Below are 53,925 nucleotides of genomic sequence, written 5' to 3' on the forward strand. Positions count from 1 at the left end.
GGCGTCGTCGCCGAATTCGCGGCGAGCGGCACCGTCATCACCTTCCGCGGCTTCCTCGCGGCCTACGAGGAGAGCCGCGACGAGGAGCGCAACGCCGACGAGCGCGCCGAACCCACCGAGTCGAAGCTGCCCCCGCTCGAGGTCGGGCAGAGCCTCACGGTCGTCGAGGTCGAGCCCAAGGGGCATGAGACGAGCCCGCCCCCGCGGTACACCGAGGCGAGCCTCGTCAAGGCGCTCGAGGAGCGGGGCATCGGCCGCCCCTCGACCTACGCCGCCATCATCTCGACGATCGTCGACCGCGGCTACGTCACCCCTCGCGGCTCCGCCCTCGTACCTAACTGGATCGCCTTCTCGGTCGTGCGACTGCTCGAAGAGAACTTCGCCGACCTCGTCGAGTACGACTTCACGGCCGCCATGGAGGCCGACCTCGACCGCATCGCCAACGGCGAAGCCGACCGCACCGAATGGCTCACCGGCTTCTACTTCGGTGATGCCCACCAGCCCGGCCTGCGCCCCGTGATCGACAACCTCGGCGAGATCGACGCGAAGACCCTCAACTCGATGCCGCTCACCGACACCATCACGCTGCGCATCGGCAAGTACGGCCCCTACCTCGAGCTCGACGAAGGCGGGGAGACGCCGCGACGCGTCAACATTCCCGAAGAGCTCGCCCCCGACGAGCTCACCGCCGCCAAAGCGCAAGAGCTCGCCGACGCCCCCGTCATCGGCGACCGCGTTCTCGGGGTGAACCCCGAGACGGGCAAGAACGTCGTCGCCAAGACCGGGCGCTTCGGGCCCTACGTCACCGAGGTAGACCCCGAGCCGGAGGAGCCCGCCCAGCCCAGCGCTGCGACGTCCACTGCCGCGGAACCCGCCGTCGACCCTGCCACCGGCGAAGTGCTCGAGCCCGCACCGAAGAAGAAGGCGGCGCCCAAGAAGAAGGCGGGCGAGAAGCCGCGCACGGCATCCCTCTTCAAGGACATGGACCCCGAGACCGTCGACCTCGCGACCGCCCTGCGCCTGCTCGACCTGCCACGCCTTGTCGGGGAGGACCCGGAGAGCGGCGAGCCGATCACGGCGCAGAACGGCCGCTACGGCCCCTACCTCAAGAAGGGCACAGACTCGCGCTCGCTCGACGAGGAGGCCCAGATCTTCGACATCGACCTCGCGGGAGCACTCGCCAAGTTCGCCGAGCCGAAGTACGGCGCCCGCAAGGCCGCGAGCGCCCTCAAGGAGTTCGACGCCGACCCGGTCAGCGGCAAGCCGATCAAGCTCAAAGACGGCCGCTTCGGCCCCTACGTCACTGACGGCGAGACCAACGCGACCGTGCCGCGCGGCGAAGACCCGATGGAGGTCGACTTCGAGCGTGCCGTTCAGCTCATCGCCGACAAGCGCGCCAAGGGGCCCGCCAAGAAGCCCGCCAAGCGTGCATCGACCGCCACCAAGAAGGCGCCGGCCAAGAAGACGACGGCCAAGAAGGCCACGGGCGCGTCGAAGGCCGCGCCGAAGCCTGCACCGAAGAAGAAGTGAGTCGCATCGCATGACCGGGCTCTTCCTGACCCTCGAAGGCGGTGACGGCTCCGGCAAGAGCACCCAGATGGGAGCCCTCACCGCGTGGCTCGAGCAGCAGGGGCGCACGGTCGTGCAGTCGCGCGAGCCCGGCGGCACCGACCTCGGCCTCGAGCTGCGCGAGATCGTCCTGCACCGCCGAGGGTTCATCGCTCCGCGCGCCGAAGCCCTGCTCTACGCAGCCGATCGCGCGCACCACATCGCGACCATCGTGCGGCCCGCACTCGAGAGAGGCGACGTCGTCATCCAGGATCGCTACCTCGACTCCTCCGTCGCCTACCAGGGCGCGGGGCGCGTGCTCGAGGCGAACGAGGTTCGCGACCTCTCCCTGTGGGCCACGGAAGGGCTGCTGCCCGACCTCACCGTCCTGCTCGACCTCGACCCGGCCGTGGGCCGCGAGCGCCTCACCGAGAGCCGCACGCGCTACGACCGCCTCGAGGCGGAGGAGGCCGACTTCCACGAGAGGGTGCGTGCCGCGTACCTCGGGCTCGCCGAGGCCGAGCCCGAGCGGTTCCTCGTGCTCGATGCGACCCTGCCCGTCGAGCAGCTGCAGCAGAGCATCCGCGACCGGGTGTCGCACCTGCTCGCCTAGAGTGGCCGCATGAGCGCGTGGGACGAGCTGACCGGGCAGGAGGCGGCCATCCGCGCCCTGCAGGAGGCCGCAGCCGACCCCGACTCGATGACCCACTCCTGGCTCATCACGGGCCCGCCCGGGTCCGGGCGCTCCAACCTCGCCTACGCGTTCGCGACCGCTCTGCTCAGCGGGCTGACCCCTGATCCCGCCGTGACCGCGACGACGGAGGCGCAGGTCGCCGCGCGCACGCATCCCGACCTCGCCGTGCTCGCGACCGACCGCGTCATCATCTCGATCGACGAAGTGCGGCAGCTCGTCTCGCAGAGTCAGTTCTCGCCCTCCGTCGCTCCCTACCGCGTCATCGTCATCGAAGACGCCGACCGCATGACCGAGCGCACCTCGAACGTGCTCCTCAAGGCGCTGGAAGAGCCGCCGCCGCGCACCGTGTGGATCCTCTGCGCGCCCAGCGCGGCCGACCTCATCCCCACCATCCGCTCCCGCGTGCGCACCATCCGCCTGCGCGTGCCGAGCGTCGCCGAGGTCGCGGACCTGCTCGTGCGCCGCGACGGCATCGCCCCCGCGCTCGCCGAGCAGGCCGCTCGAGAGGCGCAGACCCACATCGGCATGGCGCTGCGCCTCGCGACCGACCCGGATGCCCGTGCCCGCCGCACGCGCAGCCTCGAGCTCGCCCTCGGCGTGACCTCGGTGAGCGGGGCCGTGCTCGCCGCCGAGCAGCTCGTCGCTATCGCGACGGAGGACGCGAAGGCGTTCACGGTCGAGCGCGAGGCGGAGGAGCGCGAGGCCGCACTGCGGCAGCTCGGCGTCGAACCCGGCGGCACCGTTCCGCCCGCACTGCGGTCGACGCTGAAGAACCTCGAGGAGGACCAGAAGAGGCGCGCGACGCGCTCCGTGCGAGACGGTGTCGACCGTGTGCTCGTCGACCTGCTCTCGCTCTACCGCGACATCCTTCTCGTCCAGCTCGGTGCGGGCCTCGAGCTCGTCAACGAGTCCCTGCGCCCCGCTGTGGAGCGTGCCGCGCAGACCCTGAGCCCGGCGGCCGCCCTCGGAGCGATGGACGCGATCGCCCTCGCGCGGCACCGCGTCGCCGGCAACACGCCGCCGGCCCTCGCGCTCGAGGCGATGATGGTCGCGGCGAGCGGCAGGGTTCCCGCACTAGGCTCGCTCGCGTGACGCGACGCCCCCTCCTCGCCAGCCTCCTCCTCGTTCCCGTACTGCTGCTCAGCGGGTGCGTGCCGCCGTGGCTCGCCACCGTCCTCGGCGGCGGCGACACCTCCACCCCTACGGGCGAGGAGGTCGCCGACGAGCTGCGGCCGTACTACACGCAGGTTCTCGCGTGGCGGGATTGCGGCGGCGGTGCGCAGTGCTCGACGGCCCTCGCGCCCCTCGACTGGCAGAACCCTGGAACGGGCGAGCACGTCGAACTCGCCCTCGTGCGCCACCCGGCGGCGAGCGGCGCGCCCCAGGGTTCGCTGTTCATCAACCCGGGTGGCCCGGGCGCCTCCGGGTTCGACTTCGTGCGCGACAGCGTCGACTTCGCGGTGAGCACCGAGCTGCGCGAGCAGTTCGACATCGTCGGCTGGGACCCTCGCGGGGTCGGCCGATCGAGCGCCGTGACCTGCTACACCGAGACGAGCGAGCAGGACGAGTTCATCTACGGAATCCCCGACTCCGAGCCGGGAAGCCCCGAGTGGGAGGCGGAGGTCGTCGACGCCTCGCTCGACTTCATCGCCGCGTGCGAGCAGAACACCGGCCCGCTGCTCGAGTTCGTCGACACCGAGAGCACGGTGCAGGATCTCGACCTTCTGCGCGCGATCGTCGGCGACGAGGCCCTCCACTACTTCGGCTACTCCTACGGCACCGAGATCGGTGCGCGGTACGCCGACCGGTTCCCCGACAGAGTCGGCCGCCTCGTGCTGGACGGTGCGACCGACCCCACGACGACCACCTTCGAGGTCGTGCTCGCGCAGTCCGCCGGGTTCGAGCAGGCGTTGCGCGCGTACCTCGAAGGATGCCCGAGCCTCGGCGAGTGCCCCTTCACGGGCGGGGTGGAGGAGAGTCTCGACCTCATCCGCCAGCTGTACGACCGCCTGGGCGAGGAGCCCATCGAGGCGGAGGACGGCCGCTTCTTCGACAGCGCCGTGCTCGACATCGCCATCGCGACGGCACTCTACGACGAAGGCTCGTGGAGCTTCCTCAGTGAGACGTTCAGCGAGCTGCGCACCGGCGAGGTCGCCACGGGCTTCCTGCTCGCCGACTTCTACTACGGCCGCGAGGGTGGGCGCTACATCGACAACTCGCTCGAAGCGTTCATCGCCATCAACTGCCTCGACTATCCGGTCGAGACCGACCGGGACGTCATCGCCGAGCAGAACGAGCGCATTCGGGAGGTCGCCCCGACCACGGCCGACCCCTCACCGCTCGGCGACGTCATCTGCGCCAACTGGCCGTACGCCTTCGAGGGCGACCTCGAGCCCGTGCGCGCCGCCGGCGCGCCACCGATCCTCGTCATCGGCACCACCGGTGACCCGGCCACTCCCTACGAGTGGGCCGAGGCGCTGGCCGAGCAGCTCGAGAGCGGTGTGCTCGTCACCTACGTCGGCGAAGGCCACATCGCCTACGACGAAGGCGACCCGTGCATCAACGGGCTCGTCGACGACTACCTGCTCACGGGCGAGGTGCCCGCGAGCGATCCGGTCTGCAACGGGTAACGGGTGTGCGCGGCCGCCCGCGCGATGGGATAAACTCGTGAGCCGTGCCCGGTGGAACCGGGTCACGCCGCCTTAGCTCAGTCGGCAGAGCGATTCACTCGTAATGAATAGGTCCCGGGTTCGATTCCCGGAGGCGGCCCGTAAGCCAGTTCTTCCACAGTGGTCGATCCTGGTGCGCCGATGCTGACGCATCGCGGGGTTCGATTCCCGGAGGCGGCCCTGACAAACTTGCTGCGCTACTCGTCCGCGTCACCGAGAGGATGCGCATGAACGCCGTGGGTCTCGACGGCGGCCGCCTCGCGGGCCCGCTCGGCACCGCGCTCGCCGTCGCGGCGACGGTGCTCGCCGGCGTGGGCGTCGCGACGCAGTCGCGCGTCAACGGCGAGCTCGGGCAGCGCTTCGACGACGGCTTCACGGCCGCGCTCGTCTCCTTCTCCTCCGGCTGGGTGCTGCTGCTCGTGATCGTGCTCTCGACTCGGCGCGGCCGTGCGGCGGTGCGGCGCATCCCCGCGGCGCTGCGGGCAGGCGAGCTGCCCTGGTGGATGCTGCTCGGCGGTGCGGCCGGTGGCTTCTTCGTGCTCTCGCAGGGCCTCGTGGCGGGCATCCTCGGGGTGGCGATCTTCACCGTCGCACTCGTCTCGGGCCAGACGGTGACGGGAATGGTCGCGGATGCCCGGGGCTTCGCCGGGGCGCGCGTGACACCTCCCACGCTCGCGCGCCTGAGCGGCGCGGCACTCACGGTGCTCGCGGTGGCGGTGGCGGTCGCGGGCGAACTGGGCGGGAGCATCCCGTGGCCGGCGCTCATCCTGCCGCTCCTCGCGGGAGTCGGCGCGGGCATGCAGCAGGCGATGAACGGTCGCGTGCGGCAGGTGAGCGGCTCTCCGCTCGCGGCGACGCTCGTGAACTTCACGGTCGGCACAGCAGCGCTCCTCGTCGTGACCGTCATCAGCCTCGCCGTCAACGGTCTGCCCGAGCAGCCGCCGACCGAGGCGTACCTCTACGCGGGTGGCGCTGTCGGTGTCGTCTTCATCGCGATCCAGGCGGCCGCGGTCGCGCGCGTCGGCGTGCTGCTGCTCGGCATGTGCCTCGTGCTCGGGCAGCTCATGGCGGCGGTCGTGTTCGACTCCGTCGCGGCGATCGGCCCTGCGCTGCAGCCTCAGACCGTCGCCGCCGTCGTGCTCACCGCGGTGGGCATCGTCGTGGCGACGCTCGACCGCTGGCGGCGGCCGCGCACCGTGCTGGCGACGTCTCCAGCCCCGGGCTCCGCCGGGCCTACTCCTCGTCGGCCGTGAAGCCGAGGGCGAGCGAGTTCATGCAGTAGCGGTCGCCCGTGGGGGTGCCGAAGCCGTCGGGGAACACGTGGCCCAGGTGCGAGCCGCACGCGGCGCAGCGCACCTCGGTACGGGTCATGCCGAGCGAGGTGTCCTCGAGCAGCTCGACGGCGTCGGGGCGAACCGACTCGTAGAAGCTCGGCCAGCCGCAGCCCGAGTCGAACTTGGTGCCGGCCTGGAACAGTTCGGCGTTGCACGCTCCGCACGTGTAGATGCCGCTGCGGCTCTCGTCGAGCAGCTCTCCCGTCCACGCGCGTTCGGTGCCGGCCTCGCGCAGCACCTGATATCGCTCCTCGCCGAGCTCGGCCCGCCACTCGTCCTCGGTCTTCTGCACGGCGTAGCTCTGGTCGTTCTGGGCGGTCGTGTCGTCACTCATGGGGTTCCCCGCTTCTCGCCCGGCCTCGGGCGGTTGGTCTGCACCCCATTAAACTCGCATTCGTGCCCGAGACTTCCCCGATGTTGCGGACGTGGGGCGAGCTGAGCCTCGACGAGTTCTTCGAGATCGCGCGCGTGCGCACCGAAGTGTTCTTCCTCGAGCAGCGCATCGACGAGGAGGAGCTCGACGAGCGCGACCGCGAGGAGACCACCGAGCACGTCTGGATCTCCGATGATCGCGGCGTGGCCGCCTACCTGCGCGTCGTCGTCGACGCGCAGCCGCAGGAGGGCAATCGGGATGCCCGGCGTCTCGTCGGCCGCGTCGTCACCCGCGCCGACCGACGGGGGGAGGGGCTCGCGAGGCGCCTCATCGAGCATGTCATCGAGCGGCACGGCCACGAGCCGTTGGCGCTGCACGCCCAGAGCTACATCCAGCCGCTGTACGCCGCGCTCGGCTTCGAGCCGTACGGCGACGAATATGTCGAGGCGGGCATCCCGCACGTCTCCATGTACCGCGCCGCGACCGCATAGCGCCTTCGAAGGTGCGACGGCTAGCCTGACCGGTGTTCTTCGGCGCGTCGACGCGCCCTCAGCCTGTCGTACAGAAGGGCCTCTCGTGCTCCGTCGCTTCCGCCGCCGACTCGGCACTGCGGGTCTCGCCCTCGCGGTGGCCGCGGCCGTGGGGCTGGGCCTCTCGGTCGGTGCAGAGACGGAGAGGGCCGCGGCGGCCTCCGTCGACGAGTGCGCGGTGCAGGATGCTCGGCTCGAGTGGGGCTTCAAAGAGAGCTTCCGCGCCTACGTGAGCGGCTCGATCGCGAACGGCGAGTGGCAGGCGGCCGACGGCGCCACCTACGCGACGCCCTCCTTCACGTTCGGGGAGGGCTCCGGCGCCGTCGCCTCGGGCTCGGCGACGGCCGAGCTTCTCTTCGCGGGCAGCATCCGCTTCACCGGGCACGGCGACATTCTCGACACGACCGTGAGCATGCCCCGCGTCGCCCTCGCGGACGCCGCGTCGGGGCTGCTCGTGCTCGACGTCGTCGGCACGACGCAGGAGGGCGCCGAGGTCGCGGCGCGGGGGGTCGAGTTCGCGAGCCTCGACCTGACGGCGGCCACGCGCTCCGTGGCGGACGGCGTGCTGACCGTCGAGGGCATCGCGGCCGCCCTCACCGAGGACGGTGCGGCGGCCTTCGGCACCTACCCGGCGGGGGAGCCGCTCGACCCGATCACGATCGTCGCGCCGCTCGACCCAGCCTGCGCGGCCGAGGTCGAGGCGGACCTCGTGGTGTCTGGAGGGGCCTCGTGGGTCGCGCCCGCGCTGACCGGGGCGGGCGTCGTTCTCGCCCTCGCGGTGCTCACGGTGGGCGGGATCACGGTCGTGCGTCGCCGCCGCGCGCCGTGAGCATGCGGAGGTCGACGGCCGCCCCGGCGCGTTCGCGTGACACAATGCGGGCGTGAGCACGACCGCCGAGCGCTACCGGCGCTTCGCCCGGGAGGCGGCGCCCCGGTCGCCCACCTATGCGGGCTGGGCAGAGGCGCTCGCCGCCGATGAGGCGAGCATCGCGCTGATCGATGCGCTGCCCGTGGCGAGCCGTCAACCCGTGCTCATCCTCACCGCCGCGCGCTTCGCGGGCCTCGCACCGCACGAGAGCATCGCGCCATGGGTGCGGGAGCACTGGCCGGCCGTAGCCGGCATCGCCCGGCAGCGCGCGACACAGACCAACGATCCGCGGCGCACGGCGCCGCTCGTGGCCGCGCTGCAGCGCATCGAGGGGCCGGTCGCGCTGCTCGAAGTCGGCGCGTCGGCGGGTCTCACACTCCTTCCCGACCGCTACAGCCACGTGTTCGAGCGGGGAAGTGCGCTCCACCGCCTCGATCCGGAGGACGGCGCGTCGGCGCTCGAGCTGCGCTGCGCTCTCGGAGAGAGCGTGCCGGTGCCGACCCGCCTGCCCCGCATCGTCTGGCGTGCGGGGCTCGAGCGGCAGCCACTGCCCTGGGGCGACGCGGAGGCGGAGCGCTGGTTGCGCACGCTCGTCTGGCCGGAGGAGCGCGACCGAGCGCTGCAGCTGAACCAGGCCATGACGATCGCCCGTCGAGAGCCGCCGCGACTCGTCGCGGGCGACGCCCTCGACGGGTTGCCCGCGCTCGCCGCGCAGGCGCCGAGCGGCGCCACGCTCGTCGTGTGGAGCCCCGCCGTGCTCGTCTACCTCGACCCGGCGCGGCGCGAGCGGTTCCACGACCTCGCCACTGCGCTGCCCGGCCACTGGATCTCTCTCGACGGCCGCCGCGTTCTCGAGCGCGTGGGTGAGAGCGCGGACGCCCTCCTGCCCGGCCCGGACGACGACTTCATCCTGAGCGTCGATGGCCGCGCCGCGGCCGTCGTGTCACCTCACGGCGACCGCCTCGAGCGCTGGGCACCCGAGGGGCGGACTCAGGAGTCCGGAGCGTAGATCGCTCGCGCGAGGGCGTCCAGCATGAGCGGTGTGCGCGGCCCGAAGCTCAGGATCTCGCCGTCCGCCATGTCGACGAAGCGACGGTTCTCTCCCGCGCGCGTCAGGGCGATCGCGGGCTTCGCGGCGAGGAGCCCCTCGACTCCGCCCACGCTCTCGAGCCCGTCGGTCATGACGAGGATGAGGTCGGGGTCGGCCGCGATGAGAGCCTCGTCCGTCATGGGGCGCAGGCCCTGCCAGCCGATCTCCCCGGCCACGTCGATGCCTCCGACGCCCTCGATGAGCTCGTCTGCACCCGACTCCTCGCCGAAGAGGTAGTAGATGCGCGAGGCGCCACGCAAGTAGAGAAAGAGGATGCGCACGCGATCGGCGGTGTCGGTCGGTGCGATGGAGGCGATCTCGTCGACGACGGCGTCGACCTCGGCGTCGAGCTGCGCGGCCAGCACCTCGCCCGTCGCGGGCGCCCCGAGCGCCGCGGCCACCTGCCGCGCGAGCTCGGCGGGGGCGCCGAGCCCTGGCTCAGCATCCACGTAGACGACCGTGACGCCCGCATCGCGCAGCTGCACGACCACGTCGGTCGGCCCGATCGTGCCATCGGTGATGACGATGCTCGGGCGCAGCGCGAGCATCGACTCGCTGTTGATGGCGTGGCCGCTGCTCGTCACGACGGGTAGGCCGTCTGCCTCGGGAAAGGTCGTCGAGATGTCGCGGCCGACCACCGAGTCGCCGAACCCGAGCGCGAACACGGTCGAGGCGATCGACCCGGCGATGTCGAGCGGCAGGATGCGGCTCGTGTCGTCGACGGTCACCTCGACGTCGCCGGCGAGATCGCGAGAGACCACCGTGGTCGGCAGCTGCTGCGCCGGTGCCTCCGCCACGGGGGTGATCGAGGCCGTCTCGAGCACTGCGGTCGACGGGCCCACGTGATCCCGCGGGTTCTCGAGCACGTCGAGCTCGGCCAGCGGCGGTCGAGGAGTGATCGAGGCAGGCGACTCGGCCACGGGCCCCGCCGTGCCCGTCGTGCAGGCCGAGAGCACGGCGACGCACAGGAGCGTCGCGAGCGCGCGGGGAAGCAGGGAGGTCATGGGGGTCCGAAACGGGGCTGGGGCGCGCTCGGGGCGACGCCGGTCGACTGAGGCAACCCTAACCGAGTTGGCTGGGCACCTGCCCGGCCGTGGGCGAGCCGCCACGGTCGGGCTCGCGAGGCTCCTAGGGTGTGGGTATGGATGCCCGATCCGACGCCCTCGACGAGCCCGCGCGCCGCGTGCTCGAGTTCGAGCGCGACTGGTGGGGCCACAGCGGCGCGAAGGAGCTGCGCATCCGTCGTGACTTCGGCTGGAGCGCCGCCCGCTACTATCAGGTGCTGAACGCCGTGATCGACACCGATGTCGCCGCACGCTACGACCCGGTGCTGGTCGGTCGCCTGCGGGAGGTGCGGCAGCAGCGCTCCCAGCAGCGCCGCACGCGGCGCCCCTCGACGACCGGCGCAGCCTGACCCGCCCCCACCTCAGCCGAAAGGCTTCACGATGGCCGAGTACGACCCCGATCGTTTCGACGACGTGCCCGACTCCCTCGGGCGCGTCGGCGCGCACCGGGCGCCGCGTCGGCGGGGTCGCGGCTGGATCGCGGTGGCGTGGGCCCTGCTCGCGAGCGGCGCGCTCGTCGTTGCCGGGCTCTACAGCCTCTCCCTCGTGAGCGACAGCGTGACCTTCGAGATCCCGGGCTTCTCCGAGCCCGAGCCCATGCCGACCCCCGAGCCCACGCCGACGATGACGCCCACGGCGGACCCGGTCCTGGACCCGAGCGCCGTCGACCTTCCGAGCGGTTTCACGATCACCGTCCTCAATGCGACACCGTTCGAGGGCCTCGCCGCTCAGGGCGGCGCCGAGCTCTCCGAGGCCGGCTGGCCCGTCGGCACGACGACGAATGCCGCGCAGGACGACTTCCCCGACACGGTCGTGTTCTACTCCGACCCGGCCAACGAAGGCTTCGCCCGCGGCATCGCGCAGCAGTTGCGTGTTGCCGACATCGAGCTCTCCGACGCCTTCCCCGGTGCTCCCATCACCGTCGTGCTCGGCGCGGACTACTCGGCACGCGGCTGACGCCCGGCCCCGGGCATCCCGAATCGGCGTTACGCCGACGTTTCGACTCTGTGAAGAGTGCTCGCGGCCCCTGGTGACGGTCGTGCTGCGGTGGTTAGCATCGCTCCACGCACAGCAAGGAGTCACCGCATGACCAAGGGAACCGTCAAGTGGTTCAACGCCGAGAAGGGCTTCGGCTTCATCACTCTCGAGGGAGGGGAGCAGGACGTCTTCGTCCACTACTCGGCCATCGACATGCCCGGCTACAAGGTTCTCGAAGAGGGTCAGGCGGTGAGCTTCGAGGTGGGCACCGGCTCGAAGGGCCCTCAGGCCGAAGGCGTCACCGTCCTCTGACGGCGCGCCCGCTTCGCGCCTCACCTCCCGCCTCCGCCTGCGCGGTTACGCTGTCGCCATGAGGATGCGCGCACGCAGTCGCTGGTCGGCAGCGGTCGGCGTGCTCGCGGCCCTCGCCCTGGCCAGCGGGTGCGCCGCTGAGCGCGAGTTGCCGGTGCCGACGGCGACGCCCGAGTACGTGCCGGTGTTCGAGGAGCCCGAACCGTACACGCTCGCCCCGCTAACGGGAGAGCAGGTGGCGCCCGGCTCGCTCGACCACCCCTCGATCGCAGCGAAGATCGACAACAACATCAACGCCCGCCCCCAGATCGGCCTCGGGCGGGCCGACATCGTCTACGAGATCCTCGTGGAGGGCGGCGCCACGCGCCACATCGCCGTGTGGCACTCCGACATTCCCGACGAGATCGGCCCGATCCGCTCCGTACGACCGGTCGACCCCGACGTCGTGTCGCCGTTGGGCGGCGTCTTCGCGTACTCGGGCGGTCAGTACCGGTTCGTCGTCGCGATGCAGAACGCTCCCGTGTACAACGCGATCCACGGGCAGGCAGACACCGCGGAGACCATCTTCCGCGGCACCAACGCCCCGGCCCCGCACAACGTCATCGTGCGCGCGCCGCAGATCGTGGCGCAGCAGGGCAGGCTCGACCCGCCTCCGCAGCTGTTCGCCTTCGCGGAGAGCGTCGCCGCGGCGACCGCCACGAAGGAGGGCTCGCCCACGGCCCGCATCGGGCTGCAGTTCTCCGTCGGCAACACGCCCGCGTGGGAGTGGAACGCCGAGAGCGAGCGCTGGGTGCGCTTCATGCACGGCGGCGCCGTCGATCGGGATGCCTCGGGCGACCAGCTCGCCGCCGTCAACGTCGTGACGCTCCGGGTGCCCGTGCAGGTCATCCAGAGCATTCCGACGGTCGGTCTGCGGGGCTCGGGCGACGCGTGGGTCTCCACGGGCGGGGGCACCGTGCGCGCCCAGTGGTCGAAGAGCGGCCTCACCGACACCATCCGTCTGCTCGACGAGCACGGAGTCGCCGTGCGCCTCGCGCCCGGCAATACGTGGGTCGAGCTCGTCCCCCTCGCGGGCGACGTGACCTTCCGCGCCCCCTAGCCCCACCCCGCTTCCCGCCAGATCTGACGGGAACGGGCGCTCGCCAAATGCCTGAGCGCCCATTCGGGTCAGATCTGGCTCACGGCGGGTCGTGTTGGCTTGCACTCGAAGGGTGCGAGTGCCAGAATCAGTTAGCACTCGCGATAGCCGAGTGCCAGAGCTACTGCACGTGATACGTCCGGGAGGGACGAAAGACACCCATGGCTAAATTGATTGCTTTTGACGAAGAGGCCCGCCGCGGCCTCGAGCGCGGCCTGAACATCCTGGCCGACGCAGTGCGCGTCACCCTCGGCCCGCGCGGCCGCAACGTCGTGCTGGAGAAGAAGTGGGGCGCCCCCACGATCACCAACGACGGCGTCTCCATCGCCAAGGAGATCGAGCTGGAGGACCCGTTCGAGAAGATCGGTGCCGAGCTGGTCAAGGAGGTCGCGAAGAAGACCGATGACGTCGCCGGCGACGGTACGACGACCTCGGTCGTGCTCGCCCAGGCGCTCGTGCGCGAGGGCCTGCGCAACGTCGCGGCCGGCGCCGACCCCATCAGCCTCAAGCGCGGCATCGAGAAGGCCACGCAGGCCGTCTCGGCCCAGCTGCTGAAGAACGCCAAGGAGGTCGAGACCAAGGAGGAGATCGCCGCCACCGCGAGCATCTCCGCCGCCGACCCCGAGATCGGCGCGCTCATCGCCGAGGCCATCGACAAGGTGGGCAAGGAGGGCGTCGTCACGGTCGAGGAGTCGAACACCTTCGGCACCGAGCTCGAGCTCACCGAGGGTATGCGCTTCGACAAGGGCTACCTCTCGGCGTACTTCGTCACCGACCCCGAGCGCCAGGAAGCGGTCTTCGAAGACCCCTACGTGCTCATCGTCAACGGCAAGATCTCGGCGATCAAGGACCTGCTCCCCGTCGTGGACAAGGTGATCCAGAGCGGCAAGCAGCTGCTCATCATCGCCGAGGACGTCGAGGGCGAGGCCCTTGCGACGCTCGTGGTCAACAAGATCCGCGGCATCTTCAAGTCGGTCGCCGTCAAGGCTCCCGGCTTCGGCGACCGCCGCAAGGCCATGCTGCAGGACATCGCGATCCTCACCGGCGGTCAGGTCATCAGCGAGGAGGTCGGTCTCAAGCTCGAGAACGCCACCCTCGACCTGCTGGGCCGCGCGCGCAAGGTCGTCATCACGAAGGACGAGACGACGATCGTGGAGGGCGCCGGCGAGGCCGACGCCATCGCGGGCCGCGTCAAGCAGATCCGCGCCGAGATCGAGAACACCGACAGCGACTACGACCGCGAGAAGCTCCAGGAGCGCCTCGCGAAGCTCGCCGGCGGCGTCGCCGTCATCAAGGCGGGTGCCGCGACCGAGGTGGAGCTCAAGGAGCGCAAGCACCGCATCGAGGATGCCGTGCGCAACGCCAAGGCCGCCGTCGAGGAGGGCATCGTCGCCGGTGGTGGCGTCGCCCTCATCCAGGCGGGCAAGATGGCCTTCGAGTCGAAGGAGCTCACCGACCTCGTCGGTGACGAGGCGACGGGTGCGAACATCGTCCGCCTCGCCGTCGACTCGCCGCTCAAGCAGATCGCGCTCAACGCCGGCATGGAGGCGGGTGTCGTTGCCGAGAAGGTGCGCAACCTTCCCATCGGGCACGGCCTCAACGCCGCGACCGGCGAGTACGGCGACATGCTCGCCGCCGGCATCGCCGACCCGGTGAAGGTGACGCGCTCGGCGCTGCTCAACGCCGCGTCGATCGCCGGGCTGTTCCTCACGACGGAGGCCGTCGTGGCAGACAAGCCGGAGAAGAACCCGCAGCCGATGGGCGACCCTTCGGGGGGCATGGACTTCTAGTCCAGCCAGCTCACTGCACCGACAACGGGGCGGCATCCCTCACGGGATGCCGCCCCGTTTCGTGTGTGCGGCAGGCGGCACTGCTCAGGCGGCGTCGCGCGCCTCGGCGAGACCGACGAAGAGCTGGGTGTTGAAGTCGTACGCGACCATGACCTCGTCGATCACGCGCTCGCGCTCGTCGTCGTTCCACGCGACGGTATCGAGCTGATGCCGGTAGGTGTCCTTGAAGGCGCCCGGGTCGGCAATCTGGTCGAAGAGGTAGAAGCCGATGCCGTTGGTCTCGAATCCGAAGCGCCGCGCCATGACCTTTGCGATGTACTGGCCGCCGGAGAGGTCGCCGAGGTAGCGCGTGTAGTGGTGGGCGACATAGCCCGCGGGCCAGGTGGCGGCGACCTCGAGGATGCGCGCCGCGTATCGGCGCGTGATCTCGAGCGGCGCGATGCGCGCGCGCCAGTCGCCGCCGTGAAGGAACGCCAGGTCGTTCTCGAGCGCGGGCAGGCGCGTGAGTGCGGGGGAGAGGAAGGGTGCGACGTCGGGGTTCTCGCGCATCGCCGGCTGCACGCTCTCCAGGGCCTCGTAGATGACGTAGTGCTGCTCGACGAGGGCGACGTAGTCCTCCCGGGAGCCCGCCCCCGCCATGAGGTCGCTCATGAACGTGGCGCTCTCACTGCTGCTGTGCCCACGAGCGGTGCGCTCACGCACGAGGCGCGAGAAGGGGATGACGTCAGGCTCGGGTGCGGTCACGGTGATCTCCAGGCTAGGTAAGGCGCACCTAACCTATCGCTCACCCGAGCGAGGCGCCAGAGGTCGAGCGGCCAGAGTCTGAGATACCGAGGGTCCGGGCGCTCGCGACGCTAGTCGTGGGCACGAGGCTCGATCCCGAGCGCCGCGCACGCGCGATCGTAGAGCACGACGATCTCCCGTCGAATCTGCGGCCGAGCGCTGATGGGTGCCGTCCACTCCACCCGCAGAGGGTGCTCCGCCCCCTGGCTCGCGTCTGTCTCGTACACCCACTCTCCCGCCTCGCCGTCGACGCCGACCATGCGCGCACGCACGGCAGCGCGATCACCGAACGCTCGGGCGATGAGCAGGTTGTCGTCGGCGTGATCCCCGTTCATGTGGGTGAGCACGCCCGCGACGATGGCGGGGTCGAAACTGGTCACACCCACCAGACTAGGGCGCGGAGCATCGGTCAGCGCAGGAAGAGCCGGGCGTTCTGATGCTCTATCTCGGCGTAGTGCTGCCCCGCGTGCGCGAGCGCCTCGGTCAGGGCGCCGAGTGACTGCTCGACCCGCTGCTGCGTCGCGCTCCAGTCAGCGACGAGCGATTGGAAGGCGCTCGCGGCGGAGCCCGTCCACGATCCCTGCAGCGACACGAGCTGGTTCTGCAGCGCGGCGACCTCTGCCTGGATGCGCCCGATCGACCCGCGGGCTGCGCCCGTTGCCGAGATCACCGCATCGCTGTCCACCTGATATCGCGTCATGACGTCCTCCTGTCCCGCAAGGGCGAGCCCCCCGCTGCACAGCAGAGTAGGAGCGCGCGTCAGGAGCCGGATGCCGCGTCGGCCCCCTGCTCACCTGCGGGTGTCTCGTCGCTCTTGGGGAGGAGCGGCAGGGTGACTCGGAAGGTCGCGCCGCCGCCCGGGGTGTCGACAACGTCGATGCGGCCATGGTGGTGATCGACGATGGAGGCAGCGATCGCGAGACCGAGACCAGAGCCGCCTGTGTCTCGGGCCCGCGAGGAGTCGGCGCGGAAGAAGCGCTGGAAGATCTTCTCCTTCAACTGCGGCGGGATGCCCTCGCCATGGTCGACGACCGCGATCGTGCCGAGTCCCAAGAGAGGGTCCGCCCCTACCGCGATCTCGAGCGGAGACCCCTCGGGCGTGAACCGCACCGCGTTGCCGATGAGGTTGGTGATCACTTGGCGCAACTTGTTCTCCTCGCCGAGCACCACGGCGGGCGCGGGAGGTGAGGAGGCCTCGGGGGCCTCGGGCTCGGTCACCACCGAGCGGCCTCGGCGGCGACGCAGTCGCGCGAGAGCCGAGCCGGCCAGCGCGATCGCGCCGGTTGGGGCTGGGGCGCTCGGCGACTCGGCGGGGTCGGCGTGAGCGGTGCGGCTCGCAGCCTCGGGGGCGTCGGCCGGGGCATCCTTCTCGATCGCCTCGCCCTCGGGTGCGTACTCGTCGAGGACGACCGTCACCTCGCGGTCCGGTGCGCCCGCCATGGCGTCGAGGGCCGCATCGCGAGCGAGGTCGGCCAGGTCGACGGGCGCCAGCTCGAGAGGGCGCGACTCGTCGAGCCGCGCGAGCTCGAGCAGGTCGGCCACGAGGGCGCCCATGCGCACGGCCTCCTTCTCGATGCGCTCCATCGCCTGAGCGACATCCTCGGGCTTCTGCAGGGCTCCCATGCGGTACAGCTCGGCGTAGCCCCGCACCGAGACAAGCGGAGTGCGCAACTCGTGGCTGGCGTCGCCGACGAAGCGTCGCATCTGGCTGATCGTCGCGGCGCGGTCGGCGAACGCCCGGTCGATGCGCGAGAGCATCGTGTTGAGAGAGCGGTTGAGTCGGCCGACCTCGGTGTTGGGGGTCGCTCCGCCCAGTCGCTGGCTGAAGTCGCCTCCCGCAAACCGCGCGGCCGTCGCCTCCACGTCGCGCAACGGTCGGAACGTGGAGGTCACGAGCAGGCGCGTCAGGGCAGCGCTGAGGATGACGACGACGAGACCGAAGCCCAGGAAGATCGAGGCGAACGACCCGATCACGCCGTTCGTGTCGGCCAGGTCGGCGCCGATCACGAGGGTCGCGGCGTGCGTCGTCTCCGACTCGCTGTCGACGACGGCGAGAGGGAAGGTCGCCACGCGCCACTGGGTCGTGCGGTCCTGGCTCGCGACGGTGATGCCGCCCTCGACGCGCTCGAGGTACTCGGCGGTCAGTCGCGAGACGTCGGGTGCGCGATCCCGGCTCGCGGAGCCCACGTTGTCGTCGATGATGACGCCGTCCCCGGCGACGGCGCCGAAGTAGAACTGGCTGGAGAAGACAGACGGAGTCAGCTCGTCGAAGGAGGCGAAGTCTTCGAGGCTGAAGGTCGCGGGCGACTGCGGCACCTGCTCTTCGGCGACCTGCAGCAGCTGCCGGTCGACTTCGTCGACGAGCGTGCGCTGCAGCACCGTGAGGGTGCCCATGCCGACGACGAGCAGACCTACGGTGACGACGAGGACGGTCACGCCGGTGATCTTGGAGCGTAGGGAGATGCCCTCCCACCACTGCGTCAGCTGCTCATGCATCGGGAGCCAAGGCTAGACCTTGGCCGCCTTGAGCATGTAGCCGAACCCCCGCTTGGTCTGGATGAGCGGCTCATCGGTGTGCTGGTCGAGCTTGCGGCGCAGGTACGAGATGTAGCTCTCGACGATGCCAGCGTCGCCGTTGAAGTCGTACTCCCACACGTGGTCGAGAATCTGCGCCTTCGAGAGCACACGGTTGGGGTTGAGCATGAGGTAGCGCAAGAGCTTGAACTCGGTGGGGCTCAACTCGATGACGGCGTCGCCGACCGTGACCTCGTGCGTGTCCTGGTCCATGATGAGCTCGCCCGTGCGGATGACGGCGTCGTCCTCCTCCTGCATGGTGCGGCGCAGGATCGCCTTGATGCGTGCGACGATCTCGTCGAGGCTGAACGGCTTGGTGACGTAGTCGTCGCCGCCGACCGTCAGACCCATGATCTTGTCGTCGGTGTCGTCCTTCGCGGTGAGGAAGAGGATGGGGCTTGTGTAGCCGCTCGACCGCAGGCGCTTGGTGACGCCGAACCCGTTGATGTCGGGCAGCATCACGTCGAGGATGATGAGGTCGGGCTCCTCTTCGAGCACGGCGGAGATCGCCTGCGCCCCGTTGCTCACGGCGCGCACGGCGAAGCCGGCGAACCGCAGGCTCGTCGTCAGGAGGTCGCGGATGTTCGGCTCGTCATCGACGATGAGAATCTTGGGTCCGTCAGGCATGGGGCCATTCTCTGCGCGTTTGTTGTGGGTTTCCTGAATGCCCGAAGGGCGCCGTCGGTCTCGCCCGCTCCCATCGATTCCTCAACATTGTCGGATGCTCGGCCTAGGGTTCCCGTATGAACATTGTGCTCATCCCCGGCTTCTGGCTCGACGGCGCTTCGTGGTCGGGCGTGACACCTCCTCTCGCGAGGGCCGGCCACACCGTCCACACTCCCACCATGCCCGGCAAGCGGCAGGGTGACCGAGCTCTGTCGGGCATCGGGCTCCACGATCACGTCGATGCCGTGCTGGAGATCGTGGACGCGGTCGCGTCCCCCGTCGTGCTCGTCGGGCACTCTGGCGGGGGCAGCATCGCCTGGGCGGCGGCTGATGCGCGCCCGGCGGATATCGCGAGGGTCATCTTCGTCGACGCTCTGCCGTTCCCCGACGGCAGCGCCATCAACGACGAGCTCCCCGTCGAGGGCGACCGCATTCCGCTCCCCGAGTGGGGCTTCTTCGAGGCGGAGGACCTCGTCGATCTCGATGACACCCTGCGCGAGCGATTCCGCACGATCGCGCTTCCGGAACCTGCCGCGGTCGCCACCGATCCTCAGACGCTCCACGACGAGGCACGATTCGCGGTTCCGGTGACGGTCATCGCGTGCGAGTTCCCCGAGGCGATGCTGCGTGATGCGATCTCGGCCGGCGCGCCCTGGACGAGCGAGCTGGCTCAGCTCGAGCAGCTGGAGATCATCGAGCTGCCCACCGGCCACTGGCCGCAGTTCACGAAGCCCGCCGAGCTGGCGCAGAGCATCCTCGCCGCCGTCGATCGCGGCTGACACGCCGCGCTGACCTGTTCGGGGGCGTGCCGTCGCGAGCGCCCGGGCCGAGGATCGTTGCGTGAAGAGGCTTCGTTCCATCGCCCTGGTTGTCGCGCTCGCCCTCGGTAGCGGTGCGCTGCTCGCCGCTCCGGCCCACGCGGCGCCCCAGACGCTCTTCGGCACCACCGTCGACACGGTTGCCCAGCCCTCGGGCGAGAGCGTGCTCGGCGACACCGCCCATGTGCTCTCGATCGGCAGTTCAGTTGACTCGACACTCGGCGCGGCGAGAGGGCTCGATGTGGTCGTCACCCTCCGGGAGAACGGCACCGACCTCGTGACCTGCACGATCCCGGCGGGCAGTCTCTCGTGCAGTCTGTTCACAGGCGACCTGCTCGCGCCGGGTACGCACGCGGTCAGCCTCGTCGCCAGTTCGTCAGGGCGTGATGTCGTGATCGCGTACTTCCCGTTCGACGTACCCGAGGTCCCCGTCGAGGCGGAGCTCGCGGCGACCGGCGCGGTCGGGGAGGGCGCACTCGCCCTCGGCTCGCTCGCACTCCTCGGCGGCGGCCTTCTTCTGGTCGCCGCGGCTCATCGTCGCCGCAGCGCTCGAGCCGCCTAGCGCGAGCGACTCACGCAGCAGCAGCGGCGATCGCGCTCGCGTCGAGGATCTCGTAGCTGTACCCCTGCTCGGCGAGGAAGCGCTGACGGTTCTGGGCGAAGTCCTGGTCGACGGTGTCGCGCGCGACGAGAGTGTAGAAGCTCGCGGGGATTCCGCTCTGCTTCGGCCGCAGCAGGCGCCCGAGACGCTGCGCCTCCTCCTGGCGGGAGCCGAACGAACCCGACACCTGGATCGCGACCGTGGCCTCGGGGAGGTCAACCGAGAAGTTGGCGACCTTGGAGACGACGAGCACCGGAGTGCGGCCATCCCGGAACTCCTGGTACAGCCGCTCGCGCTCTGCGACGGACGTGGACCCCGTCAGCTGCGGCACGTCCAAAGCATCGGCGAGCTCCTCGATCTGGTCGAGATACTGACCGATGATGAGGATGCGCTCGCCCGAGTGCTGCGCCACGAGACGCTTCACGATGTCGAGCTTGGCGGGTGCGGTCGCCGCGAGCCGGTAGCGCTGGTCGTCGGCGCTCGCCGCATACTCGAGGCGCTCGCTCGCCGGCAGGTCGACGCGCACCTCGAAGCAGCTCGCTGGTGAGATGAAGCCCTGCGCCTCGATCTCCTTCCACGGGGCGTCGAAGCGCTTCGGGCCGATGAGACTGAAGACGTCGCCCTCGCGGCCGTCCTCTCGCACGAGCGTCGCCGTGAGGCCCAAGCGGCGACGGGCCTGCAGCTCGGCCGTGAGCTTGAAGACCGGCGCGGGCAGCAGGTGCACCTCGTCGTAGACGATGAGACCCCAGTCGAGGGCGTCGAGCAGGGCGAGGTGCGCGTACTCGCCTTTCCGCTTGGCGGTGAGGATCTGGTAGGTCGCGATCGTGACCGGCTTGACCTCCTTCACCTGGCCGGAGTACTCGCCGATCTCCTCCTCGGTGAGGCTCGTGCGCGCCAGCAGCTCGGCACGCCACTGCCGCGCCGAGACCGTGTTGGTGACGAGGATGAGGGTCGTCGTGCCCGCCTGCGCCATCGCGCCAGCGCCGACGAGTGTCTTGCCGGCACCGCAGGGCAGCACGACGACGCCGGAGCCGCCCACGAAGAACTGGTCGATCGCGTGCTGCTGGTAGGGCCGCAGCCCCCAGTCAGCGAGGTCGAGGTCGATGTCGTGAGGAGTGCCAGGAGTGTAGCCGGCGAGATCCTCGGCCGGCCACCCGATCTTGACGAGCTCCTGCTTCACCTGCCCACGAGCCCACGCCGCGAGCTCGTAGCTGTGCTGGTCGATGCGGCGCGCGAGCAGCGGGGCGACCTTGCGGTTGGAGGCGATCTCGGTGAGCACGGCCGTGTCGGTCGAGCGCAGCACGAGCATCCCGTCGTCATCCCGCTCGATGACGAGCCGCCCGTAGCGGCCCACCGTCTCGGTGATGTCGGTCGCGACCGACTGCGGCACCGGAAACTTCGAGTAGCGGTCGAGCACGGCGAGCATCTCGGCGGCCTCGTGACCGGCCGCCCGAGCGTTCCACAGCCCCAGCCGCGTGATGCGGTAGGTGTGCACGTGCTCGGGTGCGCGCTCGAGCTCGGCGAACACGGCGAGGGCGTGGCGGGCCTCCTCCGCCTGGCCGTTGGCGACCTCCAGCAGCACGGTGCGGTCGCTCTGAACGATGAGGGGGCCGTCAGGATTCATAACGGGCCAGTCTAGAGCGCGCGGCTGAGAGCGCCGGTACGGGATGCGCGGCGCACGGTGCGCGTGGGCCGCTACTCGAGCGGCTCGAGGCCCGTGATGCTCGCGATCGGCAGGGTGCGCTCGACGTCGGCGTCGCGGTCCCGCCCGCGAACGCGTCCCGCCGCGATGCCGGTCGGCTCGAGGTCGAAGGAGCGCTCGCTGCCGTCGGGCAGCCGCACGGTCGCGCGCACCGCGAGCTTGCCGCGCACGGCGAGCTCCCACTGGCGCCCCACCCACGCGTCATCCCCGTCGGTGCCGACGGTCGAGCCGCTGCGGATGCGCGCCACGGCGTCAGCGACAGGATCGGTGACGCTCACGGGCGCAACCGGCCGGGTGCGACCCGGGCGCTCCGGAGCGGGAAATCCGTCGGCGGGCGCTGCGGGGTACCGCGCGTCGATGAGGGTCCACAACACGACGGCGGGCTCGAAGCGGCTCACCGCTCGACCCGGGCTCGACAGCTGCAGCCCGAGCGGAGCAATGGCGGCGTCGACGAGCAGCGAGTCCAGCAGCAGACGATCCTCGCTCGTGACGAGTGCGCGGGCACCGCCGCGCTCGCCGTCGTCGGCGGGCGCCACCCGCACGCTGCCGTAGCGCGCGGCGGTCTCGCGGATCAGGTACTCGACCGGTTGCGGAACACCGGTGAGCGACAGCTGCTCGAGGAACGCCAGCAGCTCCTCCGCCGACTCGCCGAGAGCCACGGCCCGCGTGACGCTGTCGGCGGTGACCCGGTAGCGGCCGGCCAGCCCCGCGCTCTCCACGTCGGCGAGGCGACGCAGTCGCTCGTCGAGGTGGGCCGCGAGCGGGCCGGGGGAGACCACGGTGAGGTCGTGCTGCAGGTACACCTGGTCGACATCCGGGGGCACGAGCGGCGCGAGCACGGCGCTCGCCGCGGCTGCGCCCCGGCTCAGGAGCGCGGCACCCATCGTGCTCGCGCGGCCGTCGGCGGTCACCCCGAGGCGCTCGCCCTGCGCGCCGCGGCGCGCCATCCTCGTATCGAGTGCGTCACCGCCCGCGGGGTACAGCCAGTGCACGAAGTCGGTGAGCGCTGCTCCCCAGCGTGCGAGCGGGCGTGAGGCGAGCAGCTCGACGAGTTCGACGGGCAGCAGCGCCACCCAGGCCTCGGCGACCTGCTGCCAGCGGTCGGCGAGGGGTGCGCGCCGCCACTCGTCGGAGCGAGTGGTCGCCCGAGTGAAGCCCTCGTCGTCCTCCACGAGGTCGGCGAGCGACGCGAGATCGAGGAGGAGGGGCAGCTCGTCGAGCTCGACTCCCGCGACCTCGGCGAGCCGCTTGGCGTCGGGCAGCGAGAGCCCGCCGCGGGCGAGGAGTCGCCCTGGCGCCTCCGCGAGGGCGAGAACGATCTCGGTGAGCTGCGTCGTCGTCGTGAAAGCGCGCTCGGCTGCGCCGCGATCGACGGACGCGCGGTCGGCGTCGTCCACCGCATCGAGAGAGACCGGCGGATGCTCGGAGGTCAGCGCCTCGGAGCCGGGAAGGCCGCGCTGCGGCCACTGCGCGAGCTCGGCGACCACCGTCGGCCAGACCGTGACGGTGTCGTCGACGAGGTCGATGAGCACAGCATCCAGCGCCGCATGGAGGTCGCTGCGCACCTGGTCGACCGGGCGGTCCAGCCGCCGCGCCACGTCGGCGACCGGCATCGACTCCGCCTCGCCCGCGGTCACGAGCGCGGCGAGCGTCGGCCTGGTCTGGCGCGCGAGAGTGATGCCGATCGCCGCAGGGTCGAGCAGCGCCTCGGCGAGGTCGAAGATGTCGCGCAGCGACGTCGGGGAGATCGAGCGCTCACGGATGATGCGCGTCACGCTCGCGTCATCGAGGTCGCGCAGTCGCGCGGCGAGCGCGAGGGAGGCTGAGCTAGTTGCCGGCATCCTTGGCAGCTCGCCCCCGGCGCACAGCACTGACGACGAGCAGCACGATGATGAGGACGAAGCCGATCGGCAGGCCGACGAGCGGCATCATCGTCACGAGAGGCCAGATGCCCTCGGCGAAGTCGCCCCGTTCGAGACCCGCCGCAGTGCCGGCGATGAGGGCGACGAAGCTCGCGAGGCTCAGCAGGATGACGCCTGCGACCATGTAGGCGAGCACGCGCTCGACGCGGTTGCTCATCACGAACGATTCTTCTGGCACCCGTCCAGGGTAGTGCCGCATGCTGAAAGGCTCGTACCCCGTTTCCTGGGGCCATCCTGCGGCGGTATCCTCGGGGTTCGAGCACCGCGCTCGACACGACAGCGAACGCGAGGGGACACAACGCTCATGCCCACCGGCAAGGTCAAGTTCTACGACCAGGAGAAAGGGTTCGGCTTCATCGCGTCCGACGACGGCGACGAGGTCTTCCTGCACGCCTCCGCCCTGCCCGAGGGGGCGGTCATCAAGGCCGGCACCCGGCTCGAGTTCGGCGTCGCCGACGGCAAGCGGGGCGCACAGGCGCTGTCGGTGCGCGTGCTGGAGAGCCGGCCGACGCTGAGCACCCTCAACCGCAAGTCGGCCGACGACATGGCCGTCATCATCGAAGACCTCGTCGGCCTGCTCGACGGCATCGGTGCCAACCTCAAGCGGGGCCGCTACCCCGACGCCGCCCACGGTCGCAAGATCGCCACTGTGCTGCGCAAGGTCGCGGACGATCTCGATGCCTAGAGGCGCCCGCGGCACGACCACGACTGCGGCAGCGCCCGTCGTCGAGGCGAGCGTTCTCGAGCCGATCGCCCGCGCAGCGCTCGAGGAGATCACCCCGGCGACGACGATCGGAGCCCTGCGCGACGTAACCGTGGCCGACGATGTCGCGACGGTGCGCTTCGCCACGCGGCAGGGCGGCTACCTCGGCTGGTTCTGGACGGTCTCGCTCGCGGTCAACCCCGGTCTCGAGCCGAGCGTGCTCGAGACCGAGCTCATGCCCGGTGAGGGCGCGCTCACGGCTCCCGACTGGGTGCCGTGGTCGGACAGGCTCGAGGACTACCTCGCGCAGCAGGCAGCTGACGCCGAGTCGGAGGGTGACGACGACGACTCCGACGACGACCACGATCACGACGAGCACGACCTGCACGGCGATGACGGGGACGACGTCTTCGACGGTGTCGACATCGACGCGCACGACGACACGGTCGGCGACGGCGACTAGCTCGTTCGGACCCCGGCGCCTCTAGCTGTGCCGCCGCACTCTGTCACGCCGGTCGCGACGAGTCACGCCGAACGTTCGGCCCAGGTCGTCACAAACGGCCTGAGTTGATCGCTCGGCGCTCCTCCCCAGGGACGCCGCACGGGCGCGACTACGCCGTTCACGGCAGCGTTGCGCCTCCTATCGACGGGTGAGGAACAGTGCTCGCATGCTCACCCCGGTCGACCACAGTGCTCTCGTCTACCCGCAGCGCGAACTCGATCTCGGCATCCGGCGGCAGGTCTATCGTGGCGCGCGCAACGGTGAGTTTCTCAAGCTCGCGCCGGGCGTCTACGTGCGGCGCGACACCTGGAACGAGCTGGGCGTCGATGAGCGCTACCGCTTGAGAGTTCGCGCGGCATGGGAGCGGGCTGTCCCATCCGACGTGCTGAGTCACTGGTCAGCAGCAGCACTATGGCAGCTGCCCATCCTCGGTCGGTGGCCGAAGGACGTCCACGTCGTCGGCAGTGCGACGTCGAACAGTCGCTCGACCTCGGTCTTGCGCAGGCACACGGACTCCTGGGCGGCAGACCCTGTGGACATCGACGGAATGCTTCTCACCGCCCTTGGCCGAACCGTAGTGGACATGGCGCGAGTCGCGAGGTTCCCAGTCGCTGTCGCGATGGGTGACGCCGCTCTGTGGCGTGCCGCGCATCCGCGGGACGCGGAGGGACTCGCGGGTGTATCACTCGAGGAGCTTGAGGAGCTGTGGTCGCTACTCAACCACGGGCGAGGTTTCGCGCGAGCGCGACGCGTGCTCGACTTCATCGACGGGCGCGCGAACCGGCCGGGGGAGTCTCTGAGCCGCGTCACGATGCACGCTCTCGGTGTTCCGACTCCCGAGCTGCAGCACACGGTCTTCGGGCCGACTGGGCGACGCTACGAGCTCGACTTCTACTGGCCCGAGTTCAACGTCGGTGCCGAGTTCGACGGGCGGGCGAAGTACACCGATCCGCGCTACCTCACCGGGCGCACCCCCGATCAGGCCGTGTATGAGGAAAAGCTGCGCGAGGACGAGATCCGGCCGCAGCTGCACGGCTACGGCCGTTGGGACTGGAACGTGGCGGGTTCGGAGGTCGCACTCGCTCGACGCTTGCGTCGCATCGGCGTGCGATGGTGAGCCGCACGAATCAGTCGGCACCGAGGTCGGTGGGGTGTCACGCGTGCGATCGATGCTCGGCGAATGACTGGGTCACGCCCTTCGTGACAACTGCAATCGAACGTTTGGCGTGCTTTGTCACGAACGGCTTGACGGAGCGGCGCGGGATGGGCGCGGCGCGTGCGAGTCAGCGGCGGCCGCGGCGCGAGACGAGCAGCCCGGCGAGACCGAGCACGAGGCCGAGCGCGATGGTCGCGAGCGTCTGAACCGGGTCGAAGGCGATCGGGGTGGCGAGCATCCCGAGCGCGATGACGAGCGCGACGAGCCAGAGGCCGAGGCCGACCTGGAAGGCGAGCACGTCGTTGGTGCGCAGCGGCTCGGGCTGCGGCCGGCGCTTCTCGTGCGGAACCCAGAGCCTCATGGCGCTCAGTCTGCCAGGGCGTCGATCACGTAGTCGATGCAGCGCGTGAGCTGGCGCACATCGTCGGGCTCGATGGCGACGAAGGTCGCGACACGCAACTGGTTGCGGCCGAGCTTGCGGTACGGCTCCGTGTCGACGACGCCGTTCGCGCGCAAGGTCTTCGCGACGGCGGCGGCGTCGACGGAGTCGTCGAGGTCGATCGTCACGACGACGGGGGAGCGGTGCGCGGGGTCGGCCACGAAGGGGGACGCGAGCGGGTGCGCCCGTGCCCAGTCATAGAGGATGCCCGAGCTCTCGGCCGTGCGCGCTCCGGCCCAGGCGAGCCCGCCCGAGGAGTTCATCCACTGCAGCTGGCTGTCGAGCATGACGAGCGTGCCGATCGCGGGGGTGTTGAGCGTCTGGTCGAGCCGCGAGTTGTCGATGGCGGCGGTGAGGGAGAGGAACGGCGGGATGAAGCGGTCGCTCGCGTCGAGGCGCTGCGCCCGCTCGATCGCGGCGGGGCTCAGGAGGGCGATCCACAGCCCGCCGTCGCCGGCGAAGTTCTTCTGCGGGGCGAAGTAGTAGGCGTCGGTCTCGCTCACGTCGATGTCGATGCCGCCCGCCGCACTCGTCGCATCGACGATGGTCAGCGCTTCGGGGGCGGAGCCGATGCGCGTGACGGGCGCGCTCACACCCGTGGAGGTCTCGTTGTGCGGGTAGGCGTACACGTCGACGCCGTCGACCGTCTCGAGCGTGCCGCGGCTTCCGGGGTCGCTCGAGACGACGTGGGGGGCGTCGAGCCACGGGGCGCGGGCGGAGGCGACGAACTTGGCCCCGAACTCGCCGAAGGCGAGGTGCGCGCTGCGGCGCTCGATGAGGCCGGCCGCGGCGACGTCCCAGAACGCGGTGGAGCCGCCGTTGCCGAGCACGACCTCGTACCCGTCGGGGAGGCGGAAGAGCTCGGCGAGGCTGGCGCGCACGCTGCCGACGAGGTTCTTGACGGGGGCCTGGCGGTGCGAGGTGCCGAGCAGCTCACCGGCGGCGGCGAGGGCGGCGACCTGCTCGGGGCGCACCTTCGAGGGTCCGCAGCCGAAGCGTCCGTCGGCGGGAAGAAGGTCGGTGGGGATGCGCACGTCGGCCATGATTCGAGTCTACTGAGCGGCTGCGGGGGCGCGGTGCGGGGCATCCCGTGATGGCACCCCAGCGATGCTGAAGGCGGCGGGCGGTCGCCGATGCCGAACGCTCATGCCGAACGATTAGGCTGGGCGAACGATCGCGTGCGTGTAAGGAGACAGGCCCATGACCGACCTCGTCGACACGACGGAGATGTACCTGCGCACGATCCTCGATCTGGAGGAGGAGAACATCGTTCCCCTCCGGGCGCGCATCTCTGAGCGCCTCGGGCACTCGGGCCCCACGGTGTCGCAGACGATCGCGCGCATGGAGCGCGACGGTCTCGTGCGGGTCGAGGGCGACCGCCATCTGGAGCTCACGCCGGAGGGTCGCCACAAGGCGGTGTCGGTCATGCGCAAGCACCGGCTCGCCGAGCGTCTGCTCGCCGACGTGATCGGACTCGACTGGGCGTACGTGCACGATGAGGCCTGCCGGTGGGAGCACGTCATGAGCGAGCAGGTGGAGCGCCGGTTGATGACGCTGCTGGACGGGCCGACCGAGTCGCCGTACGGCAACCCGATTCCGGGCATGGAGGAGCTGGGGGGCGCGCCGGCCGTCGACTTCCTCGACGGTGTCATCTCGCTCACCCACGCGACGGCGGCGGGGATGCGGCAGTGCACGATCCGGCGCCTGTCCGAGCCCGTCCAATTCGATCCCGACCTCCTGCACCAGCTGTTCGAGGCGGGGGTCGTGCCGGGCGCGCGGGCCAGGATTCGGTCCGAGCCGAACGGCTATATCGCCGTGGACGTCGACGGTCGCGCCGAGGGCATCGAGCTTCCGGCGGAGGTCGCGCAGCACATCTACGTCGACGAGTGAGCTTTCGCCACTACATGTAGTGACGCGCGTCGTTTTGTGACCTTCCCGTTACCTCGCGTACACTCGCCCAGTCGCGCATCTGACATCCAGGGTCGCGCGGCAGGAGGTTGATCTGTGACTACCCATGCCCGCCGCTCCGTGAAGAGCACCCTGACGAACGTCGCCGCTCTCGCACTGGCGACAGCTTTCGTCGCCACCTTCGCTCTCCCCGGCACGTCCCTGCAGGGGCCCGCCTACGCGGAGAGCTCGGCGAGCGCGGAGGCGATGGCCGAGCTGCGTGCGTCGGAGTCGCAGACGGTCTCGATCAGCGCGACCGCAGAGGTGGCGCAAGACCTCTCTCGCGACGAGTTCGACGCGACGAGCGTTGCCGAATTGCGGCGCGCGCAGCTCGCGGCAGCCGCCCCGAAGTGGAGCGGCCCGACGGTCGGCGACTTCCTCGCCAACCCGCCGTACCCGAACTTCAGCCTCGACCAGGTCGTGCAGGTGGGCCTGCAGTACCAGGGCGTGCCGTACCGCTGGGGCGGCAGTACGCCGGCGGGCTTCGACTGCTCGGGCTTCGTGCAGTACGTGTACGCGCAGTTCGGCATCTCCCTCCCGCACAGCGTGCGTGGCCAGGCGGCGATGGGCACGCCCATCTCGCGAGCCGATGCCCGCGCGGGTGACATCGTGATCTTCAACGACATGTCGCACAACGGCATCTACATGGGCGGCGGCCAGATTCTGGACGCACCGTACGCGGGCAAGAGCGTCACCGTGCGCCCGCTGTGGACGGACGCCTACTACATCGTGCGCCTCGGCATCTAGCGCCTCGGCATCTAGCGACTCGGCTTCCCGGGCCTGAGCTTCTGGCACCCGTGGCGGCACGCGCGCGGGTGAACGCCGCGTGAACCGGCGCGCCTCGCAGCGCACATACCCGGTTTCTCGGTTAGCCTGAAGTTCTTGGTGCCGCACGGGGCACTGGAGGAGAGGCCATGAGTGAGCGACGGGACATCCAAACCGTGGATGCGCGCGCCGTTTTTCGCATAGCCGTCAGCGTTCGCTGGATCGCGCCCTGTCGCGGTTCTGCGGGATCGAGCACTGCCGTCTGACGGCAGTGCTTTTTTTGTGCCCGGAAGGGCCGCGTTGACCCTCGCACCGTGATGCGCCGGGAACCGATGGAACGCCCGCAGGCCATGCGGGCCCGTTCGACAGGAGCCTGTCAATGCGCACACTCGTCCTCAACGCGGGGTTCGAGCCACTCGCCGTGGTGTCGTTTCGCCGAGCCCTCGTGCTGGTCATGAACGACAAGGCGACGGTGCTCGCCTCGGATGGTGAGCACCCGGTCTTCGGCATTCACGACGCGTGGGACCGCCCGAGCGTCATCGTGCTGCGTCGCTACGTGCGCATTCCGCACGCGCGCCGCGTGCCGCTCACCCGCCGCGGGGTGCTGCGTCGCGACGGCAACCGCTGCGCGTACTGCGATGCGCACGCGACGACGATCGACCACGTGCTGCCCCGTTCGCGCGGCGGTGCCGACACGTGGGAGAACCTCGTCGCCTGCTGCCTCAAGTGCAACAACATCAAGGGCGACCGCACGCCGGCCGAGATGCGCTGGGAGCTGCTGTTCACGCCGAAGGCGCCGCACGGCACCTCGTGGCTCGTGCGCGGCATCGAGCGCCCGCAGCCCGCGTGGGACGAGTACTTGGCGCCTGCTGCTTAGGGTGCGTGTCGCGCCTGGCGGCGCGGGTCTGCTTCGCTACGGGGTTGCCGAGGGCAGCGGGGACGCGTTCGGGCTGTGTGCCTCGCGGGGCATGTGCCGCAGGAGGCACATAGCCCGTCAGCGCGCGCCGAGCATGCCGCGCAGCGCCTCGACCTGGCGGGCGACGAAGTCGCGCGAGACGGCGGCCTTCGGCTCGGCCGCGTCGAAGCCGTGGTACGTGCCGGGGATCACGTGCAGCTCGCACGGCACGCCCGCTTCCGTGAGGCGACGCGCGAACTCAAGGTCTTCGTCGTGGAAGAGGTCGAGCGTGCCGACCCCGATCCACGCGGGCGGCAGCCCCGCGAGCGCGTCTGGGCCCTGGTCGGCGCGGCGCGCGGGCACGGCTCGCTCGAGGGTCGCGGAATCGAGCGGCGTGGCGGCGGGGCCGGCCGCACCCGCGCCGAGATACATGCCCCAACCGAGGCGATTGCTGGGCCCGTTCCAGAGGCGCAGCATGCGCGGGTGGGCTGCCGCGGATTCGTCAGTGCGGTCATCCAGCATCGGGTACGCGAGTACCTGACCGGCGAGCGTGACCTCGCCGCGGTCGCGGGCGAGCAGGGCGAGGGATGCGGCGAGCCCGCCTCCGGCGCTCTCGCCGATCACGGCGATGCGCGCGGGGTCGACATCGGGCTGCGCGGCGAGCCACCGGAGCGCGGCGTAGCAATCCTCGAGCGGTGTCGGGTAGGGGTGCTCGGGCGGCATGCGGTAGTCAACGCTCGCCGCCACGACTCCGAGCTCGTTGGCCACGCGCCGACAGAGCGGGTCGCCCCGGGTGGCCGAGCCGATGATGAGGCCTCCGCCGTGGAGGTGGAGGATCGCGGGGCGGCGAGTGCGAGCATCCGTCGCCGCTGGCCGGTGCACGCGCACCGTGACGCCATCACCGAGGTCGACGAGTTCGCCGTGCTTCGGCGCTCGTCGGCGCCCGATGCGGGTCATCGCGCGCAGAAGCCGACGGTTGCCCCGCGTGGCCGAGGTGCGCGGCATGAACCGCGCGCGCGTGAGGTCGGGGTGGAAGGCGGGGGAGTCGTCGTTGACCATGCACTGAATCTAGTTCGCTGCGCGGCGCTACTCTGGCCGCATGTCGGTGAGCCGCTTCGAGACCCCGTTGTCGGGCGGGCACCCGAACTCCCTCGGCAACACCGTGAGCGTCGTCGACGAGGTGCTCGCTGATCGGACTCTGCTCGCCGAACTTGTGGCGTGCTATCGCAGCGACGACGCCGTGGTTCGACTGCGCGTGTCGAGCGCGGTCAAGCGCGTCGCACAGCAGCAGCCCGAATGGGTGGCCGCCCACCTCGATGACTTGCTCGGCTGGGTCGCTCAGATTGACCAGGCCTCGACCAAGTGGACGCTCTCGATTCTCTTCGTGCTGCTTGACGCCCACATGACCCCGCAGCAGCGCGACGCGGCCATCGCCCTCATGCAGGCGAACCTGCACTACGACGACTGGATCGTGCAGAACACCACCGCCGACTCGCTCGCCCACTTTGCCCGGCAACGCCCCGAGTTGGCCGCGTGGCTCGTGCCCGAACTGAGCACCCTGACCACGAGCCGCCACAAGTCGGTGCGCGGTCGCGCCCAGAAGTTGCTGGCCTCGCTGGGCGCCCCCTAACGTAGATCTGCGAACCGATGGCCGACGGCAGACGGTGATGCCTCGCTGACGACCGCGTCCCGTTCTACGCTGAGCCCATGACCCCGAGCGCGCAGCCTTCTGTCGCCGACCTCGTCAGTGCACTCGACGAGGTCACGCGCGAGCAGGTGCAACTGCTGCGCGACATCATCGGCTCGCTCGAGGCCGACCTCACCGAGCACGTCAAGTGGAACGCGCCGAGCTACGTCTTCGACGGCGAAGACCGCATCACGATGGACCTGCGCAACAAGCAGGGCCTCGTGAAGCTCGTGCTGCACATGGGTGCAACGAGGCCGGAGAACAGGAAGGGCGCGCCGGTGCTGCTCGAGGATGAGGGCATCGTCGAGTGGGCATCCGACGTTCGGGGGTTCGTGACGTTCGCCGACGCCGCAGATATTCGCGCGAAAGAGCCGGCGCTGGGGCGCGTGCTGTCGAGCTGGCTCGCGATCGATCATCGGGCGCCTGAGTAGCGAACGGGCGCTAAAGAATGTTTCGCTCATGTTGTCGAATCCGGTCGACTGGTTCGTCATCTGAGTGAGAGCAAGCAGATAGCTGGCCTTCGAGAGAGAGAAACGACGATGGAATTCATGATCCTCATTCACGGCGACGAGTCCAGCCCGCGCCTCGCCCCCGGCGATCCCGGCTTCGACGAGGACATGGGCGCGTGGTTCGCCTACAACCAGTCGCTCATCGAGGGCGGTCACTGGGTCAGCGGCGCGAACCTTGCCCCGACGAGCTCAGCCACGACGCTGCGCCTGACGTCGGGCCAGGCCCCCGAGATCGTCGACGGCCCCTTTGCCGAGACGAAAGAGCAGTTCGGCGGCTACTACCTAATTTCGGCCGAGAACCTCGACGAGGCCATCGAGCTCGCGAAGAAGCTGCCGATGGATTCCGGCTCGCTCGAGATTCGCCCGGTCGCGTTCCGGCCCGACGCGGGCTGACCACAGCGTGACCACAGCATGACCACCTCGGCGGAGATCGCCGACGCCGTCACCCGGCTAGCGCGTGAGGAGAGCGGGCGCGTGCTCGCCCTCCTCACGCGTCGCTTTGGCGACCTCGACGCCGCCGATGATGCGGTTCAGGATGCCCTCACCACCGCCCTGACCGCGTGGCAGTCGGGCATTCCCGAGCGCCCGGCCGCGTGGCTCTACACCGTGGCCCGCAACACGCTGATCGACGAGCTGCGTCGAGACCGAGCATCCCGTCGCCGACTGCACGAGGCCGCGCCCGAACTGACCGCGCACCATGCGACCACCGAGACGGAAGAGGAGGACGACCTGATCATGGATGCTTCCTCTCTCGGCGACGAACGCCTCAGGCTGCTTTTGCTCTGCTGCCATCCGGCGCTCGACCGTGACACGCAAGTGGCACTGACCCTGCGACTGGCGGGCGGATTATCCGCCGCCGAAGTCGCGGCCGCCTACTTGCTGCCCGAGGCCACGCTCACGCAGCGCATCGTGCGGGCCAAGCGCAAGATTCGTGACGCGGGTATGCCGCTCACGATCCCGGCGAATCTGGACGAGCGCGTGGACGCGCTGCTGCGGGTGCTCTACCTGATCTTCAACGAGGGCTACCTCTCCCGTGGCGCTGAACACGTGACGCGCGTCGACCTCATCACCGAGGCCATTCGGCTGACGCGCCAGGTGGTCGACGAGTTGCCCGCGAGCGCCGAAGCCGAAGGGCTGCTCGCCCTCGAGTTGTACCACCACGCGCGCTCGGGCACGCGGGTCGACGGGCTCGGCGAGCTCGTGCTGCTCGAGCACCAAGACCGCACCGGCTGGAACCTCGACGGCATCACCGAGGCCAACGCCCGGCTGCACAGCGCCATGACGCGCATGGCGCCGGGGCCCTACCAAGTGCAGGCGATCATCGCCGGCCATCACGCCAATGCACGTACCGCTGCCGACACCGACTGGGGCGCGATCGCCGAGCTGTACGGGCAACTGGGGCGCATGGCCCCCAACGCCGTCGTCGAGCTCAACCGTGCCGTCGCGATCGCGATGGCCGACGGCCCTCGCGCGGGCCTCGCCGTGCTCGACCGCTTGACCGGGCTCAACGAGTACCACCTGTTCCACGCGACGCGGGGTGAACTGCTCGCCCGCGCAGGCCGCCCCGCTGCCGCGAGCTTCGAGCGTGCGCGGGGGCTCACGAGCAACGAGGGTGAGCGGCGGCATCTCGAGCGGCGGGCCGCCGAGACCTCTGGCGGCTAGCGACCGCCGCCGCCTCCACCCCCGCCGCCTCCGCCGGAGAAGCCTCCGCCGAACGAGCCGCCCGAGAAGCTGCCGCCCCCGCTGCCCGACCACGAGGAGCTCGAGGCGGGCGCCGTGGTCGTCGCGGTCATCCCGCGCACGGCCGAGGCGAAGAGGGCGACCTCGAAGCCGCTGCGGCCCACGAACCAGTCGGGAGTCTCGTCGAGGGCGGCGACGTGCAGCTCGAGCTCGCGCATCCACTGATCTTCGACGCCCCAGACGACCGCCCACGGCAGCAGCTTCTCGTACAGCTTCACGAGCTCGAGCTCGTCGCCCACGTCGATGCGCTCGGCGCCCTGGGGGCTCTGCAGCATGCGCAACCTGTCCTGCTCGGCGACCGTGAGGTAGAGCTTCATGCCCTCGAGGTGGTCGCGTGCCTCGCGGCCCTTCTCCGTTAGCTGAAGCGGTCGCAGTGCGAGCGCGAAGGCGACGATCCCCGCCACGAACGTGACGGGGATTGCCAGCAGGGCGAAGGGACTCGCGTCGTTGAAGACCTCCACCGAGATGCCGACCGTGATGAAGGCCGCGAATCCGATCACCATCTGCGCCACGACCGTGAGCCAGCCGAATCCAATGCCGCTCGGCTTTCGCTGGAAGCCCTCGGTGACGAGCGAGGCGCGCGCCTCGGTGGACAACTTCGTGAGGCGCGCTCCGAGGGCCGAATCGTAGGTGCCGTACTCGCGCAGCTCGCCGGCGTCGCGCGTGCGACCGAAGAGGGCGGTGAGCACCGCGCGGTCGAGCACGTCGGTGCGGTCGTCACTGAGGTACTGCAGCGTGTACGGGGCTGCATCTTTCTCGACGGAGTAGGCAAGGATGCGCAGATTCTTGCGTACGGCCAGCCTGACGACGGCGGCAGGAATCGCCGAGGTGGATCGCCCCAGCAGTTGCGCAGACTGGAGGATGTCGATGCCGGAAGGCTCGGTGTACTGCGGAATGATGACGCCGCGCCCTTTCGCGCCGCCTCCCGCGCGCACGCGGGACACGATCGACGCGACAAGAGCGCCTGCGCTCGCGAGACCCAGCCCGCCCGAGACGAGGTGCATCCACCACGGCAGCGGGGGCGGGGGCGGCGGAGCTATCGGGCGCACCGGATCAGGCGTGAGGAACGTGTCGGGATCGAAGCCGATCGCGACCGTGACCGTCTCCCCGGGTGCGAGGTCGGTCGCGCTCGCCGTGAAGGTCGTGCCGTCATCGTCGATCGTGCACTGCTCGTCCTCGCCGAAGGCACCGACGTAGCATGCGGCATTGCCCGTGAGCGCTTCGGCGACGTCCGGGGCGAGGGTCACCGTCGCGCTCACCTCGCCGAACGGCTGCTGCCATCCGGTGCCGTTGACGTCCCAGTAGAACTCGTCGGAGGCGGTGTCGTCGAACGATCGCACGACGTTCTGCTGCGTGTAGGAGATGACGTAGGTCTGCACACCGCGCACGAACTCGTCGGTGCCGAGGGCGAGCTCGACGAAGCCGCCCGCATAGTAGGGCTCGTAGTAGACCGGGTCGCCGTTCGCATCCGTGACGCCGTTGATCGTCGTGTTGAGCGGAACGCCGTCGTAGTCGTCAGGGATGGCGCGGATGATGCCGCGGTTCTGATCGAAGTCGGGGAAGCGGGCGACGATCGTCTCGACGACCTCGAGCGTGGCGGTGCCGTCGGCCTCGCGGCTGAGCGTGTAGTCGGCATCGAAGGAGTCGAACGTGAAGTCGCTGACGTCGCTCTTCAGCGCAGTGGCGATCGCGGCCGTCGGCGTGAGGGAGAGGGCGAACCCGGCGGCGAGCGCGAGGGTGAGGGCGAACCGTGCGGGTGTGCGCATGCTGGCAACACTAGCGAGCATCGCTCGAACGCTCAGGAAGGAGAGCCTCCGGCAAGATGGCCTCATGAGCAACGAGCGCGACGAGCACGGTGTGGCCGACGCTCTCGCCCGCCGCCGCGCTGAGGCTGCCGCCCGAGTCGAGCAACTTCGCCACGAGCTACGCGCTGTGCAGAGTGCGCGATCGAACAATTCGGACGACGACGAGCATGATCCTGAGGGCGCCACGATGTCGCAAGCCTGGTCGCAGGTCTCGGGCGTGCTCGACTCTGCGGTGCGCGAGCTCGACGAGCTCGACACCGCTCTCGAGCGGGTGGCGACGGGCGACTACGGAATCTGCCGGCGCTGCGGGCGGGCCATCGACCCGGCCCGACTGGATGCTCGGCCCGCGGCCGCGCTCTGCATCGACTGCGCTCGGCTCGACGGCTGAGCGCTGGCACTCCTGCTTTAGAGTGGATGCACCGCCTCTGTAGCTCAATGGAAGAGCAGTTCCGTCCTAAGGAAAGGGTTGGGGGTTCGAGTCCCTCCAGGGGCACCGACCGGAATATCCGACCGGAATATCTCAATAGGCGATCCATCAGCAATTTTGGACTGCTGTCGGCTCCGTTTTTGGTGTCACGAGCGGCTCGCTGCCGAACCGCGATCGGCCCAGCCTGATGAGTGTCTCAGTCAGAGCATGGAGCCGAGATCGGAGCCAACGGAAGGGTAGGTAGCCGTCGCGGATTTCAGCTGTCGGGTGGTGAGGCCGAGCTTGATAGCAAGGCCGAAGGTGTTGATCACTTCCGAGTAGCCGGGGCCGAGGAGGTGCGCCCCGAGGATCTGATCGGTCGCTGAGTCGACGATCACCTTGGTGGCGGCTGTGGTTTCACCGACACGGTAATTGCTGTACCAGCCACTGGTGTCGTGGAACCGTACGGAGGTCTCGCGGCCGTCGCGAGCGGCTTCATGCTCGAGCATCCCGACTCGATTCAGCTCCGGGATTGTGAACACGGTAGACGGCACACCGGCATAGTCGGGCACCGTCTCGGTGCCCTTGATCATGTTGGATGCGGCCACCTTGCCCTCGAAGACTGCCACGGGTGTGAGGCGCTCGCCGGGGGTGTCCGCCGCGTCACCTGCGGCGTAGACCGACGGATTGCTGCGGCTCTGCAAGTGCCCGAGCACGTCGATACCCTGTGGCCCCGACGCGATATCGGCTGCAGCAAGGTCGAGGCCGTTGAAGTTGGGAACGCGCCCCGCGCCATGCACGACCAAGTCTGTGTCGATGGTGGTCGTGGCACCGTCCTGATCGACCGCGACGTTAAACCGTGTGGGCGTGCGAGTGACTCCGCTGACGGAGCTGCTGTGGTTCACGCGTATCCCTGCCTGCTCGGTGCGGCGCACGAGCAGGTCGACGAGATCCGGGTCGAATGCACGCAGCGGACGTTCGCCGTGATCGATGATCACGCAGTCCACGCCAGCGCGCGCTGCGATGTGGGCGAACTCGAACGAGATGAATCCGCCGCCGACAAACACGATCCTGGCGGGCAGCGCTTCGAGGTTGAGGAATTCGGTGCTGTCGATCAGGTACTCATGGCCGGGGAACTCAAGCGGTCGGGGCCGTGCCCCCGTGGCGATGAGGAATCGTCTCGCGGAATGCTGTTCGCCGTTGATCTCGAGGTCGTGAGGGCTGACGAATCGGGCGTCCCCGTGAAATGTGGATACGCCGTTTCGCTTGAGCCTGGACTCCATGGCGTCAGGAACGTCGTCGGTGAAGCCGTGCTTGTGCTGCATCAGTGCTGGCCAGTCGAGCGCGAGCCCGTTCTGGTCGATGCCCTTGCCCTGCATCAGGCGAGCATCGTCGATGACCTCCGCACCACGGCGCAGAATCTTCTTCGGGTCGCAGCCGCGCAGGGCACATGTGCCCCCATAGGGGAGGGTGTCGACGATGCCGACGCGCCAGCCGTGGGATGCACAGCGGTTAGCTGCGGTGATTCCTGCCATCCCCGCGCCGATGACGAACAGGTCGTATTCCTCGCTCACAGATTTCCTCCCATTGGCCTTAGCGATAGGGAACGATGAACGGGAACCATGTGCGCACTGAGTCTTCTCATGCGGGGATCGCGTCGCGCAGCTGTTCCAGTGTGGGGGAGCCGGCTAATCCAGCTGGCGTCCCGTACACGCGGCAGGCGAGCCCGACGTCGGCCGATGGGTCGGCGAAGCGATCTACTCCATCCACAAGAATGCTCGGCGAGCCACGAAAGCCGATCGCCTCTGCCTCTTCCAAGGTTTCGACCAGCCTGTGGTTCACGGTGATGCCAGGGCGGTCCGCCGCGATAGTCGCCAATCGTTCGGCCGCGATCAACCAGTTTGGGCACCCGTCGAAGTACTGCAGCGTGATTTCCATTCTCGAACCATAAACGTTGTAGCGCGATACAAGGTCAAGTGGTGAAATGGGCCTATGAAGATTGGCGATCTATCCACAGCCAGCGGTGTGCCCTCGCAGACAATTCGGTTCTACGAGCGACGGGGACTGATATCGCCGTCTGCGCGTGGAGGCAATGGGTATCGCCGATATGACGACGCGGCCAAATCGCGCCTCACCTTCATTCGATCTGCTCAGGCGGCAGGCCTGACGCTCGCTGAGATCGCCAGCATCATCAACATCCGTGAGGCCGGCGAAACACCCTGCGAGCACGCGTCGGCGCTTCTTGCCACGAAGCTTGAGGACGTGCAGCGCCGGCAACGCGAACTTGCTGTCCTGGAAGCAGAGTTGCATCAGATGATCGCCGCGAGTCGAGAGCTAGACCCCACCGACTGTGAACCGGGCAGCGTCTGCAACGTCATAGTGAAGGTCGGTCAATAACGTGATGGGGACGCCCAGAGTGCCGCCTTCCCCGAGGACCCTGATTCAGCCGCAGCCGCAGCAGCAACAGCGCGGTCCGGTGTCGAAGTCGCCATTGTTCAGCGACCGAGTGGGCGTCGAATCTGGACTCCTGCCTCGCGTAGCGCTCTCAGGACTGTGTGATTGTCGTAACCCAATCTTCGGCCAATCGTGCCGCTCGACTCACCTTGTTCATACAGCTCTGCCGCGAGCGTGATCTCGACCGAACTCATTCCCCGCGACGTGGCAACTCCTCGGATCGCCAGCACCTTCGCCGCCGTTGTACGTGAGATGCGGAACTCACGTGCGACCTGCCGCATGTTCCGGACCTCGTCATATCGGGCCACAAGTTCGTCTACTTCCCGTTCGCGTAACTGGCGTGCTCTGCGGGAAGTTCCGGACACCCCCTCTTCAGGGCGGTCTCGCTTCATCGATCGGAACAGTAGTTCCTGAGGTGGCGTCTGACCCGCCGGGGGGTTCGAGTAGACCTGCAGCAGGTGCACTGGTATTCCGGTCGGGTATTCCGCTCGGGGGAGCTACTCGTCACCCCTGCACTTGCAGAGCTCGTTTTCGCCCCTGCCTCTTGCGGGGACATCTGTCGTCGGTGGGTAGACCGATCTCGTCCATCGAGTGTTCAATCACGCGCCTCCAAAAGCCTATACGCATATACCCCCCTGGGGTATGCTGGGGTAAGAAGCCCCTGCGGGTAAGGAGAAGCAATGCAGCACCACGATCACAATGTCCACCCTTCGCTGGCATCGACGAGCACACCGGAGTCGAAGCTTGCGGTGTGTCCTGTGATGCCTAACAACGCGGTCGTGAAGAGCGACTCAGAGGAAGCAGGTCTCTACCGAGATTTTCACGGGCAAAGGTACTGGCTGTGCTGCGAAGGATGCGTCCTCCGCTTTGACGCGGATCCGGAGAAGTTCGCGGCCTCTGCTGAAACGCTCCCGTCTCCCCACGAAGTGATCCGGCGACGAGCGGCGTCCGAAGACAAGCACGCCCACAATGCCCCCACCCACCATGAGCATGGTGGACATCAGTCGTCGGACCAATCCGCGATGCAACACGGTGCGCACGCTGGCCACGCTGGTCACGCTGGTCACGGTGATCACGTGGGTCAGTTCCGACGTCTCTTCTGGATCATGTTGGTGCTGGCAGTGCCAGTGGTTGGGCTCTCGAGCATGTTCGCCATGCTTCTTGGCTACGAACTTCCTGACTGGCCTTGGGTGACCTGGGTTTCGCCGCTGTTCGGTTCGGCCATGTATTTCTGGGGTGGTCGGCCCTTCCTGGTGGGAGCAGTCTCGGAAATCCGATCCCGCAAGCCGGGAATGATGCTGCTCATTGGACTTGCCATCACCGTCGCATTCGTCGCGTCGCTCGGCGCAAGCCTTGGGCTCCTTGATCATCAGCTCGACTTTTGGTGGGAGCTTGCACTGCTGATCGTCATCATGCTCCTTGGTCACTGGATCGAAATGCGTTCCCTCGCGCAAACGACATCGGCGCTTGACTCGCTGGCCGCTTTGCTTCCTGACGAGGCGGAAGTCGTGGACGGAGATCAGTTCCGCACAGTCGCGCCGGCAAATCTGGAACTCGGCGACGTGGTTGTGGTGCGTCCTGGTGGTCGCGTTCCGGCGGACGGCCGGGTCGTTTCTGGTTCTGCGAGCATGGACGAGTCGATGATCACCGGTGAGTCACAGACTGTGACACGGAGTGAAGGTGCAATCGTCGTCGCTGGCACAATCGCGACCGACTCATCGATCCGTGTTGAGATCACCGCGGTGGGCGACGACACTGCGTTGGCAGGCATTCAGCGCCTGGTCACCGAGGCGCAGAATTCGACGTCGCGTGCACAACGGATCGCAGACCGCGCTGCCGCCTGGCTATTCTGGTTCGCGCTTGCCGCCGGAGTCGTCACTGCGGTCGTGTGGAGCCTTGTTGGTCTTCCGGAGGATGCGGTCATTCGAACCGTTACGGTGCTGGTCATTGCCTGCCCGCATGCCCTCGGTCTTGCCATTCCGCTCGTTGTTTCGATCGCGACCGAGCGAGCTGCTCGTGGAGGCGTTCTCATTAAGGATCGCCTCGCGCTTGAAAGCATGCGGACAGTTGACACCATCCTGTTTGACAAGACGGGCACCCTCACAAAGGGTGAGCCGACGGTCACTTCAGTCGAAGCGATTGATGGGTTCACCCAAGATCAGGTCATAGCGCTCGCTGCCGCGGCTGAGTCCGACTCCGAACACCCGCTGGCTCGTGCAATCGTCGAGTCTGCACGACGCCGCGGCATCGACGTGCCAACGGCGAGTGCCTTCACCTCTTCCCCAGCAGTTGGCGTGACCGCGCTCGTCGAGCGCAAGAAAGTTCGCGTGGGCGGGCCACACCTCCTTACTGAAGAGAACGGGACAGAGCTCGCAATCGCGGATGAGTGGCGCAAGGAGGGAGCAATCATCCTCCACGTCGTGTCGGACGGAACAGTGGTCGGGGCGTTGCGCCTGGCTGACGCGATCAGAGATGAATCTCGAAAAGCGGTAGAGGCGTTGCATGCTCTTGGACGTCAGGTCGTGATGATCACGGGTGATGCCGAGGCAGTCGCTCACACGGTTGCGGCCGAACTCGGTATCGATCGTGTCTTTGCTGGCGTTCGCCCGGAGCACAAGGCCGCCAAGGTGCGGGAGCTTCAAGACGAAGGTCGCTCGGTCGCGATGATCGGTGATGGCGTCAATGACGCTCCAGCCCTTGCACAAGCAGACGTCGGTATCGCCATTGGGGCAGGTACTGATGTCGCCATCGCTTCGGCCGGGGTAATTCTCGCGAGCTCCGACCCGCGATCGGTGCTGTCGGTGATTCAGCTCTCGAAGGCTTCCTATCGAAAAATGAAGCAGAACTTGTGGTGGGCGGCGGGCTACAACCTCCTCTCGGTGCCGCTTGCTGCTGGTGTGCTAGCGCCAATCGGGTTCGTGCTGCCCATGTCCATCGGGGCTGTCCTGATGTCGGTTTCTACCATCGTGGTCGCATTGAACGCGCAGTGGCTGCGACGCCTTGACCTGAAACCCGAGGCGAGCGTGAAGGCCATCCTGGGTTCGGTATCCCCGCCGAAGAGGGAGGTTGCGCATGTCAGCTGATCAGGCCACCCACGGCTACCTTGCCGATAAAGACAAGTATCTTGTTCGACTCAAGCGCATCGAGGGCCAGGCGCGTGGAATTCACCGGATGGTGGATGAAGAGCAGTACTGCATCGACATCTTGACTCAGATCTCGGCCCTCACAAGCGCGCTACAGGGCGTGGCCGTGGGGCTGCTGGATGAACACTTGAAGCACTGTGTCAGCGATGCCGTTCGATCTGGCGGTGACGTTGCCGAAGCCAAGCTTGAGGAGGCAGCCCAAGCAATCGCGCGTCTGGTGCGCTCCTAGAACGAGGTGAGGCGTTGCAGTGGTTCAGCCATTGCGACGCCTCGACTTGTTTTCAAGTCGAGTGCTAATGCCCACGAAAGTGGAAGGAGGGTGACAGTGAAAAAACGTATAGCAATCATTTCCGGGATCGTTGCGATTCTTGGAATAAGTCTCGCAGGAGCGCTCACTTGGACGAACCGAGCCGAACCATTCAACGATCGAGACGTAGCCTTCGCCTCGAACATGATTCCCCACCATGTGGGGGCCCTGGAGATGGCAGAAGTCATTCTGGCCAAGGAGGGACTCCCCGCTGAGGTTCAAGAGCTCGCAGCCCGGATTGAAGCAACCCAGCAGCCCGAGATCAATCAGATGAATGCATGGCTCAAGGAATGGGATGCGCCGTCTATGGCGGGAGGCCATGGCGGTCACGCCATGATGACGAGCGGCATGATGAGCGAAACAGACATGATGGCCCTGGAGGACGCACAGGGTGTTGAGGCTGCCCGGCTGTTCCTGGAAGGAATGATCGTGCACCACAAAGGCGCAGTAGAGATGGCCCAGGTCGAAGTTGAGGGGGGCAAGTACCCCGAAGCCGTCGCGCTCGCTCGAGCCATCATTGAGCAGCAGACCATTGAGATCGCCGAGATGGAGCGTCTCCTTGCAAACCTCTAGTGCACAGCTCGCGCTTGCTGGCTACGCTCCACGATCATGAACGTGTGGCACGTCGTGGGTACAGCGGCCCTCGCAGCTCCGCCGCTCGTATGGTCGAGCCTTCACGCGCATTCTCCTGAAGTTCGGCGGTGGCGACAGGGCACCGGCCAGCGCACCCAGGTCGCGGGCCTCGGGGTGCGCGTGTTTGGAACCGGCGAGGCGGTCGTTGTGCTGCTCGCGGGCCTCGCCTCGAGTGAGCGATTCTGGGGCAAGTCATATGACGTGCTCGGACAGAACGCGCGCGTCGTAGCCATTGACCCGATCGGATTCGGTGCCTCAATCCGCCATCCGGCACTTCAGGAGATTGTCGATGCGAGGGTGCACGTCGATGCGGTGCTCGCAGTGCTGCGGGCTCTCGACTTGCATACTCAGCCCGTCGTTTTTGTCGGCCACTCTATGGGCGCATCCCTGGCGATCCGGGCGGGCGCGAGACACGCACCTACGCGTGCAGTCGTGGCTTTCGATGCTCCCTTGTATCGTTCAGCTGTGGAGGCCAACGGCCGCATCCGGCATATGGGCTGGTTCGAGGCGCTGCTCTCGCAAGGCCCGCTGGCCGAAAGAGTGTGCCACTGGATGTGCGACAACCGCACCGTGGCACGCGGCGTTGCAGTCGCCATCAGCCCCCGACTGCCTGTCGCGATCGCCCGGGACTCCGTCGAACACACCTGGCCGGGCTACATCGCAGGCTTCGACTCGCTCGTGCGCGACCCAGGGTGGACTGACGCACTTGACGTCCTGGCGGCGCGGAATGTCCCGGTGCGGCTGGTCGACGGCGACAAGGACCCAGTCCCCGTTCCCGGTCGTGCTGACGAGCTCGCCGCGCGGTTTACGAACATTTCGGCCACACGCCGACTAGGCGGACATCGCGCGCCGCTCAGCGACCCGATCGGCTGTGCATCGATCGTGCGCGCCGTTCTCAGCGAACACGGTGCATCGGATTCCTGAGGTGTGAGAAAATACCCCCTGGAGGTATGACAGATGCTTCGGCGCTTCGGCTACGTGCTGCTGATCGTGATATTCGCGGTCGTCGGCGTCGCCATGGGCGCTCATGGTTCGACCCCCGCCGGTCATTCGACCGTTGCAGCGAGCTCAGTCGCGGCTTCTGCCGTGCCTGTGGAGCACAACCACGCTGACACTGTCGCTCCGCACTCTGACGCCACTGCGTCACAGGGTCCGGATGCTCCGTGCGCGGATTGTGCCGGCGATCATGCCGCGCTCCTGATGGCATGCGTGTTTATGGTGCTCATCGTGGTCGTCAGCCTGGTTCTCCCACTGGTGGCTCTCCGCTTTGGCGTCGTGGCCCCGAGCGTATCGACACTGGACAGCACACCTCGTCGACTTGCGGACTCGCGCCCTCCGGAACTCTCAGAACTCTGCATCAACCGTCAGTGATTCGCCGCCTGATGACTGCGTAGTCACGCCGTCATCACTGCGACCCGAACATCCAACACTGACGAAAGAAGCACAAAAATGAAGAAGTCATTCCGCACCCGCGCGCTCGCGGCGGGTGCACTCGCCCTCATCAGCATGGTCGGGCTCGCTGCATGCTCGACCACCACAGAGCCGTCCGAGAGTTCCGGCGCCAACATGGCAGACGTCATGTTTGTCCAGATGATGATTCCGCACCACGAAGGAGCCATCGAGATGAGCGACGTGTTGCTTTCCAAGTCGGGCGTAGAGCCTGAAGTCGCAGAGCTGGCTGAGCAGATCAAGGCTGCCCAGGGCCCCGAGATCGAGCAGATGAAGCAGTGGCTCGATGACTGGGGCATGCCTGCCATGAGCGACAGCATGGACGGAATGGATCACGGCGGCATGGGTGGAATGGACGGCATGGCAGGCATGACCGAGGAGGACATGCAGGCACTTGAGGACGCCAGCGGGCCTGAAGCAGGGGACCTGTTCCTCGAGCAGATGATCGTGCACCACGAGGGTGCCATTGAGATGGCCGATGATGTTCTGGCTGATGGCGAGCACCCCGGCGTGCGCGAGCTGGCGGAGAACATCATCGCCAGCCAAACGGCGGAGATCGAGCTGATGCGCTCGATGCTCGACTCCTGATGCGGCGGATAGGAGTGGCGGCCGTGACAGCGGCCGCCGCCCTTTCCGTCGGTCTGGCGGGATGCACTTCCCCCACGACGGAGACCCCCATCGTCGTGTCGCACGTGCACGCGGTGGACTACGACCTGCAGCGCGGAAGTGCCTACGTCGCGACGCATGAAGGAGTCCTCAGCGTGGCAGCGGACGGTTCGGTCGAACGCATTGGTCAATGGGCAGGCGATGTGATGGGGATGGCGCGCTTCGGCGACACCATCTACTTCTCCGGCCACCCGGCACCCGACGAGAATCTGCCGCCGAACATCGGCGTCTATGAACTCAGCGTGCCGACTGGGGAGTTCGCGCCAATCTCCCTTCTCGGGGAAGTAGATTTTCACAGCATGACGATCGCGCAGTCGTCTGACGGGATGGCGTTGGCCGGCATCGACTCGGCCACAGGTCAGGTCATGGTCAGTCGGGACGGTGCGCAGAGTTGGGCGGCAGGAATGCCAATCGGCGCGCGCTCCCTCAGCTGGGATGCGAACGCCGAGAGTCTCTACGCAACGACGGAGCAGGGTCTCCTCGTCAGCACCGACGACGGCATGACGTTCACCGCAACGGACAGTGCTCCGCTCTTGGTTCTGATCGCGTCCAGCCCGGCAGACGTGTCAACCGAGGCATTCCTGGTCGGAATCGACGTTGACGGCTACGTTCACACCAGCCCCGACGGGGTGACGTGGACGCCGCTCGGGCTGGCACCACCCCTCACGGATGCCCTGGCCGTTGGCAACGATGGCTCGATCGTCGTGGCCGGAATCGAGGGCGTACACAGGTCTGAAGATCGCGGAGCGACCTGGACGATGATGGCGGAATTCTGAACTGCGTGGGGTGCGGCAGAGCGCCGCACCCCACGTGCACCAGCGAACGGTGTCTAGTCCAATTGCGCGTGTGAAGCCGCATTCTCACTTCCGGTGGGCAGCCGGCCTGATGGGTACTCCACGCCGACGCAGGGCCCTCAAGATCGTGTGATTGTCGAATCCCAGCTGCTTGCCGATCACTCCACTTGACAGCCCCTGCTCGTAAAGTTCGGCCGCCTCGGAGATCTCGGCTGTGGTCATGCTGCGCGTTGTGTCGACGCCGTGTTCATTGAGGATGCGAGCAACAGTTGACCGAGAGAGCTGTAGCTCTGCAGCGACGGTTCGAATGTTGCGGACCTCGCGGTAGCGACTGACAACGGCCTCGGCTTCGTGCGTTCGAAGTTGGCGGGCTCGCCGACGTGGTTCGGGGCGAGCATCCTGGTGCTCATTAGCTGTCGAGCGGAAGAGCAGTTCTTGAGGTGAGGGAGCAGAGCGAGAGGGGTTCGAGTAAACCTGTAGCAGGTGCACCAAAGATTGCTTACTAGAACCCAGAGCCAAGTCCATGGGTTCTCGCAAGCTGCCTTCGGTTGATTCGATACTCGACGACGCTTCGGCGTCTTTCTTGTTCGACGAGGTGTCGATTCCAAGACCAAACGATGCCGCCCATTCCGTTTGTGCCTCGATCAGCAGGCGAACGTGCTCATGTAGCTCGGATTCTGCGCGGTCCTGATCAACGACGAAGACGCGCGTGAAGATCGCCTGGTTGAGCTCCCTGCGCATGTCATTGCTTGCCGCGCGGTACAGCTCAAAGGGGTCTCGGAGTAGCTTGAGCCATCCCTTGATGTAGTCGGCTCGGGGCTGCTGCACGGATAGGTGACAGTTTCGGTTAGGCCGCGAGGGCCACGGTGTTGGTCATGATTGTCTCGAACTCGATCGGTGTCAATCGACCCAGGCGCGCTTGTCGGCGTCGCCGGTGATAGGTCCTCTCGATCCAGGTGATGATCGCGATGCGCAGGTCGTCACGGGTTGCCCAGGAGCGGCGGTTGAGGACGTTGTTCTGCAGCAGGCTGAAGAAGCTCTCCATGGCTGCGTTGTCGCCGGCAGCTCCGACGCGACCCATCGATCCGATGAGGTTGTGGCGGCGCAGGGTGAGGGCGAATTTCCTGGATCGAAATTGCGATCCTCGATCCGAGTGGACGATGCAGCCAGCGACTTTGCCGCGCCGGGCGACGGCGTTCTCCAACGCTCGTACGGCCAGTGAGGCCTTCATGCGGGAGTCCATGGCGTAGCCCACGATGCGGTTGCTGAAGACATCTTTGATCGCGCAGAGGTAGAGCTTGTTCTGCCTCGTGCGATGTTCGGTGATGTCCACTAGCCACAGCCGGTTGGGTGCATCGGCGGTGAAGTCGCGCAGGACGTGGTCGTCGAACACGGGCGGGCCGGGCCTGCCTGCTTTCCCGTTGCGCTTCTTGCCGAACACCGACCACACCCGATTTTCGGAGCATCGGCGCCACACGGTGCGTTCCGAGACCGCGAAGCCGGCATCTCGCACCTCGTCGGCGATGAGGCGATACCCGAACTCGGGGTCGTCGGCGTGGGCGTCGATGATCGCGTTGACCAGGTGAGCTTGAGTCCACTCGGTGGAGGTGATCGGCTGTCGTAGCCACCGATAGAACGGTTGCCGTGCGATCTTCAGCACCCGACACGTCACCGCGACGGGGATCCCGTCGGCGGCCAGCTCGCGGACGAGCGGGTACATCATTTTGCCGGCAGGTTCGCCTGCGACAAATAGGCGGCCGCTCGGCGCAGCACCTCGTTCTCCTGCTCCAGCAGACGGTTCCGCTTACGCAGTTCACGCAGCTCACCGGCCTCGGTCGCGGTGACTCCTGGACGGCGGGATTCTTCGACGTCGGCTTGGCGCAGCCAGTTCTGCAGACAGGTCTCGCTGATGCCGAAGTCGGCCGCGACCCGTTTCAGGGTCACACCATCTTCACGGCGTCGGGCGACGGCTACGACATCGTCGCGGAACTCACGGGGATAGGGCTTGGGCATGATGACATCCTCCCAGCGGCACCTTCCGGCACCACAGATCAGGTGTCACCTAACCGTGCAGCAGCCCCCACCGCTCTTGGTTCTGATCGCGTCGAGCCCGGCAGACGTGTCAACTGAGGCATTCCTCGTCGGAACCGACGTCGACGGCTATGTTCACACCAGCCCCGACGGTGTCACGTGGGCGTCGATTGGGTTGGCACCACCCCTCTCGGATGCCCTGGCGGTTGGCAGCGACGGCTCGATCGTCGTGGCCGGGATCGAGGGCGTGCATCGGTCTGAAGATCGTGGAGCCACCTGGGCCGTGATCACCGAGTTCTGACTTGCGTGGGGTGCGGCAGTGCGCCGCACCCCACGTGGAGCAGCGACTGCTGTCGATCCGGGTGATTCATGAGAAGCATCGCCCTTACCTTCGATTGGCAGCCGGCCTGATCGTTACTCCGCGGCGACGCAGCGCCCTCAGGATCGTGTGGTTGTCGTAACCCAGTTGTTTGCCGATCGCGGAACTCGATTGACCCCGTTCGTAGAGCTCAGCGGCTTTGGAGTTATCGGATTCAGTCATCCTGCGTGATGCGTCAATGCCGTGGTCCTTGAGGATGCGCGCGACTGTAGTACGGGAGAGCTGGAACTCCTTCGCAACGGTTCGACTGTTGCGGGCCGCGCGATAGCGATTGACGACGGCCTCTACTTCGTTCGCTCGTAATTGGCGGGCTCGCCGTCGTGGTTCCGGGCTGACATCCTCGTGCTCGCGGGGTGTCGAGCGGAAGAGCAGTTCTCGAGGTGAGACGACCCCTCGTGAGGGGTTCGAGTAAACCTGTAGCAGGTGCACTGATGCGAAGAGCCGGCCCCGAAGGGTCGGCTCTTCACATCAGTATCGGTGGAAGCTTCGAGAACCCTACGTGGGCCCACGCCGGGCAGTCCGCGGCGCCGCGAAGCGGCGTCGAGGCGGCACGGTGGGGATCGAGTCCCTCCAGGGGCACCGTGCGAGTTTCCTCGGCGTCGTGCTCGGGCGCGTCAGCGTGAGAGCAGGTCGACCAGCTGGGCCTTGGTGTACCGCGAGTAGCCCGAGTGCCCTTCCTTCCGCGCACGCTCCTTCAACTGCGCGACCGTCAGGGACGACAGATCGTCGGGCTTCGGCGCGGGCGTTGATTCGGCCTTCACGGCCCGCTTTGGTGCAGGCTTCTTCGCCGTCGTCTTCTCGGCGGTCCGCACCTTCTCGGCCTCGGCGTTCACCGACGCCTTCGCGCTCGCTCGCTTCGCGACGTCCTTGTCGCCGCGGCTCTCGACGGGTGCAGGGGCGCGGCGGATCTGCGCCTTGCCTTTGGCCTTCCCGGCCGCCGCGGCGATGGCCGCGATCGCACCGATGGCCCTGCCCACCACCTTCTTCGGGTCTCGCTTGATGGCCTTCTTCGGCGCCGACGATGCGTCCTTCGCCTCGTCGGCGAGCGAGCGCATCTTCTTGGCGTCCTTCTTTGGGAGGGTCTTTGCGAGCTTCTTCGCGTCCTTCGCAGACTCTGCTGCCGCATCGAGCGCGGCCTTGGTCGCCTTGCTGTTCTTGGTGGACTTCGCCATGGTTGCTCCTCGTCGTGGGTCCGCAGGGCGAGGATCGCCGCTGTGCAGGGTCGCCCACAGTAGCGGCGGGGCCTGACCACCGTCACAGAGTCTCACTACGCAGCAGGTGCAAAGTACTTTAGGTGCTAAAGGATCGGCATGACGACGACCCCTCGCGCTCTCGCCCTCTTCGGCGCGACCGGCAAGACCGGCCGCCACGTTCTCGCTCAGGCGCTCGAGGCCGGGCACTCGGTGCGCGCCCTCGCGCGCCGCCCCGAGGCGCTCGACGCGCACGAGCGGCTCACCGTCGTCGCGGGCGACGTGCGCGAGGGCGACGCCGTGCGCGAGACCGTGCGCGGCTCCGACGCCGTGGTGAGCGTCTTCGGTCAGGTGAAGGGTTCGCCGCCCACCCTGCAGACGGAGGGCACGCAGGCGATCGTCGACGCGATGGCCGAGCAGGGCATCCGGCGCATCATCTCGCTCTCGGGAGGCGGCCTGCCCGCCGAGGAGCACGACCAGCCGAAAGTGCCCGACAGGATTATCCGGTGGCTGCTGAGGCGGCTCTCGCCGGCCGTGCTCGATGACGCGATCGCGCACCTCGCGGTGCTGCGCGGGAGCGGCCTCGACTGGACGGCCGTGCGTGGCCCGCGCCTCACCGACGCGCCTGCGACCGGCAGCTATCGCGTCGGGTGGGTGGGCGTCAACGCGAGCACGCAGATCGCCCGCGCCGACCTCGCGCGCTTCATCCTCACGCAGCTCGACGACGTCCAGTTCGTGCACGAGCTCCCGTTCGTGAGCAAGTAGTGACCGACGCGAGCAGCACCGACTCCGACTCGGACACTGGTACCACCGACGCACGTGTGGCATCGCTCGCGCGCGTCATCGAGCGCATCGCCGTCGTCACGCGTGAGGTCACGGCGCGGGGCGCGTACCCGTTTCAGGAGCGCGGGCTCGGCCGAGCATCCATGAATCTGCTCTTCGCGCTCGCCCGCCGCGACGGCGCGCGCGTCGCCGAACTCGCGCATCGGCTCGGCATCACGAGCGGCGCCGTCACGCAGACCGTCGACACGCTGCGCGCCGCCGGCCTGGTCACGAGCGAGGTGAGCGAAGGCGACAAGCGCGGGCGGGTCATCAGGCTCAGTGAGGATGCTCGGCGCGAGATCTCCGGACTCGAACGCGAGTACGTCGAGGCCGTCGCGCCCGCGTTCGCCGGGCTCAGCACGCACGACATTCTCGAGCTCGACCGCATCCTCGCCGCCGTGACGATCGCGGAGGAGCGGTGAGCGGCGTGGCCGACACTGCCGGCGCCGTGCTCGTCACCGGCGCGACCGGCAATGTCGGCGCGGCCGTGGTGAGGCACCTGCTAGAGCGCGGCGAGCCCGTCGTGTCGGCGCTGCGCGACCTGGCTGACCCCGGGCTCGTGCCCGGCAGCGAGGCGCGCGCGTTCGACTTCGAGAACCCCGCCGGATGGGAGGCGGCGCTCGCCGGAGTCGACCGCGTCTTCCTGCTACGCCCGCCCGCGATCGGCGACGTGCAGCAGCACCTCCTGCCGTTCGTCGACTTCGCGCTCGAGCACGGCGTGCGGCACATCGTCTTCCTTTCCCTGCAGGGCGTGCAGGTCAACCGAGCGACCCCGCACCACGCGGTCGAGAAGCACCTGCGCGCGCGGAAGGCGCCGTTCACCTTCCTGCGCCCGAACTTCTTCATGCAGAACCTGTCGACCACCTACGCGGGCGACATCCGCGACCGCGACGAGATCGCCGTGCCCGCGGCGCGCGCACGTACGGCCTTCATCGACACCGACGACATTGGTCGGGTCTCCGCGCACGTGCTGACCGAGCCCGGGCACCTCGGCAGGGCTTACACGCTCTCCGGCGAGCAGTCGCTGACCTACGACGACGTCGCGAGGGCTCTCACCGCTGAGCTCGGGCGACCCATCCGCTACACGCGGCCGAGCCCCGCGCAGTACACCGAGCTGCTGCGCGAGCGCGGCGCGCCCGAGGACTACATCGAGGTGCAGTCCATGATCTACAAGGTCGTGCGACTGCGCGTCTCCGCCTTGCCCAACCGTGCGATCCGCCGCATCACGGGAGCGCCTGCGACGAACTTCGCGCAGTTCGCGCACAGGGAGCGCGCGGCGTGGATGCCGCCTGAGGGGGATCGCTCGGCGAGCGCGCGCTAGCTGCCCAGCAGAACGACGAGCAGCGTCGCGCAGCTCGGCCTCCGATGAGGGTTACGAGTCGCTGCCGTTCCACAGCCGAAGCTTGCAGTGGTGGGAAGCGTGCTCGAAGTCGCGATCTGTGCTGAGCAATTCGAGGTCGTGGGTGATGCACAGTTGCGCGATGAGGGCGTCGATGGTGCCGAGCTGCACTCCGGCGCGGCGACACGAGTTGCGCAGTTCGGCAGCCGCGATGTGGTCGTCGCGCGTCGGCTGCATGGCAGGGAGCGCGCGGAAGCGTCGGCGTATCTCGGACTGGGTGCGCTCGGGCAGAAACCCTTGAAGAAGCTCCTGCACGATGAGGCCCGTCGTCACGACCAGGTCTGACTCGAGCGCGGTCCTCAGCCCCGCAACGGCGGGGCTGTTCGTCGGGCGGTCGCGACGAAGTGCGAGCGACCACACGCTGGTGTCGACGAGCACGGTCATGCCCGCGCGCGTTCCGCCTTGTAGTCGAAGGAGTCGTCCCACTCCAGGGTGCCGACGAGGTCGAGAAGGCCGAGCTGTTCTCGCCTGGCGATGAACTCTTGCAGGGCGAGAGTCACGGCAGCCTTCTTAGTGGCTTGACCGCTCACCGCGAGCGCACGATCGAGAAGCTCGGGATCCAGTGCCAAGTTCGTCGCCATCGTTGCCTCCTTACACATGAGTCTACACAGCGCGGGTTGACCGTCGTGAGCGACGAGGCCCCCTCGACAACCCAGCCATTCCTCAGAACGTAGTGACCCCCACACGAGCGCGTGGCGAACGGTCGCGCAACAGTGGGGTCTCGGCGCCGCCGCGTACCTGTGGACGACTCGACGTCGACGTCGTGCGCTAGCTGCCTAGCAGGATGACGAGCAGCGTCGCGCCGCTCGCGGTCACGCCCACGAGACCGACGATGAGCAACCACGCGATTGGCGTCGCCGAGCGGAGGCGGCCGAGGAACCCCACGGGCCGGTCGTCGTCATCGCTCATGCGTCCAGCCTAGAGGTCGGTGCGCTGGCGCTCTCGGGGAGGGTCGCCGAGCAGGCTTCCAGGATTGCGGAACTTCGTGAACATGGTTCGCGACGTTCCGAAGTTATGGAAGCGTCCCGAAGGGGTGCGATGCTCGCGGTCGCTAATATGAGCGACACCGGCGCCGTTGGCGCGACGAGACGGTCGCCGTCGTCACGGCGGGAACGATCACCCACTACGCCGACATCTACCCGACCGGTGTGCAGGTGTACGAGACGGGCGACTCGATCATCGAGGGTGCCGGGTACCCGCGCGAGGGCCGTAGCGCGACCCTACCGCAGGCGCCAGGGCGCCACGGCGTGGAGGAGGGGCAGCGCTGAGGCTCCGATGAGCACCCAGCTGAGCACCTCATCGTTCGGGCGCAGGATCACCCCGGCGAGCAGCAGCGCCGTGAAGAGGATCGCCGAGGTGGCGCGGCGCACGCTGCCGTCGAGGACGCGCAGGCGCTGCTCGACTTCCGGACTGCGCACCGCGAGCTCGCCGCGGTCGAGGCGCGTGGCGAGAGCATCCACTCGTTGGGGGAGGCGCGCGAGCGCCAAGAGGATGGCGACCGCCTCGCGGCCGACGCTGCGCGCTGTCGACGTGCCGCCGCCGCGCAGGAGGGTGCGGGCGAAGGGGTCGACGGCGTCCCACATGTTGAAGTCGCGGTTGAGGGCGCTCGTGACGCCCGAGATGAGCGAGACGGTGCGGATGAGCAGCAGGAAGCTCTCTGGCAGCTGGAACGGCAGGGTGCGCACAAGCTCGCTGAACTGCAGGGCGAACTGCTGCAGCTCGCGCGGGTCGAGCGCCGTGAGTTCGGCGACACCCATCCCGCCGAAGCGGTCGAACAGGGCCGTGACGGCGCGCTCGAGCTCGACAGTGTCGGCCGAGGGCAGCAGCACGCCGAGGCGCTGCGTCGCCACCACCCAGCCGCGGGCGTCGCGCGAGGCGACGGCGAAGATGAACTGCTGCAGGCCGTCGCGCAGCTCGTCGGTGATCTCGCCCATCATGCCGAAGTCGATGTAGGTGATCGTGAAGCCATGCTCGGCGCTCGGGGTCACGAAGATGTTGCCCGGGTGCGGGTCGGCGTGAAAGAACCCGGCGACGAAGATCTGCTCGAACGTCGCCCGCGCCAGCTCGGCGGCAACGGCATCCGGGTCGAGGCCCGCCGCCTGCAGCGCGCCGACATCGGTGATCTTGATCGCTGTCACGTCGGCGAGCGTCAGCACGCGGCGTGCACTGCGCTCCCACACGATCACCGGCGCCCCGACGCGCGGATCGTCGGCGAAGATCTCGGCGAAGCGCTCGGCGTTGCCCGCCTCGTGCACGTAGTCGATCTCCTCCAGGCTCGTCGTCGCGAACTCCTCGATGAGCGCGGGCGCGTCCGCGCGCCGGTTGACGAGCTTCACACGCGAGAGCCAGCGGGCAACACGGCGCAGAGCGGCCAGATCGACCTCGACGATCTGCTCGATGCCGGGCCGCAGTACTTTCACGACGACGTTCTCGAAACCCAGGTCGGCGGCGAGCGCGGGCGTCAGGCGCGCGCGGTGCGCCTGCCCGAGGGACGCGGCCGCGATCGGCTCGCTCTCGAAGTGCGCATACGCCCGATCGAGCGGGATGCCCAGCTCGCGCTCGGCCTGCGCGACGATGCTCGCGAACGACTCAGGAGCCACCTCGTCCTGCAGCCCCTCGAGCTCGCGCGTGATCTCCGGCGGCAGCACGT

Annotated in this window: 60 protein-coding genes and 2 tRNA genes (2 of these 62 running past the window's edge); 39 read left to right on the top strand and 23 right to left on the bottom strand. The window is 68.3% G+C overall.

The window, feature by feature from the left end; translation table 11 throughout:
* The 6 genes from topA to HUJ41_RS01680 all read left to right on the top strand — a co-directional run.
* On the top strand, positions 1-1,530 hold the 3' portion of the coding sequence (topA, locus tag HUJ41_RS01655; RefSeq protein WP_179873070.1) for a type I DNA topoisomerase. 1,305 nt of this gene lie to the left of the window's left edge; the window shows 1,530 of its 2,835 coding nt (coding positions 1,306-2,835); the start codon falls outside the window, past its left edge; the stop codon is at positions 1,528-1,530.
* 10 nt (positions 1,531-1,540) lie between these two features.
* Complete coding sequence (gene tmk / locus HUJ41_RS01660; RefSeq protein ID WP_179873071.1) at positions 1,541-2,161, top strand: dTMP kinase; 621 nt, start codon at positions 1,541-1,543, stop codon at positions 2,159-2,161.
* A 9-nt stretch (positions 2,162-2,170) separates the two neighbouring features.
* A complete protein-coding gene (locus HUJ41_RS01665) occupies positions 2,171-3,334 on the top strand; it encodes a DNA polymerase III subunit delta' (protein WP_179873072.1) in 1,164 nt (387 codons plus the stop codon).
* Entirely contained in the window at positions 3,331-4,872 is a 1,542-nt protein-coding gene (locus tag HUJ41_RS01670) for an alpha/beta hydrolase (RefSeq protein WP_179873073.1), read from the top strand. Before HUJ41_RS01665 ends, HUJ41_RS01670 begins: the two co-directional genes overlap by 4 nt.
* A gap of 66 nt (positions 4,873-4,938) precedes the next feature.
* Positions 4,939-5,011, top strand: a tRNA-Thr gene (locus HUJ41_RS01675).
* A gap of 127 nt (positions 5,012-5,138) precedes the next feature.
* A complete protein-coding gene (locus HUJ41_RS01680) occupies positions 5,139-6,164 on the top strand; it encodes a DMT family transporter (RefSeq protein WP_179873074.1) in 1,026 nt (341 codons plus the stop codon).
* On the opposite strand, the gene msrB is transcribed toward HUJ41_RS01680, so the two are convergent.
* Entirely contained in the window at positions 6,145-6,579 is a 435-nt protein-coding gene (gene msrB, locus HUJ41_RS01685) for a peptide-methionine (R)-S-oxide reductase MsrB (protein WP_179873075.1), read from the bottom strand. The two genes, HUJ41_RS01680 and msrB, sit on opposite strands and share 20 nt — an antisense overlap.
* A 62-nt stretch (positions 6,580-6,641) precedes the next feature.
* Between msrB and HUJ41_RS01690 the strand changes: the two genes are divergently transcribed.
* From HUJ41_RS01690 to HUJ41_RS01700, 3 genes are all read left to right on the top strand, one after another.
* A complete protein-coding gene (locus tag HUJ41_RS01690; RefSeq protein ID WP_246299283.1) occupies positions 6,642-7,109 on the top strand; it encodes a GNAT family N-acetyltransferase in 468 nt (155 codons plus the stop codon).
* A gap of 85 nt (positions 7,110-7,194) precedes the next feature.
* Positions 7,195-7,977 carry an HtaA domain-containing protein gene (locus HUJ41_RS01695; RefSeq protein ID WP_179873076.1) on the top strand — a complete coding sequence of 261 codons (783 nt, stop codon included), beginning with the start codon at positions 7,195-7,197 and terminating at the stop codon, positions 7,975-7,977.
* 52 nt (positions 7,978-8,029) lie between these two features.
* The gene (locus HUJ41_RS01700; RefSeq protein ID WP_179873077.1) at positions 8,030-9,025 is read left to right on the top strand and encodes a DUF2332 domain-containing protein; all 996 of its coding nucleotides are present in this window, start codon (positions 8,030-8,032) and stop codon (positions 9,023-9,025) included.
* Here the strand turns inward: HUJ41_RS01700 and HUJ41_RS01705 are convergent.
* A complete protein-coding gene (locus tag HUJ41_RS01705) occupies positions 9,007-10,110 on the bottom strand; it encodes a heme/hemin ABC transporter substrate-binding protein (RefSeq protein WP_179873078.1) in 1,104 nt (367 codons plus the stop codon). The genes HUJ41_RS01700 and HUJ41_RS01705 overlap by 19 nt on opposite strands.
* Before the next feature lie 137 nt (positions 10,111-10,247).
* Between HUJ41_RS01705 and HUJ41_RS01710 the strand changes: the two genes are divergently transcribed.
* From HUJ41_RS01710 to groL, 5 genes are all read left to right on the top strand, one after another.
* Positions 10,248-10,520 (top strand): DUF3263 domain-containing protein, encoded by a 273-nt coding sequence (locus tag HUJ41_RS01710; protein WP_179873079.1) that lies wholly within the window; start codon positions 10,248-10,250, stop codon positions 10,518-10,520.
* A gap of 31 nt (positions 10,521-10,551) precedes the next feature.
* Positions 10,552-11,127: a LytR C-terminal domain-containing protein gene (locus HUJ41_RS01715; protein WP_179873080.1), complete on the top strand. Its 576-nt coding sequence runs from the start codon at positions 10,552-10,554 to the stop codon at positions 11,125-11,127.
* Between the two features lie 129 nt (positions 11,128-11,256).
* Positions 11,257-11,460, top strand: a complete 204-nt coding sequence (locus HUJ41_RS01720) for a cold-shock protein (protein WP_179873081.1) — start codon at positions 11,257-11,259, stop codon at positions 11,458-11,460.
* A 58-nt stretch (positions 11,461-11,518) separates the two neighbouring features.
* Positions 11,519-12,559: a DUF3048 domain-containing protein gene (locus HUJ41_RS01725; RefSeq protein WP_179873082.1), complete on the top strand. Its 1,041-nt coding sequence runs from the start codon at positions 11,519-11,521 to the stop codon at positions 12,557-12,559.
* A gap of 200 nt (positions 12,560-12,759) precedes the next feature.
* Complete coding sequence (gene groL / locus HUJ41_RS01730) at positions 12,760-14,388, top strand: chaperonin GroEL (protein WP_152583927.1); 1,629 nt, start codon at positions 12,760-12,762, stop codon at positions 14,386-14,388.
* Positions 14,389-14,472: 84 nt separating this feature from the next.
* Here the strand turns inward: groL and HUJ41_RS01735 are convergent, their stop codons facing one another.
* The 5 genes from HUJ41_RS01735 to HUJ41_RS01755 form a co-directional block, all read right to left on the bottom strand.
* The gene (locus tag HUJ41_RS01735; RefSeq protein ID WP_179873083.1) at positions 14,473-15,132 is read right to left on the bottom strand and encodes a biliverdin-producing heme oxygenase; all 660 of its coding nucleotides are present in this window, start codon (positions 15,130-15,132) and stop codon (positions 14,473-14,475) included.
* Between the two features lie 110 nt (positions 15,133-15,242).
* The gene (locus HUJ41_RS01740; protein WP_179873084.1) at positions 15,243-15,551 is read right to left on the bottom strand and encodes a DUF2470 domain-containing protein; all 309 of its coding nucleotides are present in this window, start codon (positions 15,549-15,551) and stop codon (positions 15,243-15,245) included.
* Positions 15,552-15,580: 29 nt separating this feature from the next.
* Positions 15,581-15,871: a WXG100 family type VII secretion target gene (locus HUJ41_RS01745; protein ID WP_179873085.1), complete on the bottom strand. Its 291-nt coding sequence runs from the start codon at positions 15,869-15,871 to the stop codon at positions 15,581-15,583.
* A gap of 59 nt (positions 15,872-15,930) precedes the next feature.
* Positions 15,931-17,667 (bottom strand): sensor histidine kinase, encoded by a 1,737-nt coding sequence (locus HUJ41_RS01750; RefSeq protein WP_179873086.1) that lies wholly within the window; start codon positions 17,665-17,667, stop codon positions 15,931-15,933.
* Positions 17,668-17,679: 12 nt separating this feature from the next.
* A complete protein-coding gene (locus tag HUJ41_RS01755) occupies positions 17,680-18,372 on the bottom strand; it encodes a response regulator transcription factor (protein ID WP_179873087.1) in 693 nt (230 codons plus the stop codon).
* Between the two features lie 116 nt (positions 18,373-18,488).
* On the opposite strand from HUJ41_RS01755, the gene HUJ41_RS01760 reads away from it, so the two are divergent.
* Positions 18,489-19,190, top strand: a complete 702-nt coding sequence (locus HUJ41_RS01760; protein ID WP_179873088.1) for an alpha/beta fold hydrolase — start codon at positions 18,489-18,491, stop codon at positions 19,188-19,190.
* Between the two features lie 61 nt (positions 19,191-19,251).
* On the top strand, positions 19,252-19,791 hold the full coding sequence (locus HUJ41_RS01765; protein WP_179873089.1) for a hypothetical protein: 540 nt from the start codon (positions 19,252-19,254) through the stop codon (positions 19,789-19,791).
* A gap of 10 nt (positions 19,792-19,801) precedes the next feature.
* Here HUJ41_RS01765 and HUJ41_RS01770 read toward each other — a convergent pair whose 3' ends face one another.
* From HUJ41_RS01770 to HUJ41_RS01780, 3 genes are all read right to left on the bottom strand, one after another.
* The gene (locus tag HUJ41_RS01770; protein WP_179873090.1) at positions 19,802-21,454 is read right to left on the bottom strand and encodes a DNA repair helicase XPB; all 1,653 of its coding nucleotides are present in this window, start codon (positions 21,452-21,454) and stop codon (positions 19,802-19,804) included.
* A gap of 71 nt (positions 21,455-21,525) precedes the next feature.
* A complete protein-coding gene (locus tag HUJ41_RS01775) occupies positions 21,526-23,373 on the bottom strand; it encodes a helicase-associated domain-containing protein (protein ID WP_179873091.1) in 1,848 nt (615 codons plus the stop codon).
* Entirely contained in the window at positions 23,360-23,611 is a 252-nt protein-coding gene (locus HUJ41_RS01780; RefSeq protein ID WP_152583936.1) for a multidrug ABC transporter ATPase, read from the bottom strand. Before HUJ41_RS01780 ends, HUJ41_RS01775 begins: the two co-directional genes overlap by 14 nt.
* 147 nt (positions 23,612-23,758) lie before the next feature.
* Between HUJ41_RS01780 and HUJ41_RS01785 the strand changes: the two genes are divergently transcribed.
* The 3 genes from HUJ41_RS01785 to HUJ41_RS01795 all read left to right on the top strand — a co-directional run bounded on the left by HUJ41_RS01785 (position 23,759) and on the right by HUJ41_RS01795 (position 25,776).
* A complete protein-coding gene (locus tag HUJ41_RS01785; RefSeq protein WP_179873092.1) occupies positions 23,759-24,139 on the top strand; it encodes a cold-shock protein in 381 nt (126 codons plus the stop codon).
* Complete coding sequence (locus HUJ41_RS01790) at positions 24,132-24,620, top strand: DUF3027 domain-containing protein (RefSeq protein WP_179873093.1); 489 nt, start codon at positions 24,132-24,134, stop codon at positions 24,618-24,620. Before HUJ41_RS01785 ends, HUJ41_RS01790 begins: the two co-directional genes overlap by 8 nt.
* A gap of 205 nt (positions 24,621-24,825) precedes the next feature.
* Positions 24,826-25,776 (top strand): hypothetical protein, encoded by a 951-nt coding sequence (locus HUJ41_RS01795; RefSeq protein ID WP_179873094.1) that lies wholly within the window; start codon positions 24,826-24,828, stop codon positions 25,774-25,776.
* 166 nt (positions 25,777-25,942) lie between these two features.
* Here the strand turns inward: HUJ41_RS01795 and HUJ41_RS01800 are convergent, their stop codons facing one another.
* Both HUJ41_RS01800 and serC read right to left on the bottom strand, forming a co-directional pair.
* Positions 25,943-26,176: a DUF2530 domain-containing protein gene (locus HUJ41_RS01800; protein ID WP_179873095.1), complete on the bottom strand. Its 234-nt coding sequence runs from the start codon at positions 26,174-26,176 to the stop codon at positions 25,943-25,945.
* Between the two features lie 5 nt (positions 26,177-26,181).
* Positions 26,182-27,297: a phosphoserine transaminase gene (gene serC / locus HUJ41_RS01805; RefSeq protein ID WP_179873096.1), complete on the bottom strand. Its 1,116-nt coding sequence runs from the start codon at positions 27,295-27,297 to the stop codon at positions 26,182-26,184.
* A gap of 157 nt (positions 27,298-27,454) precedes the next feature.
* Here serC and HUJ41_RS01810 point away from each other — a divergent pair, with 157 nt between their 5' ends.
* The 3 genes from HUJ41_RS01810 (at position 27,455) to HUJ41_RS01820 (ending at position 29,843) form a co-directional block, all read left to right on the top strand.
* Positions 27,455-28,144, top strand: a complete 690-nt coding sequence (locus tag HUJ41_RS01810) for an iron-dependent transcriptional repressor DtxR (RefSeq protein ID WP_179873097.1) — start codon at positions 27,455-27,457, stop codon at positions 28,142-28,144.
* Positions 28,145-28,258: 114 nt separating this feature from the next.
* Entirely contained in the window at positions 28,259-28,948 is a 690-nt protein-coding gene (locus tag HUJ41_RS12835) for a C40 family peptidase (RefSeq protein WP_218925622.1), read from the top strand.
* A 397-nt stretch (positions 28,949-29,345) separates the two neighbouring features.
* The gene (locus HUJ41_RS01820) at positions 29,346-29,843 is read left to right on the top strand and encodes an HNH endonuclease (RefSeq protein ID WP_152583943.1); all 498 of its coding nucleotides are present in this window, start codon (positions 29,346-29,348) and stop codon (positions 29,841-29,843) included.
* A 117-nt stretch (positions 29,844-29,960) separates the two neighbouring features.
* Here HUJ41_RS01820 and HUJ41_RS01825 read toward each other — a convergent pair whose 3' ends face one another.
* Positions 29,961-30,920 (bottom strand): alpha/beta hydrolase, encoded by a 960-nt coding sequence (locus HUJ41_RS01825; RefSeq protein ID WP_179873098.1) that lies wholly within the window; start codon positions 30,918-30,920, stop codon positions 29,961-29,963.
* A gap of 40 nt (positions 30,921-30,960) precedes the next feature.
* On the opposite strand from HUJ41_RS01825, the gene HUJ41_RS01830 reads away from it, so the two are divergent.
* From HUJ41_RS01830 to HUJ41_RS01845, 4 genes are all read left to right on the top strand, one after another.
* On the top strand, positions 30,961-31,491 hold the full coding sequence (locus tag HUJ41_RS01830) for a hypothetical protein (protein ID WP_179873099.1): 531 nt from the start codon (positions 30,961-30,963) through the stop codon (positions 31,489-31,491).
* 77 nt (positions 31,492-31,568) lie between these two features.
* The gene (locus HUJ41_RS01835; protein ID WP_179873100.1) at positions 31,569-31,979 is read left to right on the top strand and encodes a DUF1801 domain-containing protein; all 411 of its coding nucleotides are present in this window, start codon (positions 31,569-31,571) and stop codon (positions 31,977-31,979) included.
* Positions 31,980-32,096: 117 nt separating this feature from the next.
* Positions 32,097-32,450: a YciI family protein gene (locus HUJ41_RS01840; RefSeq protein ID WP_246299284.1), complete on the top strand. Its 354-nt coding sequence runs from the start codon at positions 32,097-32,099 to the stop codon at positions 32,448-32,450.
* An 18-nt stretch (positions 32,451-32,468) separates the two neighbouring features.
* Positions 32,469-33,719 (top strand): RNA polymerase sigma factor, encoded by a 1,251-nt coding sequence (locus tag HUJ41_RS01845; protein WP_179873102.1) that lies wholly within the window; start codon positions 32,469-32,471, stop codon positions 33,717-33,719.
* Here HUJ41_RS01845 and HUJ41_RS01850 read toward each other — a convergent pair.
* Entirely contained in the window at positions 33,716-35,563 is a 1,848-nt protein-coding gene (locus tag HUJ41_RS01850; protein WP_179873103.1) for a DUF2207 domain-containing protein, read from the bottom strand. The genes HUJ41_RS01845 and HUJ41_RS01850 overlap by 4 nt on opposite strands.
* A gap of 64 nt (positions 35,564-35,627) precedes the next feature.
* Here HUJ41_RS01850 and HUJ41_RS01855 point away from each other — a divergent pair, with 64 nt between their 5' ends.
* On the top strand, positions 35,628-35,990 hold the full coding sequence (locus HUJ41_RS01855) for a TraR/DksA family transcriptional regulator (RefSeq protein WP_179873104.1): 363 nt from the start codon (positions 35,628-35,630) through the stop codon (positions 35,988-35,990).
* Positions 35,991-36,023: 33 nt separating this feature from the next.
* Positions 36,024-36,095: transfer RNA gene (locus tag HUJ41_RS01860), tRNA-Arg, on the top strand.
* A 134-nt stretch (positions 36,096-36,229) separates the two neighbouring features.
* Here the strand turns inward: HUJ41_RS01860 and HUJ41_RS01865 are convergent.
* Together HUJ41_RS01865 and HUJ41_RS01870 are read right to left on the bottom strand one after the other, a co-directional pair.
* Positions 36,230-37,582 carry a dihydrolipoyl dehydrogenase family protein gene (locus HUJ41_RS01865; RefSeq protein WP_179873105.1) on the bottom strand — a complete coding sequence of 451 codons (1,353 nt, stop codon included), beginning with the start codon at positions 37,580-37,582 and terminating at the stop codon, positions 36,230-36,232.
* 67 nt (positions 37,583-37,649) lie between these two features.
* The gene (locus tag HUJ41_RS01870) at positions 37,650-37,946 is read right to left on the bottom strand and encodes a thioredoxin family protein (RefSeq protein ID WP_179873106.1); all 297 of its coding nucleotides are present in this window, start codon (positions 37,944-37,946) and stop codon (positions 37,650-37,652) included.
* Positions 37,947-38,000: 54 nt separating this feature from the next.
* Here HUJ41_RS01870 and HUJ41_RS01875 point away from each other — a divergent pair, with 54 nt between their 5' ends.
* From HUJ41_RS01875 to HUJ41_RS01905, 7 genes are all read left to right on the top strand, one after another.
* The gene (locus tag HUJ41_RS01875; RefSeq protein WP_179873107.1) at positions 38,001-38,405 is read left to right on the top strand and encodes a heavy metal-responsive transcriptional regulator; all 405 of its coding nucleotides are present in this window, start codon (positions 38,001-38,003) and stop codon (positions 38,403-38,405) included.
* 818 nt (positions 38,406-39,223) lie between these two features.
* Positions 39,224-41,545, top strand: coding sequence for a heavy metal translocating P-type ATPase (locus tag HUJ41_RS01880; RefSeq protein WP_179873823.1), 2,322 nt, complete (start codon positions 39,224-39,226; stop codon positions 41,543-41,545).
* Positions 41,535-41,834: a metal-sensitive transcriptional regulator gene (locus HUJ41_RS01885; RefSeq protein WP_179873108.1), complete on the top strand. Its 300-nt coding sequence runs from the start codon at positions 41,535-41,537 to the stop codon at positions 41,832-41,834. Before HUJ41_RS01880 ends, HUJ41_RS01885 begins: the two co-directional genes overlap by 11 nt.
* Before the next feature lie 96 nt (positions 41,835-41,930).
* The gene (locus HUJ41_RS01890; RefSeq protein ID WP_179873824.1) at positions 41,931-42,485 is read left to right on the top strand and encodes a DUF305 domain-containing protein; all 555 of its coding nucleotides are present in this window, start codon (positions 41,931-41,933) and stop codon (positions 42,483-42,485) included.
* A 36-nt stretch (positions 42,486-42,521) separates the two neighbouring features.
* Complete coding sequence (locus HUJ41_RS01895; RefSeq protein ID WP_179873109.1) at positions 42,522-43,469, top strand: alpha/beta fold hydrolase; 948 nt, start codon at positions 42,522-42,524, stop codon at positions 43,467-43,469.
* 525 nt (positions 43,470-43,994) lie between these two features.
* Entirely contained in the window at positions 43,995-44,582 is a 588-nt protein-coding gene (locus HUJ41_RS01900) for a DUF305 domain-containing protein (RefSeq protein WP_179873110.1), read from the top strand.
* A 23-nt stretch (positions 44,583-44,605) separates the two neighbouring features.
* On the top strand, positions 44,606-45,436 hold the full coding sequence (locus HUJ41_RS01905; RefSeq protein ID WP_179873111.1) for a WD40/YVTN/BNR-like repeat-containing protein: 831 nt from the start codon (positions 44,606-44,608) through the stop codon (positions 45,434-45,436).
* Between the two features lie 84 nt (positions 45,437-45,520).
* On the opposite strand, the gene HUJ41_RS01910 is transcribed toward HUJ41_RS01905, so the two are convergent.
* Together HUJ41_RS01910 and HUJ41_RS01915 are read right to left on the bottom strand one after the other, a co-directional pair.
* Positions 45,521-46,282 (bottom strand): hypothetical protein, encoded by a 762-nt coding sequence (locus HUJ41_RS01910; protein WP_179873112.1) that lies wholly within the window; start codon positions 46,280-46,282, stop codon positions 45,521-45,523.
* A 19-nt stretch (positions 46,283-46,301) separates the two neighbouring features.
* Positions 46,302-47,467, bottom strand: a protein-coding gene (locus HUJ41_RS01915) for an IS3 family transposase (RefSeq protein WP_179873113.1) whose coding sequence is annotated in 2 segments (ribosomal slippage) — positions 46,302-47,180 and positions 47,183-47,467 — 1,164 coding nt in all. Because the reading frame shifts where the segments join, the coding sequence is not laid out codon by codon here.
* Positions 47,468-47,573: 106 nt separating this feature from the next.
* Between HUJ41_RS01915 and HUJ41_RS01920 the strand changes: the two genes are divergently transcribed.
* Complete coding sequence (locus HUJ41_RS01920; protein ID WP_179873114.1) at positions 47,574-47,786, top strand: beta propeller repeat protein; 213 nt, start codon at positions 47,574-47,576, stop codon at positions 47,784-47,786.
* A gap of 692 nt (positions 47,787-48,478) precedes the next feature.
* On the opposite strand, the gene HUJ41_RS01930 is transcribed toward HUJ41_RS01920, so the two are convergent.
* A complete protein-coding gene (locus HUJ41_RS01930; RefSeq protein WP_179873116.1) occupies positions 48,479-49,036 on the bottom strand; it encodes a hypothetical protein in 558 nt (185 codons plus the stop codon).
* Positions 49,037-49,174: 138 nt separating this feature from the next.
* Between HUJ41_RS01930 and HUJ41_RS01935 the strand changes: the two genes are divergently transcribed.
* From HUJ41_RS01935 to HUJ41_RS01945, 3 genes are read left to right on the top strand one after another with little or no spacing between them, the layout of a single operon-like run.
* Positions 49,175-49,819 carry an NAD(P)-dependent oxidoreductase gene (locus HUJ41_RS01935; RefSeq protein WP_179873117.1) on the top strand — a complete coding sequence of 215 codons (645 nt, stop codon included), beginning with the start codon at positions 49,175-49,177 and terminating at the stop codon, positions 49,817-49,819.
* Positions 49,819-50,298 (top strand): MarR family winged helix-turn-helix transcriptional regulator, encoded by a 480-nt coding sequence (locus HUJ41_RS01940; protein ID WP_179873118.1) that lies wholly within the window; start codon positions 49,819-49,821, stop codon positions 50,296-50,298. The genes HUJ41_RS01935 and HUJ41_RS01940 overlap by 1 nt, the downstream gene beginning before the upstream one ends.
* Positions 50,299-50,303: 5 nt before the next feature.
* A complete protein-coding gene (locus tag HUJ41_RS01945; protein WP_179873119.1) occupies positions 50,304-51,197 on the top strand; it encodes an SDR family oxidoreductase in 894 nt (297 codons plus the stop codon).
* Between the two features lie 51 nt (positions 51,198-51,248).
* On the opposite strand, the gene vapC is transcribed toward HUJ41_RS01945, so the two are convergent.
* From vapC to HUJ41_RS01965, 4 genes are all read right to left on the bottom strand, one after another.
* Positions 51,249-51,659, bottom strand: coding sequence for a type II toxin-antitoxin system VapC family toxin (gene vapC / locus HUJ41_RS01950; RefSeq protein ID WP_179873120.1), 411 nt, complete (start codon positions 51,657-51,659; stop codon positions 51,249-51,251).
* On the bottom strand, positions 51,656-51,856 hold the full coding sequence (locus tag HUJ41_RS01955) for a type II toxin-antitoxin system VapB family antitoxin (protein WP_179873121.1): 201 nt from the start codon (positions 51,854-51,856) through the stop codon (positions 51,656-51,658). The genes vapC and HUJ41_RS01955 overlap by 4 nt, the downstream gene beginning before the upstream one ends.
* A 187-nt stretch (positions 51,857-52,043) precedes the next feature.
* Positions 52,044-52,184, bottom strand: coding sequence for a hypothetical protein (locus tag HUJ41_RS01960; RefSeq protein ID WP_179873122.1), 141 nt, complete (start codon positions 52,182-52,184; stop codon positions 52,044-52,046).
* A gap of 311 nt (positions 52,185-52,495) precedes the next feature.
* Positions 52,496-53,925: the 3' portion of an ABC1 kinase family protein gene (locus HUJ41_RS01965; RefSeq protein ID WP_179873825.1), read on the bottom strand. Its footprint extends 193 nt past the window's final position; the window shows 1,430 of its 1,623 coding nt (coding positions 194-1,623); its start codon lies beyond the right edge, outside the window; its stop codon occupies positions 52,496-52,498.

It is taken from the genome of Microcella indica, from assembly GCF_013414345.1.
Lineage (GTDB): Bacteria > Actinomycetota > Actinomycetes > Actinomycetales > Microbacteriaceae > Microcella > Microcella indica.

What these genes read in the sequence shown, in the direction of transcription:
- tmk (WP_179873071.1), top strand. Translation starts at nt 1,541, where the DNA reads ATGACCGGGCTCTTCCTGACCCTCGAAGGCGGTGACGGCTCCGGCAAG.
- HUJ41_RS01665 (WP_179873072.1), top strand. Translation starts at nt 2,171, where the DNA reads ATGAGCGCGTGGGACGAGCTGACCGGGCAGGAGGCGGCCATCCGCGCC.
- HUJ41_RS01680 (WP_179873074.1), top strand. Translation starts at nt 5,139, where the DNA reads ATGAACGCCGTGGGTCTCGACGGCGGCCGCCTCGCGGGCCCGCTCGGC.
- msrB (WP_179873075.1), bottom strand. Translation starts at nt 6,579, where the DNA reads ATGAGTGACGACACGACCGCCCAGAACGACCAGAGCTACGCCGTGCAG.
- HUJ41_RS01705 (WP_179873078.1), bottom strand. Translation starts at nt 10,110, where the DNA reads ATGACCTCCCTGCTTCCCCGCGCGCTCGCGACGCTCCTGTGCGTCGCC.
- HUJ41_RS01710 (WP_179873079.1), top strand. Translation starts at nt 10,248, where the DNA reads ATGGATGCCCGATCCGACGCCCTCGACGAGCCCGCGCGCCGCGTGCTC.
- HUJ41_RS01715 (WP_179873080.1), top strand. Translation starts at nt 10,552, where the DNA reads ATGGCCGAGTACGACCCCGATCGTTTCGACGACGTGCCCGACTCCCTC.
- HUJ41_RS01720 (WP_179873081.1), top strand. Translation starts at nt 11,257, where the DNA reads ATGACCAAGGGAACCGTCAAGTGGTTCAACGCCGAGAAGGGCTTCGGC.
- HUJ41_RS01725 (WP_179873082.1), top strand. Translation starts at nt 11,519, where the DNA reads ATGAGGATGCGCGCACGCAGTCGCTGGTCGGCAGCGGTCGGCGTGCTC.
- groL (WP_152583927.1), top strand. Translation starts at nt 12,760, where the DNA reads ATGGCTAAATTGATTGCTTTTGACGAAGAGGCCCGCCGCGGCCTCGAG.
- HUJ41_RS01745 (WP_179873085.1), bottom strand. Translation starts at nt 15,871, where the DNA reads ATGACGCGATATCAGGTGGACAGCGATGCGGTGATCTCGGCAACGGGC.
- HUJ41_RS01750 (WP_179873086.1), bottom strand. Translation starts at nt 17,667, where the DNA reads ATGCATGAGCAGCTGACGCAGTGGTGGGAGGGCATCTCCCTACGCTCC.
- HUJ41_RS01755 (WP_179873087.1), bottom strand. Translation starts at nt 18,372, where the DNA reads ATGCCTGACGGACCCAAGATTCTCATCGTCGATGACGAGCCGAACATC.
- HUJ41_RS01760 (WP_179873088.1), top strand. Translation starts at nt 18,489, where the DNA reads ATGAACATTGTGCTCATCCCCGGCTTCTGGCTCGACGGCGCTTCGTGG.
- HUJ41_RS01770 (WP_179873090.1), bottom strand. Translation starts at nt 21,454, where the DNA reads ATGAATCCTGACGGCCCCCTCATCGTTCAGAGCGACCGCACCGTGCTG.
- HUJ41_RS01775 (WP_179873091.1), bottom strand. Translation starts at nt 23,373, where the DNA reads ATGCCGGCAACTAGCTCAGCCTCCCTCGCGCTCGCCGCGCGACTGCGC.
- HUJ41_RS01780 (WP_152583936.1), bottom strand. Translation starts at nt 23,611, where the DNA reads ATGAGCAACCGCGTCGAGCGCGTGCTCGCCTACATGGTCGCAGGCGTC.
- HUJ41_RS01785 (WP_179873092.1), top strand. Translation starts at nt 23,759, where the DNA reads ATGCCCACCGGCAAGGTCAAGTTCTACGACCAGGAGAAAGGGTTCGGC.
- HUJ41_RS01790 (WP_179873093.1), top strand. Translation starts at nt 24,132, where the DNA reads ATGCCTAGAGGCGCCCGCGGCACGACCACGACTGCGGCAGCGCCCGTC.
- HUJ41_RS01795 (WP_179873094.1), top strand. Translation starts at nt 24,826, where the DNA reads ATGCTCACCCCGGTCGACCACAGTGCTCTCGTCTACCCGCAGCGCGAA.
- HUJ41_RS01800 (WP_179873095.1), bottom strand. Translation starts at nt 26,176, where the DNA reads ATGAGGCTCTGGGTTCCGCACGAGAAGCGCCGGCCGCAGCCCGAGCCG.
- serC (WP_179873096.1), bottom strand. Translation starts at nt 27,297, where the DNA reads ATGGCCGACGTGCGCATCCCCACCGACCTTCTTCCCGCCGACGGACGC.
- HUJ41_RS01810 (WP_179873097.1), top strand. Translation starts at nt 27,455, where the DNA reads ATGACCGACCTCGTCGACACGACGGAGATGTACCTGCGCACGATCCTC.
- HUJ41_RS01820 (WP_152583943.1), top strand. Translation starts at nt 29,346, where the DNA reads ATGCGCACACTCGTCCTCAACGCGGGGTTCGAGCCACTCGCCGTGGTG.
- HUJ41_RS01825 (WP_179873098.1), bottom strand. Translation starts at nt 30,920, where the DNA reads ATGGTCAACGACGACTCCCCCGCCTTCCACCCCGACCTCACGCGCGCG.
- HUJ41_RS01830 (WP_179873099.1), top strand. Translation starts at nt 30,961, where the DNA reads ATGTCGGTGAGCCGCTTCGAGACCCCGTTGTCGGGCGGGCACCCGAAC.
- HUJ41_RS01835 (WP_179873100.1), top strand. Translation starts at nt 31,569, where the DNA reads ATGACCCCGAGCGCGCAGCCTTCTGTCGCCGACCTCGTCAGTGCACTC.
- HUJ41_RS01840 (WP_246299284.1), top strand. Translation starts at nt 32,097, where the DNA reads ATGATCCTCATTCACGGCGACGAGTCCAGCCCGCGCCTCGCCCCCGGC.
- HUJ41_RS01845 (WP_179873102.1), top strand. Translation starts at nt 32,469, where the DNA reads ATGACCACCTCGGCGGAGATCGCCGACGCCGTCACCCGGCTAGCGCGT.
- HUJ41_RS01850 (WP_179873103.1), bottom strand. Translation starts at nt 35,563, where the DNA reads ATGCGCACACCCGCACGGTTCGCCCTCACCCTCGCGCTCGCCGCCGGG.
- HUJ41_RS01855 (WP_179873104.1), top strand. Translation starts at nt 35,628, where the DNA reads ATGAGCAACGAGCGCGACGAGCACGGTGTGGCCGACGCTCTCGCCCGC.
- HUJ41_RS01870 (WP_179873106.1), bottom strand. Translation starts at nt 37,946, where the DNA reads ATGGAAATCACGCTGCAGTACTTCGACGGGTGCCCAAACTGGTTGATC.
- HUJ41_RS01875 (WP_179873107.1), top strand. Translation starts at nt 38,001, where the DNA reads ATGAAGATTGGCGATCTATCCACAGCCAGCGGTGTGCCCTCGCAGACA.
- HUJ41_RS01880 (WP_179873823.1), top strand. Translation starts at nt 39,224, where the DNA reads ATGCCTAACAACGCGGTCGTGAAGAGCGACTCAGAGGAAGCAGGTCTC.
- HUJ41_RS01885 (WP_179873108.1), top strand. Translation starts at nt 41,535, where the DNA reads ATGTCAGCTGATCAGGCCACCCACGGCTACCTTGCCGATAAAGACAAG.
- HUJ41_RS01895 (WP_179873109.1), top strand. Translation starts at nt 42,522, where the DNA reads ATGAACGTGTGGCACGTCGTGGGTACAGCGGCCCTCGCAGCTCCGCCG.
- HUJ41_RS01900 (WP_179873110.1), top strand. Translation starts at nt 43,995, where the DNA reads ATGAAGAAGTCATTCCGCACCCGCGCGCTCGCGGCGGGTGCACTCGCC.
- HUJ41_RS01930 (WP_179873116.1), bottom strand. Translation starts at nt 49,036, where the DNA reads ATGGCGAAGTCCACCAAGAACAGCAAGGCGACCAAGGCCGCGCTCGAT.
- HUJ41_RS01935 (WP_179873117.1), top strand. Translation starts at nt 49,175, where the DNA reads ATGACGACGACCCCTCGCGCTCTCGCCCTCTTCGGCGCGACCGGCAAG.
- vapC (WP_179873120.1), bottom strand. Translation starts at nt 51,659, where the DNA reads ATGACCGTGCTCGTCGACACCAGCGTGTGGTCGCTCGCACTTCGTCGC.
- HUJ41_RS01955 (WP_179873121.1), bottom strand. Translation starts at nt 51,856, where the DNA reads ATGGCGACGAACTTGGCACTGGATCCCGAGCTTCTCGATCGTGCGCTC.
- HUJ41_RS01960 (WP_179873122.1), bottom strand. Translation starts at nt 52,184, where the DNA reads ATGAGCGATGACGACGACCGGCCCGTGGGGTTCCTCGGCCGCCTCCGC.